Source organism: uncultured Sphingomonas sp. (assembly GCF_964244235.1).
GTDB lineage: Bacteria > Pseudomonadota > Alphaproteobacteria > Sphingomonadales > Sphingomonadaceae > Sphingomonas.
Genome location: NZ_CAXTII010000006.1, coordinates 1 through 54,210 on the forward strand (window position 1 = coordinate 1; position 54,210 = coordinate 54,210).

Here is a 54,210-nt window from a genome sequence, read left to right on the forward strand (position 1 = left end):
GCCCCCGGACGTCCGCCGGCAGGAAACGCTCGCGCGGCAGGGTCGCCATCGCGGCGACCACGCGCTGATCCGTCACGGCGTTGGGGCGGAGCTGGCTTACGACCATCTGGTGACGCATCGCGATGAAATCGCGGGGTTCGGCGGTGGCGGCGAGATCGCCGCGGTCGATGATATCAGTCGTCATGCCAAACCCTCTCGCACAGCCGTGTTATTGACGCAATACACCAAATCGAGGCATCGCCGCCGTCGTGCATATATCGCGCGAGGGCATTTCGGCCAAGCCGCGACCGGTCGTCGCGCGGACTGGTTGACAGCCGACGCTCCACCTGCGCATCAGCCGCGTCCACCCTATCGGGGCCCGATGGCGGAGTGGTGACGCAGAGGACTGCAAATCCTTGCACCCGGGTTCGATTCCCGGTCGGGCCTCCACATGCCGATCAGAGCATCGCGATCAGAGCATCGCCTCGAGCACCGCGATCAGAGCACCGCGATCAGAGCATCGCCTCGAGCACCGCGATCAGAGCATCGCCTCCAGCATAGCGATCAGAGCATGGCCTCCAGCATCGCGATCAGCGGCTTGTCGGCCGGCGGCATGTCGAGCACGTGGAGGTCGGCCGGTCGCATCCAGCGCAGTTCGCTCGCCGCCAGTGCGCGCGGGACGCCGGTCCATTTGCGGGCGATGAAGAGCAACAACAGCAAGTGTCGATCGGCCAGCGGCGCGCCGGCAAAGGCGGCGGGGCTCAGACAGCCGCACGGAACCGTAATCGCCAGTTCCTCCTCCAGTTCGCGGATCAGTGCGGTTTCGGGCGTTTCGCCCGGCTCCAGCTTGCCGCCGGGAAATTCCCACAACCCGCCATGCGCCGTATCGGCGGGTCGGCGTTGAACCAGGACACGTCCGTCGCGATCGATCAGCGCGGCGGCCGCGACGATCAACGGCGGCACGGGACGTTCCGACATCGTGTTCGCCATTCGTTAAAACCTCTTCATCCATATATCCTGTCATGAAACCGCCCCGCATCTCCGCCATGAGGATCGCCAGGACGGTCGCGCGTATCGCGCTCGATCGCCGCGCCGGGACCGCGATCGAATATGGGCTGATCGCTGCGCTGGTCGTCATCACGATGATGGCCGCTTTGATCGGCCTTGCGGACACGACGTCGGGGCTGTGGAACAACATCAGCGCCAACGTCGCGGCGGCGCACTGACGCGTTCAGCGCTTCGAAAAAAGGTTCCACGCTTAAGTCTTTTTAAACGGCCATTCTCCTAAGGATCGTCGTGCTGCTCCGGTCTACCGGTTCAGCCGGGTAATTGAAGTGATAGCAATGGAGACCGGTATGCAGATGATCCGCAAGATTTTTCGTAACAAGAAGGGCGCGACCGCCATCGAGTACGGCCTGATCGCCGCACTCATCGCAGTGGCCGCGATTGCCGCGATGCAGGGCCTGGGCAACCAGCTCAAGACGACCTTCAGCAACGTCACGTCGAACATGAAGGCTACCTAAGCCTTCTGGAAGACGAGACTGAAGCGATCGGGCGGCGGGACATGGTCCCGCCGCCCCTTTCGATTGTGCCTCAGAGCCGGCCCATCGCGAGGAACTTGTCGCGTCGCGCCTGCCGCAACCGCGCCGGGTCCTCGCTGGTCAGAACATGGAGCGTGGCCGCCAGCGCATCGCCCAATGCCGTGATCGCCGCCACGGGATCGCGGTGCGCACCGCCGACCGGTTCGGGTACGATCGTGTCGATGATGCCGAACATCTTCAGATCCTGCGCCGTCACCCGCATCGCCTCGGCCGCATCGGGTGCCTTGTCCGCGGTCCGCCACAGGATCGAGGCGCAGCCTTCGGGACTGATGACGGAATAGACCGCATGTTCGAACATCAGGACGTGGTTGCCCGCCGCCAGTGCGACCGCACCACCGGATCCGCCCTCGCCGACGATCGCGGCGACCACGGGAACGCCCGCGCGCAGGCATGCTTGCGTCGATCGCGCGATCGCCTCGGCCTGACCGCGCTCCTCCGCCTGGATACCGGGGAACGCACCCGAGGTGTCGATCAGCGTGATCACCGGCAAGCCGAACCGGTCCGCGAGTTCGACGAGGCGGATCGCCTTGCGATAGCCCTCCGGCTTGCCCATCCCGAAATTGTGGCGAAGGCGGCTCGCGGTGTCGTCGCCCTTCTCATGCCCGATGACCATGACCTTGCGCCCGCGAAACGTCGCGAAGCCGCCGACGATCGCCCGGTCGTCGGCGAAGGCGCGGTCGCCGGCCAGCGGCACGAATTCCGCGAACAGCCCGGCGACGTAATCCTCGAAATGCGGCCGCTCGGGGTGACGCGCGACCTGCGTCTTCTGCCACGGCGTCAGCCGGGCGAAGGTATCCTTCAGCAGCTTGTCGGACTTGGCCTGCAGCCGCCCGATCTCGGCGTCGATATCCACCGACCCGTCGGCCGCGGTGTCGCGCAGTTCGTCGATCCGGCCCTGCAGCTCGGCGATCGGTTTCTCGAAGTCTAAAAAGCTGGGCATCGCGTCTCGCTACCCGCGACGGGGCGCTAATTCAACGAGAGGGTGTCGGGTGTTGACCAGTTCGACCAGCCGACTGGCGTCGACATGCGTGTAGATCTCCGTCGTCGCGATGTCGGCATGGCCAAGCATCGTCTGCAGCGCGCGCAGGTCCGCCCCCCCCGCCAGCAGGTGGGTGGCGAAGGCGTGACGCAGGACATGGGGGCTGACCCGGTCCACGGGTATCCCCGCCTCCACAGCCAGCGCGCGGACGATCTGGTAGAGACGGATGCGTGACAGATGACCCTTGCCCGACGGAAACAGCCATGCGCGGTCGGTGGCCACCTGCGCGCGCCACGCGATCACCGCGGCGCGTGCCCGATCGGAAATCGGTACGAGCCGCTCGCGCCCGCCCTTCCCCTTCACGATCATGTATGGCTGCTTGGGATGAACGGCGGACCGCGGCAGGCTGACCAGTTCGGTCGCGCGCAATCCCGATCCGTATAGCAGCTCGATCAGCGCGGACAGACGCAGATCGCCGGGGCGGGTGGGCTCGACCGTCAGCCGCGCCGCGATCGCCGCGAACAGGCGGTCGACATCGGCATGCCCCAGCACCTTCGGCAAGGCGCGTGCCGCACCCGGCCGGGGCAGTGCGGCACCGGGATCGTCCGCACGGTGACCTTCGTCCGCCAGGAATGCGAAGAAACGCCGGAGCGCCGCGGATTTCCGCGCGACGGTCGACCGCGCGAGCGCGCGCCAATCCTCGCCGAGCGCGGCAAGCGTCAATGAATCCGCATCCGTCAATCGCCCGCCGAGCGTCGCGGAGGCCAGCATCAGATCGCTGCGATAGGCCGATAGCGTGTTCGTCGCGGCACCCGCTTCGGCCGCCAGCATTTCGAGGAACAACTCGACGAGTTGGTGATCGCGGCTACCGATCACGGCTCGACGATCTCGGCTCGGCGATCACAGGCGCGCGATCGCCTCGGCGGCGATCATGCGGGCGTCGCCTTCCAGTCCGACCGATCGCAGCGCGCCGACGATCCGGTACAGCGCCTCGGGCGGAACGCCGTGCCAGGACGGCGTCTGCATGCCCACCGCGGCGAGCAGCACCACGGTTCCGGGCTGACCGGCGCGCGCAGCGCGGTCCAGCGCGCGCGTCCAGGCGTTCTCCGCACCGATACGGACGTTCAGCTTTTCCGCCGCGCGTTCGATATCGCCGGGTGCCAGCCTTCCCAGACCGGCCAGGCCCGCAAAGAGAAGCCGCAGCTTCAGCCCCGCGTCGCCGCTTCCCGAATAGCCGGCCAGATCGCCATAGCCGATCGATCCGGTCGAGTCGGGATCGGCGAGCACGATCATCGCCCACGCGTCGCCGCCTTTATCGACCGATCCGCGCCAGCGCATCGCGGTCCGGTCGAGCCCGGCGGACAGCATGGAGGCGACCAGTGCCGGTGCGTCCCCGCTGCCGCTCGCCACCGGGATCTGCGCGGCGGCACGGGCGGTCAAGACAAGTCGCGCATAGGCAGGCTTCGCTCCGGTCGCGCCCCAAAGCTGGCGCATCGCGGCCATCCGCGCATCGACGGTCGTACCGGTATAGGCGGTTTTCAGGTCCTGTGCCGTGGCCGCAGGCGCGGCGGCGCTGTCGTCGGCGGCATCGACCGCACTGTAGAGATCGACCAGTGCAGCGTTCGACAGCACTCCCTGCCCCGCCGCCGCCTCCGCCGGAGCGACTCGCGCCGCCAGCGGGATTGCGGGTGCCAGCGCGCGCCAGTAATTCAATTGCCGCCCGGCACCGGCGTACAGTTCTTCGGGGACCGCGACCCCGGTCGCAGTCGCGAGGCCGAAGCGCCATGCGGTCAGCCGGTCGACCCCGGTCCATTCGATCGTAACCGCCTGCCGACCCTGCGCGCCCGTACCGACGACCTTCTGCGCGAGCAGAAGGTCCACGCCGCGCGCGACATTATGCCGTTTGGCCTGGGTGACGAGCGTACCGGCGCGGGCGGCTTCGCCGGACAGGCCGACGCACATCGCCTTCGCCAGCGTCCACCCCGCCTCGCCCGTCTCTCGAACCCCGCCATCGACCAGCGGACATAATTGCGCCGGATCGCCCGTCGCCAGCGCGGTGTTCATCGCCACCTGGTAGAGTTTTGGCGTGTAGTTGCTGGTATCGACGTCCTGCACGACCGCACGGGCGGATAGCGACTCGCCCATCCGCAGCAGCAGCCAGGCGCGTTCCGCCGCGAAATCCGCGCCGTTGGCGCCCTGCGGCGTATCGACCGCTGACACGAGCGCGCGACGAAGCAGGATCGACATCCAGCGCGACGGCAGCGGCACGTCGAGCGTCCGCATCAACCGTTCGAGATAGGGTCCGTCCGCCGCACCGAAGGCGTCGCTCGGCAAACCGCCATCGCCCGTACCGATCGATCCTACTCGCGCCAGCGAACGCCGTGCAAAGGACGGCAACGCATATTCCGCGAGCATGTGCGCATCGGGTGTCGGCGTCGCGGTCGGCGTGTCGCTCGGGCTGACGGTCGGCAATCCGCTCGGCAACGCCTCGATCGTCGCGCCGGGGCTTGCGGGTGTCGATCCTGCCGCCGGTGCTGCGCTTGGCCGCGCGGCGGGTTCGCCGAAGCCGGGCGGCAGGATCGACTCCGGATGATCCTGTCCGATCGCCGGTACCCAGGCGGCGGCGAGAGCGAGCGATACCCCGGCCGCCAGCGCCGCGAGACGACGCACGCTAGCTCTGGAGATTGGCAAGCGGCACGACCTTCTCGACCCGTGTCTGTGGCTGCTCGCGCGACCGGCCGGCGAGGAACACCATCCCGCCGATCACGAGGACGATGACGAGAATCAGGACGATCAGCGGGCGGGACATGGGCAGACCTTGGACAGAACGATAAAGCGACACCGCGCACGGTTTTGCCGTCGCGCACGCCCGCTGTATAGCGGCGCTTCCGATGTTGCAAAGCCACAACCCCCCGCCCGGATGGACCGGCCTGCCCATCGTTCTCGTCGGTCTGATGGGGGCCGGAAAATCGACCGTCGGACGCCGGCTCGCGGCGCGGCTGTCGCTGCCGTTCGTCGATGCCGACCATGAGATCGAGGCGGCGGCGGGGATGACCGTCGCGGAAATCTTCGACCGGTTCGGGGAAGCGTATTTCCGCGACGGCGAACGCCGCGTGATCGCGCGGCTGATCGACGGCCGGCCCAAGGTCATCGCGACGGGCGGCGGCGCGTTCATCAATGCGGAGACGCGTGCGCTGATCCTCGACCAGACCACTGCGATCTGGCTCAGCGCGCATCCCGACGTCCTGGTCGAGCGAGTCCGCCGACGCGATACGCGGCCGTTGCTGCGCGGTCGCGACCCGCACGGCGTGCTGAGCGAACTGGCGAGCGTGCGCGATCCGATCTATGCGCTGGCCCCGATCCATGTCGCGAGCAACCGGACGCCGCATGACGCGACCGTCGCCGCCATCCTGAAGGCGATCGGCCGATGAAGACCGTCACCGTCGCGCTTGGCGAGCGCACCTGTCCGATCCTGATCGAGGGCGGGTTGCTGGCGCGCGCCGCGGATCACCTCGCACCGCTGGTCGGCAAGCGGCGTATCGTGATCGTGACCGACCAAAATGTCCGCGCGCATCTCGCCACGCTCGAGGCCGCACTCGATGCGGCGGGGATCGCCAGCGAGGCCATCGTCCTGGCCCCGGGCGAACGTACCAAGAGTTGGGCCACGCTGGAAATGCTGTGCGACGCGCTGCTGGCATTCGGGGTCGAACGCGGCGACCATGTCGTGGCGCTTGGCGGCGGGGTGATCGGCGATCTGGTCGGTTTCGCCTGTGCGATCCTGAAGCGGGGATGCCGGTTCGTGCAAGTCCCGACGACGTTGCTCGCCCAGGTCGATTCGTCGGTCGGCGGCAAGACCGCGATCAACACGCGCGCGGGCAAGAACCTGATCGGTGCGTTTCACCAGCCCGTCCTGGTGCTGATCGACCCCGACCTGCTCGATACGCTGCCCGCGCGCGAGGTCGCGGCGGGCTATGCCGAGGTCGTCAAATACGGACTGATCGACGATCCCGCCTTCTTCGCCTGGTGCGAGGCGAGCGGCGCGGCGCTGCTGGCAGGAGACGCCGGTGCCAGGGTGTACGCGATCGCGCATGCCGTGTCGGCGAAGGCGCGGATCGTCGCGGCGGACGAACATGAAACCAACGGCATCCGCGCGCTTCTGAATTTGGGGCACACGTTCGGCCATGCACTGGAGGCGGAAGCGGGCTTTTCGGACCGGTTGCTTCACGGCGAGGGCGTCGCCGCCGGATGCGCGCTGGCGTTCGCCTATTCGGCGCGGGCGGGCCTGTGCGGGGCTGCGGATGCGGTGCGGGTGGCGGCGCATCTGCGCGACGTCGGGTTGCCCGACGGGTTGGCCGCGGCGGGCATCACCGCATCGGGAGCGCGGCTGGTCGATCATATGCGCCACGACAAGAAGATGGCGGCAGGCACGCTACCCTTCCTGCTTGCCCGCGGCATCGGGCAAACCTTCCTCGATCGCCACGTGGACCTGGCCGATGTCGAAGCGTTCCTCGACACGCAGGCCCGCTGATGCCGAACGGGGTCGCCAAGCAGGATTTGCCGACGAAGACCTGCCCGGCCTGCAACCGCCCGTTCGCCTGGCGCAAGAAATGGGCGCGGGATTGGGACAGCGTGATCCATTGCTCGGATGCGTGCCGGAAGAAGCGATAGGGCCGCCGTCGTACCGAATTATCGGGGAGCGGATCAAATCATACCCGCACCGCCCAAGCCAGCCACAGCCACCCGCCGATCAGCAACGCCCCGCCGATCGGCGTCACCACGCCGACCAACCGCGGCGCACCGATCGCCAGCGCGTAGAGCGACACCGCGAACAGCGCGCCGCCGGCCACGAACGACCATCCCGGCCCCCGCACGTCGAGGCGCATCGCGACCAGCGCGGCGACCGCATGAATCAGCTGGTAATGGCTGCCTGTCTTCAGCAGCTCCGCCGCCTGGCCGCTCGTACCATGCGCACCGAAAGCGCCCGCACCGACCGCAAGCGCACCCGACAGCGCAGCGAATATCGCCAGCCAGTTCATCCGATCCACCCCCTCAACTCACCCAGGAAACGCGGTCCCACCGCGATCAGCAGGCATACCGCCACCACGATCGCCGCGAACCCCGCGACCAGCACCGCACCCGATGCCATGTCCTTCACCACCTTGATCTCGGGATGGACTTCGGGATGAACGAGATCGACGAGCCCCTCCAGCGCGGAATTGATCATCTCGAACGCCAGCACCAGTGCGGCCACGATCGCGATCGCCGCCCACCAGATCGCGCTCGGCCGCAGCACCAGCAGCGCGAGGATCGCCCCCGCCAGCGTTCGGACATGGATGCGGAACGACTGTTCGCGCGCATGGGCCTCGCGGATGCCGGCCAGCGCGAACCCCATGCGTTCGCAGATCGCGCGATTCTTCATGCGCCCTCCGCCCTTCGCGGATCCTGCGTCAGCATGGTGTCACCCGCCGCGCGGAGATCGCCGCTTTCGTGCTGCGCGTGCAGTCGCTCGCGGTCGCGCCGTCGATACTCCGTTTCGGTCCGGTCGATCTCCTGCTCGCCCACCGACACGCTGGCGAGCGCGCGCCGGGCCATCATCACTGCCGACTCCATCACTTCGCGTACGACATATTCGACCGGTGCGTCGCGCAGCTTGATGACTGCGCGGCGATCATAGGCGCGCACGAAGATCGTGGAGTCGGGAAAGGCCTCGTGCACCCCGGCGATCAGCCCCGGTTCCATCTGGTCACCATCGATGCAGAACAGGATCAACTCCGCCTCACGTGCACCCGCCTGCCGCAACAGATCCAGGCGCGTGCCGTCCCCGTAATAGACCGTCGCGCCGAATTCGCTCGCGATGTCGATCATTTTTATATCGTTGTCGATCAGCGTGACGGGGATGCCCTGCGCGATCAGCATTTGCGCGACGGTCTGCCCGAACCGGCCATAACCGACGACCAGCGCGTTCGCACCGTCCATCTCGGGACCGTCGCGGTCGCCCTGCGCCACCATGGGTTCGGCGCGGATGCGCTGCGTGACCCGCATCAGGAACGGCGTCGTCGCCATCGACAGCGTGATGATCGCGCCGAACAGGCTCGCCGCCGCGGGTGCGATCAGCAGCCCGCGCTGCGCCTGCGCGAACAGGACGAAGCCGAACTCGCCGCCCTGGCTGAGCAACAACCCGAGCGCCAGCGCCTGCCGCCACTTCATCCGGAACGCCAGCCCGATGCCGGTCATCACGGTCGCCTTGGTCGCGATCAGCGCCAGGGCCATGGCGATCACGAAGAACGGCCGCTCGGCGATCGCGCCCAGATCGAGCAGCATGCCGATCGCGAGGAAGAACAGGCCGAGCAGGATCGACCGGAACGGCTCGACATCCGCCTCCAGTTCATGACGATAGGGACTGTCCGCCAGCATCACGCCGGCGACGAATGCGCCAAGCGCGGTCGACAGCCCGAGCGCCTGCATCAGCGCGGCGCTGGCGATCACGGTGAACAGTCCGGCGAAGACGAACATCTCGCGCTCGCCCAGATTGCCGATCAGCCGGAACAGCGGCCTGATCGCGAACCGCCCGAGGATCACGAGCCCGACGACGGCACCCGCCGTGTAGGTCGCAAGCAACCAGCCCGGGGGTGCGTTTGCGTCGGCGGGGTTGCGCGACAGGGCGGCGACGATCGTGATGAGCGGGACGATCGACAAGTCCTGGAAAAGCAGGATCGAGAACGCGCGCTCGCCGAACGGCGTGCGCAGCCGCCCGACCGATTGCAGCATCGGCAGCACCTGCGCAGTCGACGACAAGGCGAGCGGCAGCCCGAGCGCGAATGCCGCGGCGGCGGAGAAATGCGTGCCGACCCAGACGACGCCGGTGATCGCGAAGCCGCAGATCACGACCTGGATGAGGCCGAGCCCGAATATCTCCTGCTTCAGCCGCCACAACCGGGTCGGGTTCAGCTCCAGCCCGACGATGAACAGCAGCAACGTGATGCCGAGTTCGGCGATCCCCATCTTGGCCTCGGCATCGCCGACCAGTCCCAGGACATGCGGCCCGACGACTGCACCCGCGACGAGATACCCCAGGGTCGCACCGAGGCCGAGCCGCCGGAACAGCAGCACGAACACCAGCCCCACGCCAAGCAACACGAACCCGTCACGCAGCAGCAACGTCGCGCCGGTCTCCGTCATTCGGCCGCCAGCGGTCGCGCACGATCACGTGCCTGGGCTGCCGCCGCCGCGGCCGCCTCGAACGCCAGCCGGATCGACGCATGGCGTCCCGTCACCGACAGCGCGGGGGTGAAGATCGCGATCCCCGGCCAGTCGGGCATATCCTCGCCGCCGGCCAGCCACGCGGTCAACGCATCGCTCGCCGCGGCCAGTTCCTCCGGCGTCCGGCCGATCATGTTCGCCGCGAGCAACGACGACGACGCCTGGCCGAGCGCACAGGCGCGGACCAGCAGCCCGACCCGCTCGATACGGCCATCCGCGTCGGTATCGACATCCACCGTGACCCGGCTGCCGCAGATCGGGGACCGCCTTTCCGCGCTGCCCATCGGATCGGGAAGCCGTTCATGGCGCGGGATCGATGCGGCGAGACGCAGGATCTCCGCATTGTAGAGCGGCGCAGTCACGGCGTCGCCTCCGCGCGGTTGGCCGGATCGGCAGCCGCGCCTTCCTGCATCGCGCGCGATCCGAACACCGGCAGGCCGTGGCGGCGGCGATCGACGAAATCGGCGATCCCCGCGCTCGTCGCGTTGAGCAACGGGTAGGTCTTCGATGCGGTCATCCACAACGGCCGCCGCGAAGGACCGCCGCCGACGGTGTCCACCACCAGCGTGGCGAGCAGGAACACCAGACTCGCCAGGATCAACCCCTTGAGCGCGCCGAACCCAAGTCCCAGCGCGCGGTCGACCGGCCCGAGGATCGACGTCCGCGTCCGCGACCCGATCGCGCGCGCCACCATCCGTCCCCCGAAATAACAGATCCCGGCGATGATCGCGAAGGCCAGCACCGCGGCACCCGACACCGTGCCGACGACATGCGTCATCGCCTGCGCGAGCGGGATGTGGAACAGCTTCAGCGCGGCGACGATCGCCACCCAGGCGAACAGCGACAGCACCTCCGTGACGAACCCCCGCACCGCCCCCATCAGCGCGGCGCTGGCGACGGCGAGGAGGACGATGATGTCGAGTGCGGTGAAACCCATGGGGTGGGGAATAGGGAGCGCCGGGGCGAACCGCCACCCCTTCGCGCATGTGACGGCAAACTTGCGTAGAAGCCGGCGCTCTGGATCATTACCTCACCGGCCGGAAACGATTAGTTCTTACCCAGGTGCTGTCGCGCCGCCGTTTGAATTATCGACGCAGTCCTCTGACCCGGCTCTACAGCAAGCCACCTCGTCGAATCGGCAAATGCATGGACCCAATCCTCAGCCTTTGCGTCGGAAACGGTGAGCGATCCCAGCACTTTGGGGTTGTTCGGCGATAACTGTAGTGCTCGCTCAAAATCTCTTCGCGCGTTCGTCATGTCATCCGCCTGCGCATAAGCTTCGGCCCGCTGGTTTATACCGTCCCAATCATTTCCGCCCGGTCCATCGATATAAATCGTGTATGTGCGGATGGCATCGGCCGGCCTGTTGAGCTTACGGTAGCAGATACCAAGCAACTTATAGCCGAATTGAAGACCGGGAGCGGTATTACCCAAGACTATCGCTTCTGAGAAATCCTTTGCAGCCAAATCGAACTGCTGCATCTTAAAGTAGACGATCCCCCGGTCCATATAAGCCAAATAAAGCTTTGGCGATAGCGAGATGGCCTGATTCAGTCGATCTAGGGCCGTTGATAAGTCGTTTCGACTTTGCGCGGTGTGCCCCTGGCTGTAGAGCTGCCACGCTTCTGGCGAAACGGCATTGCCCAAGGCGGGTGACGGTGGCGCAACGGTTTGCGCGATAGCCGGAGATTGGATTGCCGACGACAGGACGATTAGCGTCATCACCCCCGGCGTCATGGACCAGCATATCCTGTAAAGCATGCCTATCGCCTATCTCCCTACCCGGAATCGGTCCACCCTCACCCGCGCCCCATCATATGATCCACGAACTGTGCCAGCGTCCGGAACCCCGACACCCGCAGCGCACTCTTCTCGCTCGCCACCGACGCGGGCACCAGCGCGCGTTCGAAGCCGAGCTTGCCCGCTTCCTTCAGCCGCAGCGCGCCGTGCGCGACGGGGCGGATTTCGCCCGACAGCGCGACCTCGCCGAACGCGACCGCGTCGATCGGCACCGGCCGTTCGCTGAGCGCGGACACCAGCGCCGCCGCGACGGCCAGGTCGGCGGCGGGGTCCTGCACGCGGTAGCCGCCCGCGACGTTCAGATAGACCTCGCAGGCGGAGAAGCTGAGCCCGCACCGCGCCTCCAGCACCGCGAGGATCATCGCGAGCCGCCCCGAATCCCACCCGACGACCGCACGCCTGGGCGTCGCGCCGCTCGCCAGCCGGACGACGAGCGCCTGGATTTCGACCAGCACCGGTCGCGTGCCCTCGAGCGCGGGGAAGACGGTCGTCCCCGTCACCCCCTCGTCGCGCTGCGTCAGGAACAGCGCGGAGGGGTTCGCGACCTCCGCCAGTCCTTCCGCCTGCATCGCGAAGACGCCGATCTCGTCCGTCCCCCCGAACCGGTTCTTCACCGCCCGCAGGATGCGATACTGGTGGCTGCGCTCGCCCTCGAACGCCAGCACGGTGTCGACCATATGTTCGAGCACACGCGGGCCGGCGATGCTGCCGTCCTTCGTCACATGGCCGACCAGGACCACGGCAGTGCCGCGCTGCTTGGCGAAGCGGATCAGTTCCTGCGCCGACGCCCGGACCTGGCTCACGGTGCCCGGCGCGCCTTCGATCAGATCCGAATGCATCGTCTGGATCGAGTCGATCACGAGCAGCGCGGGCGGTTTCCCTTGCGAGAGCGTCGTCAGGATATCGCGCGTCGACGTCGCCGCCGCCAGCATCACCGGCGCGGTGCCGAGCCCGAGCCGCCGCGCGCGCAGCCTGACCTGATCCGCCGCTTCCTCGCCAGAGATATACGCGACGCTTTGCCCGGCCAGCGCCATCCGCGCCGCGGCCTGCAACAACAGCGTCGATTTGCCGATCCCGGGATCCCCGCCGATCAACGTCGCCGATCCCTCGACGAAACCGCCGCCAAGCGCCCGGTCGAATTCGGCGATTCCGCTCGGCATCCGCGCGGGCAGTTCGACCTCGGCATCCAGCGCGACCAGCTCCACCGATCGCCCGCCCGACTGCAAATCATGCTTCGCACGGAACGGCGTCACCGCGCCGCCGGCATCCTCGAGCAACGTGTTCCATTCGCTGCAATCGGCGCATTGCCCCTGCCACCGCGACGCGACCGATCCGCACGCCTGGCAGACATAGCGTTTCTGCGGTTTGGCCATGCGGCTGCCTAGCCGAACCGGAACGTAAAGGGAACTACCTCTTCGACAGTTCCGATCCGCGTTTCAGAACCCGGCCACCATCTTCCTGCACGACCAGATAGGCGGGATTGTCGGTGGTGCCGTTCTTGACGATCCTGGATCCCTTGATCGTCCGCTGCACGCGCCGGTCGAACCGTTCCTCGACCTTGCCCGCGGCCGTCCCGCTGCCCCAGTGCCAATTGACCTTCTCGCCTTTGCGAAAAGCGTTCGCCATTGCCGTTCTCCCGTCAGACGATTCGAACCCGCGAAGTCGATGCGCGTTCCGGTGGCGTTCGGCGCGACCGCCCGCTATCGCGCAGGCACATGCACGCCACCGACCTCCGCGTTGCGCTGTTCAGCGGCAACTATAATTATGTGCGCGACGGTGCGAACCAGGCACAGAACCTGCTCGTCGCGCATCTGATGGCGCAGGGCGTGACGGTCCGCGTTTATTCGCCGACGACGGACACGCCCGCCTTCGCGCCGACGGGTACGCTGGTGAAGGCTCCCGGTTTCGCGTTTCCCGGCCGCGGCGAATACAAGCTCGGCCGTTATTTCCCGAAGGAGACGCGCGCCGATGTGGAGGCGTTCGCACCGAACATCATCCACGTCTCCGCGCCGGAATTCCTGGGGCACGGCGCGCTGACCTATGCGCGTGAAAACGGCATCGCCTCGGTAGCTGCGCTCCACACCCGGTTCGAGACCTATTTCCGCTATTATCATATCGGTTTCGTCGAACCGCTGATCCAGTGGATGCTGGTGCGCTTCTACAACCGGGCCGACCGGGTCCTGGTCCCCAGCCCAAGCATGGGAACATTGCTGCGCGGATGGGGCGTGACGACGACGATCGGCATCTGGTCGCGCGGGATCGACCATGACCGCTTCTCCCCCACGCGGCGCGACATGGCGTGGCGACGGTCGCTCGGCATCGACGACGACGAGATGGTCGTGGGGTTTCTCGGCCGGCTGGTGAAGGAAAAGGGGCTGCGCGCCTTCGCCGAGGTCGTGAAGGAACTACGCCGCCGCGGCATCCGGCACCGCGTATTGGTGGTCGGCGAGGGCCCGGCGCGCAGATGGTTTGCCCGGCAGGTCCCCGACGCGGTGTTCACCGGCTTCCAGTCGGGCGAGGCGTTGGGGCGTGCGGTCGCGTCGATGGACATCTTCTTCAACCCAAGCGAGACCGAGACCTTCGGCAATGTCACGACCGAGGCGATGGCAGCGGCCGTTCCCGTCGTCGCGGCGCGCGCGACGGGGGCGGTCGACCTGATCGAGGAGGGGCGGACGGGTTTCCTCGTCCCGCCCCGCGACATCGGTGCCTACGCCGATGCGATCGAACGGATCGTCACCGAGCCCGCGTTCCGCGAGGCGATGGGCAGGGCAGGGCATGCCGAGGCCGCACGCTACCGCTGGGACCGCGCGAACCAGGCGGTGCTGGACCAGTATCTGGCATTGATCGACGAGAAAAAGGTCTAGGGTCCAAACCCGATCAGGCCGATGGTCGTGATCGCCTGTCTCCGGGCGACCGCTTTGCGGCGGGCCAAACCGTTGGCCTGATCGGGTTTGGACCCTAAGTTCCGCAAAAGGCAGGGCGCGGATTGCTTTGCAGTTGCAGCCACGATCAATCGTCACGCCAGTGAAAGGCGAGAGGCGCTTCGCGGAATGCGAAGCGGTCCAGATGCCGCGCGACCGCCCCTTTCAACCCGTCGCGCTGCTCGGGTGACGTGGCATCGATCCGGACGATCAGCGAATCGGGGATCGAATCGAATGTCACCAGTCCGTCGCCGGGATGATCGGCACCGCGCGCATCTTTCGGAAAGATCACGGTGCCGTGATCGGCGGTGAATTCAACGGTCAGATTGTGCTGCCAATGCTTGCACAATTGCTGCAGATACTTGCTGGCCGACCCCGTCGGCACCTCCGCGACCGCGCTATGACCGCTCACTTCAGCCGCTCGATCTTCTGCGCGACCTCGTCGATCAGCGCGGCGATTTCATAGAGCGTCTCGTCGGAAGCCTCACCGCGCGGGAGGCGATTCTGAATGGCCTCCCGCACATTCGCCATCGCCCGCCGAACCGGCGCGCGGTTCCAGCCGACCCGATCATGCTCTGCGGCAAGCCCGGTCAGCCGCGAAACCAGCGCCGCCACCTGCTCGGCATTCTCCACGAGATGCGCGCGCCCCTCGTCGGTCGCCGCGAAGCGCTTCTTGAACCCTTCCGACTGCTGCTCGGCAATCAACCCCATCTCGTCGAGCAGCGTCAGCGTCGGATAGACCACGCCCGGACTCGGCGCGTACGCGCCGCCGGTCATCGTCTCGATCTCGCGGATCACATCGTAGCCGTGGCGCGGCGCATCGCCGATCAGTTTCAGCATCACCAGCCGCAGCTCGCCGCCATCGAACATCCGCCGGCTCCGACCGCCGCCATCGCCGCGCCCATGGCCGTGGCGGCCGCCTTGCCGGTCGCCATGGATTTCCCAGCTCATCGAAAAGGGCCCGCGCTCGAAGCGGCCGCCCCTTGGACCGCATCCGCGGCCGTTCATGCTAAACATCGTTCGTTCCTTTATGTGTCACGATAGCACCAAGATATATCGCAATAGACGAAGATCAAGAGCTATTGGAGATATATCTTCAATCCTCCCCGTTCGCGGGGAGGTGGCAGCCGCAGGCTGACGGAGGGGGCGGGCCACGAGTGAGTCGCTCGCGGCGAACCCCCTCCACCAGCTTCGCTGGTCCCCCTCCCCGTCCCGGGGAGGAATGATTACATTGACGCCATGGCCGACCTGTTCGCGGGGGTGGAACCCCCGCCCACCCCCGATACGCTCCACGAGAACGCCCCGCTCGCGGACCGCCTGCGCCCGCGCTCGCTCGCCGAGGTCGTCGGGCAGGATCACATCACCGGCCCCGAAGGCGCGATCGGGCGGATGGTCGCGGCGGGGCGGTTGTCGTCGATGGTGCTGTGGGGGCCGCCCGGCACCGGCAAGACCACGATCGCACGGTTGCTGGCGGGTGCGGTGGACCTGCGCTTCGTCGCGATCTCCGCCGTGTTCTCGGGCGTAGCGGACCTGAAGAAAGCGTTCGCCGAGGCGCGCGACCACGCGAAGATCGGCAAGCGCACGCTGCTGTTCGTGGACGAGATCCACCGCTTCAACCGCGCGCAGCAGGACGGCTTCCTGCCCTATGTCGAGGACGGCACCGTCACTTTGGTCGGCGCGACGACCGAGAATCCGTCGTTCGAGCTGAACGCCGCGCTGCTCAGCCGCGCGCAGGTGCTGATCCTCCACCGGCTCGACCGCATGGCGCTGGAACAGTTGCTGGAGCGGGCGGAGGCGGAGATGGACCGGCCGCTCCCGCTCGACGCTTCGGCGCGCGAGGCGCTGGTCGCGAGCGCGGACGGCGACGGCCGTTTCCTGCTCAACCAGGTCGAGACGTTGTTCGCGGTCGACCTGCCCGAACCGCTCGACCCCGCCGGGCTGTCCGCGTTCCTGCAGCGCCGCGTCGCGGTGTACGACAAGGATCGCGAGGGGCATTACAACCTCATCAGCGCGCTCCACAAATCGATCCGCGGCAGCGACCCGAACGCCGCGCTCTATTATCTCGCGCGGATGCTGACCGCTGGCGAGGAGCCGCTCTACCTCCTGCGCCGGCTGACGCGCGCCGCGGTGGAGGATGTCGGGCTCGCCGATCCGCAGGCGCTTGTCCAGTGCATCGCGGCCAAGGACACCTATGATTTCCTCGGCAGTCCGGAGGGCGAACTGGCGATCGCGCAGGCGTGCCTGTATCTGGCCACCGCGCCCAAATCGAATGCGGTCTACAAGGCGCAGAAGGCGGCGTGGCGGTCCGCGAGGGAGACCGGGTCGCTGATGCCGCCCGACAATATCCTGAACGCGCCGACCAAGCTGATGCGCGATATCGGCTATGGCAAGGGCTACGCCTACGACCACGACGCTACGGACGGGTTTTCCGGCGCGAACTACTGGCCGGCGGAACTGCCGCCGCAAGCCTTCTACGAACCGACCGATCGCGGGTTCGAGAAGCGGCTGGCCGAACGCCTCGCCTGGTGGGACGAGCGTCGGCAGGGCAGGAACGACGCATGAAGGATTGGGACGAGGTCTGCCGGTTCGCCCGCGCGCTGCCCGAAGTCGAGATGTCGCCCTATTACGGCACCCCGTGCCCGAAGGTGAATGGCAAGGCCTTCGCCGCGCCGGGTCGCGAGGAGGGCAGTTTCGTCCTGTTCGCCGCGTCGATCGACGAAAAGGCGATGCTGATCGAGACCGATCCGGCGACGTTCTGGCAGACCGATCACTATCGCAACTATCCCAACGTCCTCGCCCGGTTCGGCACCGCTGCGCATGAGCGGATCGTCGCCCTTATCGAACGCGCCTGGTGGGACCGTGCGCGCAAGGCCCAGCGCGAGGCGTTCGGCGATCGCCCCTGACCGCTTCACCCGGTTCGCGGCGATCGACTGGTCGGGGGCGAAGGGCAGCCGTCACAAGGGGATCGCGCTGGCGGTCTGCGGGCGCGGCGATGCTGCGCCAACGCTCGTCCCCGCCCCCGGCGGGGCCTGGTCGCGGCGGGGCATCCTCGACTGGATCGTTACGCATGCCGACGAGCCGACGCTGGTCGGCTTCGATTTCAGCTTCTCCGCGCCGTTCGTCGCGCGCGGTGCCCATTTGCCGGGCGAGCCCCCCACCGCCGACGCCCGCGCACTGTGGGCGTTTGTCGATGTGCACAGCCCCGACACCGATCTGGGCGCGGCGTCGTTTCTCGAGACCCGGCGCGGCACGCATTTCTACCTGGGCGCGGCGGACGGCCCCAAGGCGTCGTTCCTTCACTGGCGGGTGTGCGAGATCGCCGCCGACGCGGGTCGCAAGCTGTCGACCGTGTACGACGCGATCGGCGCGGCACAGGTCGCCAAGGCCAGCTTCGCGGGCATGCGGCTGCTCCATCATCTGGGCGACCGTGTAGCGATCTGGCCGTTCGACCCGGTACCCGCCGACGGCCTGGTGATCGTCGAAATCTACACCACGATCGCCGCCCGGGCGTCCGGTATGCGCAAGGGCCGCAGCAAGATGCGCGACGCAGCGTCGCTCGACACCGCGCTCGCCGCTTTCGGCACCCGCCCGCATGGGGCGCTCGCCGTCTATGACGACCATGCGACCGACGCGATCCTCGCCGCCGCCTGGCTCCGCGCAAGCGCTGGCGATACGGCCTTATGGTCGCCGCCCGCGATGACCGCGCAGATCGCGCAAACCGAGGGCTGGACGTTCGGCGTGCGTTGACGCATTGGCCGGGGCGGGCCGGTTTAGCTCAGTTGGTAGAGCGCCAGTTTTGTAAACTGGATGTCGCGGGTTCGATTCCTGCAACCGGCACCATCCGCCAACGCCAGCGGCGAAGGAACCGTCATGCCCGCGCGTTGCATCCGATCATGAGCTGGCCGACCGCCGCGGAATGATAAAGGTCGCCAGCTACAACATGCACAAGGGCGTGGGCGGCGACCGGCGCTGCGACCCGGCGCGGATCATGGACGTGCTGGGCGAACTGGATGCCGATATCGTCGCGCTTCAGGAGGTCGACCGCCGCTTCGGCACCCGTGCGCGGATCATTCCGGATGCGCTGATCGAGCGCGACGGCTGGCAAGTGGTCGGTGGGCGGACGCGTTCGGCCAGCATGGGATGGCACGGCAATGCGATCTTCGTGCGGCGATCCGCGGTCGTCTCGGCCGGGGCGACGATCCACCTCCCTTCGCTGGAACCGCGCGGCGCGGTCAGTGCCGATGTCGAACTGACCGGCGCGGCGGTGCGCGTGGTTGGCATGCATCTCGATCTGTCCGGGCTGTGGCGGCGGCGGCAGGCGGCGGCGATCCTCGCCCATATCGCGGAAGATCCGCGATCGCTGCCGTCGATCCTGATGGGCGACCTCAACGAATGGTCGACGCATTCCGGTTGCCTGCGCGACTTCGCGCGCGACCATCATTTCGCGGCGACCGGTCCCAGTTTCCATGCCAAGCGTCCGGTCGGGCGGCTCGACCGGATCATGGTGTCGCGGTCGATGCGGATCGTCGATTGCGGCGTGCTGACGAGCGCCACCGCGCGCAAGGCAAGCGATCATCTGCCGATCTGGGCCGTGATCGACCCCGTCCGCGCACCGCGAGGCGATTTCTAGACGTGCGCGAGAAGGAGCTTCGTCTCGCGCTCGTCTGCTATGGCGGCATCAGCCTCGCGGTCTACATGCACGGCATCACCAAGGAGATATGGCACCTCGCCCAGGCCAGCCTCGCCTATCATGACGGCCATGCGCCCAGTACCGGCAGCGAAGGCGTCTTCCACGCGCTGTTCGCCGAAATGCAGGAGCAGAGCGGCGTCCGGGTTCGAGTCCTGGCGGACATCATCGCTGGCGCGAGCGCCGGCGGGATCAACGGCATCTTCCTCGCCCAGGCGATCGCGACCGGGCAGAGCCTCGATCCGCTGACCGAACTTTGGCTGACGTCGGCCGATGTCGAGGCGCTGATCGATCCCGACGCGGCTCCCAATTCGCGCTTCTCCAAATTATGGGCGCTCCCGCTCGCCTGGGTGGCGGCCGGGCGAAGCGCCAGCAAGGTCGAGGCGCTGGACGAGGCGGCGCGTGAGGAGGTCCGGGCAAAATTGTCGCATTTCGTCCGCTCGCGCTGGTTCGACCCGCCGTTCGGCGGAGCGACGTTCACCAATCTCCTGATCGACGCGCTGGATGCGATGGCGGCGAGCAAGCGAGGTCCCCGGCTGCTGCCGCTCGGTCAGCCGCTCGACCTGTTCGTCACGGTCACCGATTTCACCGGTCACCCCGAACGCCTGTCGCTCCATTCGCCACCAGAGGTGATCGAAACCGAACACCGGCTGGTCGTCGGCTTCACCGATCATGGCGTACCCGTCGATACGCTGGCCGCCGTGCCCGAAATGGCGTTCGCCGCGCGTGCTACCTCGAGTTTCCCGGGTGCCTTCCCGCCGTTCGTGGTCGGCGAACTGGATATGGTGATCAAACAGAGGCGGATCGCGTGGCCCGGACGCGCCGATTTCCTGAAGCGGATCCTGCCGCGTCACTGGGCGACACGCGGGGCGGAACAGGCGGTCCTGATCGACGGGTCGGTCCTGGCCAATGCGCCGTTCCGGCCGGCGATCGAAGCCCTGCGGGAGCGTCCCGCCCGGCGCGAGATCGACCGGCGGTTCATCTATATCGATCCGTTTCCGGGGCTTAAATTCCGGATCGGCAGTCAGAGCGAAAAACCCGGTTTCTTCCAGACCATCCTCGCATCGATCAGCGAACTGCCGCGTCAGCAGCCGATCCGCGACAATCTCGAGGCGATCGCCGCCCGGTCCGCGCGCATCGAGCGGATGCGCAATGTCGTCGCGACCATCCGCCCCGACGTCGAGGCGGAGATCGAATCGCTGTTCGGCCGCACGCTGTTCCTCGATCGACCGACGCCGAAACGGCTGATCGCCTGGCGGCGGCGCGCGCAGATGGCGGCCGCCGCGCGCGCCGGATACAGCTACGCCGCTTATGGCCATCTGAAGGTGGTCGGCGTCGTCGAGACGATCGCCAGTCTGCTCTATCACGCCGGCGGTGAACCCGGGCCGCTGCGCCGGCGCAGGATCCGCGCCGCTATCGAGGCCGCGGTCGCCGCGCACGCCGCGTCGGACGACCGCCACGCGGCGGAGATCGATTTCCTCCGCCGCTTCGATCTGCGCTTTCGCATCCGCCGCCTTCGGCTGCTGGCGCGGCGATTGTCCGATGTCGAAGCGGACGCGGCGACCGGTACCACGGGCAACGCCGCGATCGACGAACCCGAGGCGGCGGTGGTGCGCGAAGCCATATACGAATCGCTCTCCGCCTATCTCGATCGCGAGCGAACCGATGCGCATGCCGCGCTTCGTCCAAACGTGCGATCGTTGCGCGGCGATGCCGGCGCGTTGCTCGAGGCGCTGTCCCGGTCGCTCGACCTGACCCGGCTCGACGCGGAGACCGATGCGCGGCTGGCGGCGGCGTTCGCCACCGCATCGAAGGAGACGCGTCGGCCGCTGCTGCTCGCCTATCTCGGCTTTCCCTATTTCGATGCGGCGACGTTGCCGATGCTGCAGGGCGAGGGGCTGGACGAATTCGATCCGATCAAGGTCGATCGCATCGCCCCCGACGATGCCGTGTCGATCCGCGCAGGCGGTGCGGAGGCGTCGCTCAAGGGCATCCAGTTCAGCAGCTTCGGCGCATTCTTCAGCCGCGCCTACCGCGAGAACGACTATCTCTGGGGACGGCTGCACGGTGCTGAGCGGATGATCGACATCGCGATCTCCACGCTGCCCCGCACCGTGCGAATGAAGCCCGGCCGCGTCGCCGCGATCAAGCGCGCTGCATTTCTGGCGATCCTGGACGAGGAGGAACCGCAGCTGACCGCGGTCGCGGCGCTGGTCGCGTCGCTGCGCCGGGAGATCGGGTGAGCGCTCCGCACTGGCCAGCGACACGCTTCACGGCTAGCGTCGTCCCCCACGAGCGTAGGTAGCGAGGATGGCCAGCCGATGCAGTTCCTGAAAATCCTGTTCTGGTGCCTGCTGACGTTCCTTGCCGCGATCTTCACCTACGGCAATTGGGACCTGGTCGAAATCCATTTATGGAGCGGCCTGATCGCGGACGTGAACCTGCCGCTGCTGCTGCTGGTGACCTTCCTCGTCGGGTTCCTGCCGATGCTCGTATTCCATCATGCGGTGCGCTGGCGGTTGCGGCAGCGTCTTGCGGCCTGCGAACGCGCGTTGGCCGATCTGCGCATCGTGCCGCCCGCGCCACAGCCGCCCGTATCGCAGCTGCCGGTCGTCGCACCGGAGACCCCGCCGACGCCGATCGTTTCCGTTCAGGCGATCGATCCTTGAGCCCGCTCTACGTCGCGATCGACACCCCCGACCTCGCGCGCGCCAAGGCGATCGCGCAGCGGGTGCGGCATCATGTCGGTGGGCTGAAGCTCGGACTGGAATTCTTCGTCGCCAACGGACAGGCGGGGGTTCGTGACATGGCGGCGATCGGGCTGCCGATCTTTCTCGACCTGAAACTCCACGATATTCCCAATACCGTCGCCAAGGCGGTGCAGGCGCTGGGGCCACTCGCGCCCGCGATCCTGACCGCCCACGCCAGCGGCGGTCGCGCGATGCTGGAAGATGCGAAGGCCGCCGCGCCGCCTGCCACCAAGGTGGTGGGAGTTACGATGCTGACCAGCCTGGACGACAGCGACCTGGCCGCGACGGGCATCTCCGGCAGTGCGCACGATCAGGTCCTGCGCCTGACCGACCTCGCCGCGGAAGCCGGGATCGACGGCATCGTCTGCGCCGGCACCGAGGTCGCCGCCGCGCGCAAGCGCTGGGCCAGGGGCTTCTTCGTCGTCCCCGGGATCCGCATGCCCGACGATCATGTCGGCGACCAGAAACGCATCATGACCCCGCGTCAGGCGCTCGACGCGGGCGCGTCGATCCTGGTGGTCGGGCGACCGATCACGCAGGCGGAGGACCCCGACACCGCCGCGCGCGCGATCGAAGCGACGTTGTAGCGACACCGCCGTTGCCGCCCGCCCGCGCAGTGCTACAGCGCGGGCGATGTCCGATCTGTCCATCCGCCCGGCCGCCGCGCACGATCTCGTCCCGCTCCAGGCGCTGATCCAGCGATCCTATCGCGGCGATACGTCGCGGACCGGTTGGACGCATGAGGCCGATTTCCTGGACGGCGAACGGATCGGGCTGGCCGAACTCGAAGCGATGGCAGCCGATCCGGCCGAACGATTGCTGATCCTGTGGGACGGCGAAGAACCGATCGGATCGGTTCGCGTGGCACAGACGAGGGGCGATCTCGCCTATCTGGGCCAGCTGTGCGTCGATCCGTCGCGGCAGGCGGATGGCCTCGGTCGCCAGCTGATTGCCGCTGCCGAGGCGATGGCGCGAGACGATTTCGATGCGCGCCGGATCGAGATGACGGTCATCGAACAGCGTACCGAGCTGATCGCCTATTATGCGCGCCGCGGTTACGTCCCGACCGGCGAGGTGCGTCCGTTCCCGGTGGCGTTCGACGCGCCCCTGACGCTCGTCGTCCTCGAAAAGCCGCTCGCCTGATGCCCGCGACCGCGAAGATCTGCGGGCTGTCGACCCCCGAGACGCTGGACGCCGCGGTCCGCGGGGGCGCGCGCTATGTCGGCTTCGTGTTCTTCGCGCCCTCCCCGCGCGATCTGTCGTTCGACCGCGCCGCCGAACTGGCCGCGCGGGTGCCGGGGCAGGTCGGGCGGGTCGGGGTGTTCGTCGATCCGGACGACGAACTGCTGGCGCGCGCGATCGCGGCCGGGCGGCTCGACGCGGTCCAGCTCCACCGGACGAACCCGACCCGCGCCGCCGCGATCCGCGCGCGGTTCGGGCGCGAGACCTGGGCGGCGGTGGCGATCAAGGCACGCGCCGATCTCGATGCAGCGCGAACCTATGCGGGCGCGGTGGACCGGGTGCTGTACGACGCCAAGACGCCGGACGGTGCGGCGCTGCCGGGCGGCATGGGCGTGCGGTTCGACTGGACGCTGCTGGAGGGCTTCCGCCATCCGCTGCCGTGGCTGTTGTCGGGGGGGCTCGATCCGGCCAATGTCGCGGAGGCGATCCGGGTGACGGGGGCGGCGGCGGTCGATGTGTCGTCGGGCGTGGAAAGCGCGCCGGGGGTCAAGGACGTCGGCAAGATCGCTGCGTTCCTGGCAGCGGTCGTTTCATAAGCCCCGCTCGCGGATGAGCCCCACCCCGGCGGAGGCCGGGGCCCAGTTGCAACGTCTCCTGTTGAGAAGCGAAACAGGCGCCAATTCCGGCTTTCCCTTCTGGGCCCCGGCCTTCGCCGGGGTGGGTAATGGAGGGGCGGGGGTGACTCGCTAACGCCAGATGCTAAAGCGCCCCCATGAACGCCCCCAATTCCTTCCGCACGCAGCCCCCCAAGCTGGCGAACAGCCTGCGTCAACAACCGGACTCCCGTGGCCATTTCGGCGATTATGGCGGGCGGTACGTCGCCGAGACGCTGATGCCGCTCGTCCTCGATCTCGATCGCGAATACCGCGCGGCGAAGGGAGACCCCGCATTCCAGGCGCAGTTCGACGACCTGCTGGAGCATTATGTCGGCCGCCCGTCGCCGCTCTACTACGCCGAGCGGCTGACCGAAGCGCTGCGTGCGTCCGCGCCCGAGGCAATGGGCGCGCAGGTCTGGTTCAAGCGCGACGAGCTGAACCATACCGGGGCGCACAAGATAAACAATTGTGTCGGGCAGATCCTGCTCGCGATGCGGATGGGCAAGACGCGTATCATCGCGGAAACGGGCGCGGGCCAGCACGGCGTCGCTACCGCGACGGTCTGCGCGCGCTTCGGGTTGCCCTGCGTGATCTACATGGGCGCGCGCGATATCGAGCGGCAGGCCCCGAACGTGTTCCGCATGAAGCTGCTCGGCGCCGAGGTGCGTCCGGTGACCAGCGGCGCGCACACGCTGAAGGACGCGATGAACGAGGGGATGCGCGACTGGGTCGCGAACGTCCACGACACCTTCTACATCATCGGCACCGCGGCGGGTCCGCACCCGTATCCCGAACTGGTCCGCGATTTCCAGAGCGTGATCGGCAAGGAGGCGCGCGCGCAGATGCTGGCACGGACCGGCCGCCTGCCCGACCTCCTCGTCGCGGCGATCGGCGGCGGGTCGAACGCGATCGGGCTGTTCCATCCGTTCCTCGACGATGCCGATGTCGCGATGCTTGGCGTGGAGGCGGCGGGGCACGGCCTCGACAAGGCACATGCCGCAAGCCTGGCGGGCGGATCGCCGGGGGTGCTTCACGGCAACAAGACGTACCTTCTGCAGGACGAAGACGGCCAGATCACCGAGGCGCATTCGATCTCCGCCGGGCTGGATTATCCCGGCATCGGACCGGAACATGCGTGGCTGCGCGACATCGGCCGGGTGCAGTATGACAGTGCGACCGATGTCGAGGCGCTGGATGCGTTCCAGTTGCTGTGCCGGACGGAGGGGATCATTCCCGCACTGGAACCCTCGCACGCGATCGCAGCGGTCGCGCGCAAGGCACGGGAAATGCGGCAGGATCAGGTGATTCTTGCGAATTTGTGCGGGCGCGGGGACAAGGACATCTTCACCGTCGCGGAAGCGCTGGGGGTGGCGATATGAAGCTGGATTGGCGGCAGGCAGTTACCTCGGCTGTTGTGGCTGGGGTTACGGCCGTTCTGTCCTTGTGGTTGCTAAGCTTTTTATTCCCCAAGCAGAATTGGTTTGCAGCGCTATCGATAGGGTTGGCAGTCGGCGCGGGCCGCCTTGTTCGCACGGACAAACGAGCGTGACCCGCCTCGCCACGGCCTTCGCCAAACCTCACCCAGCCCTCATCGCCTTCGTCACCGCGGGCGACCCTACCGCTTCCGCCACCCCCGCCATCCTGGACGCACTCGTCGTAGGCGGCGCGGACGTGATCGAACTCGGCATGCCGTTCACCGACCCGATGGCGGACGGCCCTGCGATCCAGGCGGCGAATATCCGCAGTCTTGCGGCCGGCACCACCACGGCCGACATCCTGCGGATCGCAAAGGGTTTCCGCGCGCGCCACCCGGACGTGCCGCTGGTCCTGATGGGCTATGCCAATCCCATGATCCGACGCGGGGCGGACTGGTTCGCCGCCGCCGCGAAGGAGGCGGGCGTCGACGGCGTCATCTGCGTCGACATCCCGCCCGAGGAAGACGACGCACTGGGCCCCGCGCTCCGCGCGGCCGGGATTGCTCCGATCCGCCTCGCCACCCCTACCACCGACGCCGCACGATTGCCGACCGTCCTGGCGGGGGCAAGTGGTTTTCTCTATTACGTCTCCGTTGCAGGTATCACTGGTAAGCAACAGGCACGGCAGGATTCTATCGACGCCGCGGTCGCCCGGCTGAAGGCCGCTACCGACCTGCCCGTTGCGGTCGGCTTCGGCATCCGCACCCCCGAACAGGCCGCGCAGGTCGCACGCGTCGCGGACGGTGTGGTGGTCGGCTCCGCGATCGTCGAGATCGTCGCGCAGCACGGCGTGGACTCCCCCGGCCCGGTCGCCGCCTATATCCGGACCCTCGCCGACGCCGTCGCGGGCGCAACGAAAAAAACTCTCATGGAGATCGGCGCATGAGCTGGCTCAACAGCGTCCGCAACGCCCTGCCTTTCGTCGCTAAGAAGGCGTCGACCGAGGAAAATCTCTGGCACAAATGCGGGGGATGCGGGCAGATGGTGTTCGTGAAGGAACTGGAGGAAAACCTCTCGGTCTGTCCGAAATGCGATCACCACGACCGGATCGGGCCGCAGATACGGTTCCGCCAGATCTTCGACGGCGACTATCAGGTCCTGCCGAGCCCAAAGGTCCCCGAGGACCCGCTGAAGTTCCGCGATTCGAAACGCTATGCCGATCGGATCAGGACCGCGCGTACCGCGACCGGCGAACAGGACGCACTCGTCAACGCCCGCGGCACGATCGGCGGTCACGGCGCGATCGTCGGGGTGCAGGATTTCGCGTTCATGGGCGGATCGATGGGCCTCGCGGTCGGCGAGGCGTTCGTGCGCGGCGTGGAGAACGCGGTCGCGGACGGGGTGCCTTATGTCATCTTCACGGCGGCCGGCGGCGCGCGGATGCAGGAAGGGATATTCAGCCTCATGCAGATGCCGCGCGCGACGGTGGCGATCGCGATGCTGCATGACGCCGGGCTGCCCTACATCGTCGTGCTGACCGATCCGACGACGGGCGGCGTCACCGCGAGCTATGCGATGCTGGGCGATATCCAGATCGCCGAGCCCGGCGCGCTGATCGGATTCGCCGGCGCGCGGGTGATCGAACAGACGATTCGCGAGAAGCTGCCCGAGGGGTTCCAGCGCGCGGAATATCTGCTCGATCACGGGATGCTGGACATGGTGGTCCACCGCCGGAACCTGCCCGAGCGGATCGCGCAGACGATAGGATATCTGTGCGCGAAGCAGGCGGCGTAATCCCTTCTGCCCCCCTCCCGCTTGCGGGAGGGGCCGGGGGTGGGCGGGCGCTATCGGCGCGCTCACCGCTTGTTGCTGGCGGAGCGCGCACCCCCAACCCTTCCCGCGCGCGGGAAGGGAGATAGATGGACCACGCCACCTCCACCGACCCCGCCGTCCAGGCCCAGCTAGACCGCCTCGCCACCCTCTCCCCCGGTGCCGACATCCTTGGACTCGAACGCATCACCGCACTCCTCGCCCGGCTCGGCGATCCGCATCTCGCCATGCCGCCGGTCTTCCACGTCGCCGGGACCAACGGCAAGGGATCGACCTGTGCGTTCCTGCGCGCCGCGATCGAGGCGGCGGGGTACAAAGTCCATGTCTATTCCAGCCCGCACCTCGTCCGTTTCAACGAACGAATCCGGATCGCCGGGCGGCTGGTCGACGACGCAATGCTCGCGGGGCTGCTCGCGGAGGTTCTCGATGTGGCTGACGATATCGCGCCCAGCTTCTTCGAGGTCACGACCGCCGCCGCATTCCTGGCCTTTGGCCGCCACCCCGCCGCCGCGACGATCGTCGAGGTCGGGCTCGGCGGGCGGCTCGATGCGACCAACGTCGTCGCACCCGTGGTAACCGGCATCGCCGCGCTTGGGATGGACCATGAAACCTTCCTCGGCGACCGGCTGATCGGCATCGCGGGCGAGAAAGCGGGGATCGCCAAGCGCGGCGTGCCGCTCGTCACGATGGATTATGCCCGGCCGCTGCGATCCCGCATCGCGGCGGTCGCTGCCGCTGCGGGCGCGCCGGTGATCGCCCGCAAACGCGACTGGTCGAGCGAGACCGCACGGTCGACGATGCGTTATACCGACCCCGGATTTTCGGTCGTCACGCACCGTCCGCGACTGGTGGGCGCACACCAGTCGCGCAACCTGGCGCTCGCCATCGCGATGGTGCGCCACCAGGGCGCGATGGATATCCCGGAGGCGGCGATGCGCGCCGCGGCGGACTGGGCGCATTGGCCGGCGCGGATGCAGCGGCTCGCCCCCGGTCCGCTGGTCGATCGCCTGCCCGCGGGCAGCGCGGTCTGGCTGGACGGTGCCCACAACCCCTCCGCCGCGATTCCGGTGGCGAAGGCGCTTCGAAGGGTCTCGCAAGGGGCCGCGACATTGGTGCTGGGGATGCTCGCGAACAAGGACGCGACGGGCGTCCTCCGCGCGTTGGCCCCCGGTCTGCGCGACGCGATCGCGGTACCGGTACCGGGTCACCTGCATCATGCGCCCGACATGCTCGCCGGTGTCGCCCGGTCCTTCGGCCTTGCGGCCGGCACCGCCGCGTCGGTCGCCGATGCGATCGACCGCATCGGAGGGGCTGGCGAACCGCGCTGCGTCCTCGTCGCGGGATCGCTCTACCTCGCCGGCGATACACTCCGGTTCAACGATCAGGTGCCTGACTGATCGTCTAGGCCAGTTCGCCCGTGTGCCCCGGCTCCGACACCCTCGGCACGCGGGTCGATCGCCACCATTCCGCGAGCACGAACGCGATCGCGATGAGCCCGGTCGCCGCGACCCAGCGGAACACGCTGGCATAGCCGTATTTGTCGAACGCCTCGCCCGCGACCCCCTTGCCAAGCGACCCGATCGAAAAGGTCAGCGACGGCAGCAGCGCATATTGCACGGCGGCGAACCGCTTGCTCACGATGCCGGATACGAACGCCATGAATGCCGCGCCTGCAAGGCCGGTCGAGATGTTTTCGTAAAAGATCGTGAGCAGCAACCGCGCCATGCGGATATCGCTTCCAGCCAGTGCGGCAAGGGTATCGAGCCTGAACAGGTGGAGCACGACGTCGATGTGCGCCGCGCCCTCCGCGAGATCGGCATAGATGAAATTCCCGAAGATCGGCATCGCCGCGCCGATCAGCACGGTAGGGAAACGTCCCAGTTTCAGGAACAGGATGCCGCCCAGGCTGACGCCGACGATCGACATGACGATACCGAAGATCTTCGACGCGAAAGCCACCTCGTCCTTCGTATAATGCATGTAATCGAGGTAGAACGGGTATGCGAACGACGCCCAGATATTGTAGCATAGCGGATAGGTCAGGATCAGCGCGATCACCAGCAGCACGCCCCAGCCCAGCCGCTGGGTCAGATCGGCGAGCGGCGCGATCAGCGCGCCGTACAGATGATTTGCCGCGGTGCGGACGCCAGACCGTACCGGATCGGCCGACATCTGCACGGCCTTACCCCGCGCCTTCAGCGCGTTGACGACGCCGGCGACCGCCAGCGGCAGCAGGATCGTCGCGGCGACGATCCACGGCCCGTCATGCTTCAGGAAATCGCTTGCCGAGGGCCGCACCGCGCCCACTGGCATGTCCGCCAGCATCGCCACCATGAACCGCCCGATCGTGGCGATCGCCCACACCCAGCTGACGCCGACGACCAGCAGTGCGAGCGCGCGCGCGCGCGGGGTCAGCTCGCCCGGCAATGCCAGCGCGGCGTCGTCGTTCGCCCCGCGCGGCCGCTTCGTATCCGGTGCCGTCAATGCGACGAGCAGCATGACGCCCAACACCCCAGCCATGAAGAGATACACCCCCGTCCACGACATCCGCGCCGCAAGGAACAGCGCGAACGCACCGCCGACGATCGCCGCGGTGCGGTAGCCCAGCTGGTAGATCGCGGACAGCAATTCGACCGGCGTCGCCTCGTCGGCCACGTCGATCCGCCACGCGTCGATCGCGACGTCCTGCGTCGCCGACGCCAGCGCACCGATAACCGCGAAGATCGCGAACCGGCCGATATTCGCTGCGGGATCGGTCACCGACAGCATGACCAATGCGCCGATCAGTACCGCCTGGCACAGGATGATCCACCCCTTGCGCCGTCCGAGCGCACTGAGCACCGGCAATCGCATGCGATCGACCAGCGGCGACCACAGGAACTTGAACGCGTAGGCAAGTCCGATCCAGGACAGCACGCCGATGGTCGCCAGATTGACCTTCGCCTCGCCGAGCCAGGCGTTGAGCGTTCCGATCAGCAGGGCGAAGGGCAGCCCCGAGGAGAAGCCGAACGCCAGCATCGACGCCGATGTGCGGGTGCGCAGCGCCGTCGCCAGCAGCCGCCACCCCCTTGGCCGTTCAGCCGTCACGATCGTCTCCCCCGCTCACCCGGCGACCTTAGCGGGCCGACCGGCGCTGACTAGAGGAGATGCGCGGTCAAGCGGCCGCGAACAGCGTGAAACCCGACGGCAGCCGCTTTGGCGTCTGTCCGCCGCGCGTCGCCTCGATCGCGGCGATCGACCCGAGCAGGTCGCGCGGGGCATAGGGTTTCGCGAGGCACCCGGTCGCGAACGAATGCGCGTCGACCGGGCAGTTGCCGGTCACGAACATCACCGCGACCCCGCGGCCATAGGCGGCGCGTGCGACGTCGATTCCCGACCCGTCCGCCAGACTGACATCGACGAGCACCAGATCGATCGTCGCGCCGCTTTCGATGACGGCCAGCGCATCGGCGACCCGGTCGACGGTGGCGACGATCGTGAAATCGGCATCGGTCAGGACGTGTTCGGTATCGAAGGCGATCAGCGGCTCGTCCTCGACGACGAGGAGCCGGACGATCGACCGCTTCTTCCGCATGAACATCATGCCCGCCCTTTTTCCCGGCGGAGTGCCCGCCTCGATACGTCCCTGTGCCTGCGCGCCTTAACGCGCGTTGACCACGTCGGTCGCAATTTTATTCGGTGACCCGTGCATAAGCCTGTATCAGCCGGGCGATGACGACCAGGATCAAAGTCCCGCGCGCCGAAACCGATACGCCGCGCGACGGCGACCGCATCGCCAAACTTCTCGCGCGCGCCGGGATCGCGTCGCGCCGCGAGGTCGAACGGATGATCGCGGAGGGTCGGATCGCGATCGACGGCGTGGTGCTCGACACGCCGGCGACGGTGTTGACCTCGCTGGCCGGCGTCACCGTGGACGGCAATCCCGTACAGGCAGCGGAGCCGACCCGGCTGTTCCTGTACCACAAGCCGGCGGGGTTGCTGGTGACCGAGCGCGATCCGAAGGGCAGGCCTACGATCTACGAACATCTGCCCGACGACCTGCCGCGCGTCGTGCCCGTCGGTCGTCTCGATCTCGCGACCGAGGGGCTATTGCTGCTGACCACCGACGGCGGGTTCAAACGTCAGCTGGAATTGCCCTCGACCGGTGTCGAGCGCGCCTACCGGGCACGCGCCTACGGGCAGGTGACGCAGGCCCAGCTCGAGGATCTGGCCGAAGGCGTGGAGATCGAGGGCATCCGTTACGGATCGATCGACGCGAACATCGAACGCCGGACGGGCGCGAACGTCTGGATCGAAATGATCCTGACCGAGGGCAAGAACCGCGAGGTCCGCCGCGTGCTGGAGAATCTCGAATTGCAGGTCAGCCGCCTGATCCGCACGCGGTACGGCCCGTTCGTCCTGGGCGAACTGGGCCCGGGCGAGGTCGGCGAAGTCGGCGAGCACGACCTCGCCGCGTTCCGCCGTGCGCTCGGCGATGTCCGCCACGGCCGGTCGCGCGATGATTCGCCCGATGCCACGATCGCGGTGGAGGCACGGTCGAAACCGCGCGCTGCCGCGACCCCGAGCAAGCCGCGACCCGTCGATCGCGCGCCGCGTTCCGCCGGGCCCGCGCGCCAGGAACCCGGCGCCCGCCGGTTCCGTACCGAACGATCGACGCGGGCCGGGGAAGCGTTGACGACCAGGCCACCGCGCGCCGACGATCGACGCCCGTCCGCCGGAGCCGCAGCGCAGCGCCCGGCCCGGCCGCGGGGAGACGGAGACGCCGTCGCGGCTCCACCGAAAACCCGGCGCGGGACGGTCCGGCCAGACCGCCCCGCCCATACCGGCCGGAATCCGGATGGCGACGGCGCCGCGTCTCGAGGGACGCGCGGCGCTGCCCGGCGATCCGACGCGCCGGCGGCAGATCGCCCCGGCAAATCCTCGCGTCCCGCCAAGCCCGCGGGTTCGGCCCGCATTCGCGCCGACGGCACCGCCGCCAGCGACAAGCGTCCGCGCTCGACCAGGCCCGCACCCGGCAAGGGCCCGGCGGGGGGCCGCGGACGGCCGTCCAGGACGCCGCGGGACAAGACGCCGCGGGACAAGACGCCGCGGGACAGGGGCTGATGCGCGTCATCGCCGGTCAGTGGCGCGGCCGCTCGCTCGCCGCGCCCAGGGGTGAGGCCACGCGTCCAACCGCCGACCGCACGCGCGAGGCACTGTTCTCGATGCTGACCAGCCGGGTCGGCAGTTTCGATGGGCTGGCGGTGGCCGATCTGTTCGCCGGTTCGGGCGCATTGGGAATCGAGGCGCAGTCGCGCGGTGCCGCGTCGTGCCTGTTCGTCGAACAGGACCGCGCCGCGCTCGACGCGTTGAAGGCCAATCTCGCGAAGCTGGGCGTGCGCGCCGATGTCCGCGCGACGTCGGTCATGGCGCTCGGCCCTGCCCCCGCACCGCTCGACATCGTGATGATGGACCCGCCCTACGGCACCGGCGCGGGCATCGTCGCGCTGGACAAGCTGTCGCGGCTCGGCTGGACGGGCCCTGCGACCTGGGTGAGCATCGAAAGCGCGAAGGCGGAGGAGATCGCGCTGGCCGGCTTCACGGTCGATGCCACGCGGGTTCACGGCAAGGCGCGGATCACGTTGCTTCGGGCGGACGCCATGTAGAAATCCGCCACCCCGGCGCAGGCCGGGGCCCAGATGCGCAGGTCATCATTGTCGAGGTGGTGGCTTCGCAATGATCGTCTTGCAACTAGGCTCCGGCCTTCGCCGGGGGGGCTGAGCGTTAATTGGCGGCACCGTCCTTTAGGCAGGAATGATGCCCACCCCCCGCACAACGGTTGCCCAATCCCCCCGCGTTCCCTACCTGTTCGCCGGTGACCCAGATCGCCGCTCAGACCGACCCGCCCTATCTCAAAGGCCTGAACCCGCCGCAGCGTGAAGCGGTGTTGACGACCGATGGGCCGGTGCTGATGCTGGCGGGTGCAGGTACGGGCAAGACCGCAGCGCTGACGGCCCGCCTCGCGCATCTGCTGTATACGCGCAAGGCGTATCCCAGCGAGATCCTGAGCGTCACCTTCACCAACAAGGCCGCGCGCGAGATGCGCGACCGGGTCGGGCGGCTGGTGGGCGACATGGTCGAGGGGATGCCCTGGCTCGGCACGTTCCACGCGATCGGCGCGAAGATGCTGCGGCGGCATGCCGAACTGGTCGGGCTGCAGTCGAACTTCACGATCCTCGATACCGACGATCAGCTGCGGCTGTTGAAACAGCTGATCCTTGCGGCCGACATCGACGAGAAGCGCTTCCCCGCGCGCGCATTGGGCGGCGTGATCGACGACTGGAAGAATCGTGGTCTGAGCCCGCGCGAGATCGATGCGGGCGAAAGCGAACGCTACGCCAATGGCCGCGGCGGCGAGCTGTACGCGGCCTATCAGGCTCGCCTGAAGGCGCTGAACGCCTGCGATTTCGGCGACCTGCTGCTCCACATGCTCGTCATCCTGAAGACGCACCGCGACGTGCTCGAACTCTACCAGCAGCGCTTCCGCTACATCATGGTGGACGAATATCAGGACACCAACAGCGTCCAGTATCTGTGGCTGCGGCTCCTCGCACAGGAGCGTCGCAACATCGCCTGCGTCGGCGACGACGACCAGTCGATCTATTCCTGGCGCGGCGCGCAGGTCGAGAACATCCTGAAGTTCGAGAAGGATTTTCCGGGCGCGAAGGTCATCCGGCTCGAACAGAATTACCGCTCCACCCCGCATATCCTCGGTGCCGCTTCGGGCGTCATCGCGCACAACAGCGGCCGGCTGGGCAAGCAATTATGGACCGAGATCGATGCGGGCGAGAAGGTCCGCGTCGTCGGTGTCTGGGACGGTCCGGAGGAAGCCCGCCGCGTCGGCGACGACATCGAGACGGCGCGGCGGAACGGCATGTCGCTGAACGACATCGCGATCCTCGTCCGCGCGCAGCATCAGACGCGCGAGTTCGAGGACCGGTTCATCGCTACGGCCACGCCCTACAAGATCGTCGGCGGTTTCCGCTTCTACGAACGCGCCGAAATCCGCGATGCGCTCGCCTATCTGCGCGTCGTCAACCAGCCCGCCGACGATCTGGCGTTCGAACGCATCGTCAACGTGCCCAAGCGCGGCCTAGGCGACAAGGCGGTGGCGAAGGTCCACCAGCTGGCGCGCGCGCTGAACGTGCCGCTGACGATCGCCGCGGCGCGTATCCTCGACAGCGACGAACTGACGGGGGCCGCCCGCAATTCGCTCCGCCGGCTGGTCGGCGACATCGCGCGCTGGCGCGACATGGCGCGGTCGATGCCGCACGCCGAACTCGCCCGGCAATTGCTCGACGAGAGCGGCTGTACCGCGATGTACCAGGCGGAGAAATCCGCCGACGCCGCGGGGCGGCTGGAGAATCTGTCCGAACTGGTACGCGCGATGGAGGAATATGATTCGCTTGGCGCGTTCCTCGAACACGTGTCGCTCGTCATGGACAATGAAGGCGGTCGCGACGATCCCAAGGTCACGATCATGACGATCCACGCCGCCAAGGGCCTGGAATACGACACCGTTTTCCTCGTCGGATGGGAAGAAGGGCTGTTCCCCTCGCAACGCGCGATCGACGAGGGCGGCACCCGCGCGCTGGAGGAGGAACGCCGTCTCGCCTATGTCGCGATCACCCGCGCGCGGCGCAGCGCGACGATCCTGCACGCCGCGAACCGCCGCATCTACGGCCAGTGGAATTCCAGCATCCCCAGCCGCTTCGTCGGCGAACTTCCAGCCGAGCATCACGAGGCGGAAACGACGATGTCGGGCGGCGCGAGCCTGTGGCAAGCGAATTGGAGCGAACGCGCCGACCCCTTCGCCGACATCGCCCGCGGAACCGGCCGCGGCCCCGGCTGGCAGCGCGCGGCGACGGTCGGCGGCTTCGTCCGCGAACCGTCGCGGGTGGTGGAGGCGCGCACCTCCGCGGTCAGCCTGGGCAACAAGGGCCGCAGCGACCTGTCCGTCGGTCAGCGCGTGTTCCACCAGAAGTTCGGCTACGGCGATATCGCGGAAATCGAAGGCAACAAGCTGGAGATCGATTTCGAGAGTGCCGGGCGCAAGCGGGTGATGGACTCGTTTGTGACGGTGGGGTGAGCTACTGCCCACCAGACCTCAACCAAAGATACAATTGGATCAATCCGACTATAATCCCCACGCAGGCACTCAAAGCTGCAATCGTCCTGGCTTTACGACTTTCCAATAGACGATCGAATCTGTTGACAATCGCCCTTCCTGAGATCTTCAGCCTTCCCTTAATCGCCAAGCTAACAACGTAGCTAAAAAAACCTACCTTCGCGATTGTAGATGTGTTCATTCTAATGAAATCTTTAGCCTTAAACGCCTCTGCTTCTTTGGCTCCAGTAAGAAAACCTTGGATTTTTCCACCATTCAAATTCATTAAAGACGCCATGCGGGGATCAGCAACGTAATCATCGCCATATCGACTTTTGAGCGCGTCGTTCAGATTATACCGCACTTCGATAGTAATACTGGGAGGCTCTAGCTTAGTTAATTTCCTATAGCGATGCTCAATATGTTCAAAACCGAATACCACATTTCTCATGTTCCAGTGAAGCCAATATTTTTCGCGACGATCTCGCGCGAAATTGTAAAACTTGATCAAAAGATCCTTTTCAATCTCGTCGTACCGGGCCTCGACTTCAACAGCGTCTATCCCCAAAACCTCGGCAGACGTATGCATCGCAAAGCTTACAGTTTGCCCCGTCTGGTAATGACGAACTACAATCGAAGTAATTCTTGGGGAAAGGGATCCCACTTCCGCATCAAAAGTGATTGCGATGAGTAGTGTATTATAAAAAACCGATCAGGATGACGGCCAATTTCGCCGAATATGTCACGATTAAGCAAGTTACCCCCCCTTACTCCCATCAATAATTCACGCAATTACGCCGCCACCCGCTCCACCGTGATCGCCCCTTCCCGCGCCCGTACCTGCGCCAGATCATACCCCGCCTGCATCCGCATCAACGTATCGGCACTCAATCCGAACGCCTTCTCGAAGCGGATCGCCATCTCCGCCGACAAGCCCGCCCGACCGCCGAGCAGGTTGCTCATCGCCTGCCGCGTGACGTGCAACTTCGACGCGGCGTCGGTCACGCTCAAGCCATGCGGGTCGATCATTTCGGTGCGCAGCCACGCGCCGGGGTGCACGGCAAAGCTCGGATGCAGCTTGATCGCCATCAGTGATAATCCTCCAAGTTCATGTCTTCGATCGCGCCGGTCTCGCCGATCCAAAAGGTCAGCCGCCAATTGCGCGTGACAGTCAGTGCCCATGTTCCAGTCCGGCCACCTGTCAGAAGATGTGCCCCGTAATTGGGTGGCACTTTGAGTTCCTCGACCTTCTCGATCGCATTCAAATACGTGAGCATATTGCGCAATCTATTGACAACATTGCCAGGCAGTCCCTTCGGATGGCCCGTCTCTACAAAAGTTCGCAGCGCTTTGTGCCGTATGCTCCCGATGTCCACGGCCGAACGCTACATCGGCGACTCCAAACTGTCAAGTGTCAATTGACACTTACCCCGGTGAGACTACGCCGAAACCCCTGTCCTACAAAGCCCGCCGCCGACATACCCTGCCGGATGACACCGCCCCTCGAACCCGCCCCCGAACCCTACGCCTTCACCCCCGTCGCGCTCGCCCGGGTCCGCCACGACGGCTGGACGCCCGAGCGGCAGCGCGGGTTCATCGAAATCCTCGCCGTCACCGGCGTCGTCAGCGCCGCAGCGAAGGCGGTGGGGATGTCGGCGCAGTCGGCCTATCGGCTGCGCGATCGTCCCGGCGCGAAGAGCTTTGCGGTGGCGTGGGATTCGGCGCAGGACGAGGGCTTTCTCCGCGCGCTTTCGCTGGCGATGGAGCGCGGGATCAAAGGCTATACCGTGCCGCGCTTCTACGCCGGGCGGGAGGTCGCGCGGATCCACCGTTTCGATAACCGGATGGCGATGGCGGCGCTGAATACCCGCGCGCGGATGGGCCGCCGCCCCGGCGGGTGGGAGCCGTGAATCTTGCGCACCACCGTCACCTTATGTAAACTTAGCGGCGGCGCAGCGTCACGGCCCCGCTCGCCCAGAGCGCCCACCACACGATCAGGGGCTGCAACAGCAATCGCGGGGCGTGATACCAGATCGGCAGGCCGGTTCCCGTACCCAGATCGTGGATCGCGTGCTTGACGTTCGCCGGGTAGACGCACACCGCATAAGCCGCGAAGGCCCAGCCGGCGGTGCGACGCCAGCGCGGCGTGAGCAGTGCGACGACACCCGCCAGTTCGCACACCCCCGTCGCGATCACCACCGCCTGTGGGAACGGCACCCAGTCCGGTACGATCCGCACCATGGCATCGGTCGCGAGCAGATGCCCCACACCGGCCACGGCGTAGAACGACGCCAGCAGCCAGCGGGCGATCGTCCGCCTGCGCTCCGCACCGCCGCCGTCTACTCGCTGCTCCACGCCCATTCTCCCGCGCCGGTCATGCGCCATTCGTCCGCGCAGGTCGATCCCGCCTTACCAATCGATGACGCCTTGCCTCCGCGGTCAAATGTGCGGACAAGGCGGCGGACGATTGAGGAGTTGCGCCATGAGACCGATCCTGCTGGGTATCGCCGCGATCGCAATCGGGGGCGCGGCGGCGCCGACGGCACGGCTCGCGCCGGGGTTGTGGCGGGTCGATACCGTTCCGGTCGGCGCGACACTGGACGGCCGGCCGCTCGGCGATCTCCCCTATACCGCGAACGGCCCGCAATCGGTCTGCATGTCCCCCGCCGAGGCCGTCGATCCTGCACGCTGGTTCACGCGGGACTCGGGCACCGGCTGCGCGGTGTCGCGGGGTGCGATCGTAAACGGGCGGGTCGATATCCGGGGGAATTGCCCGGGACAGGCGGCCGGCGATGCGCCCGGCACCGTCCAGTTGACGGGCACCTGGACGCCGGACCGATACGACCTTCGATTTGCGACGACGACGGTCGGCGAGAACGGGAAGATGGGGTTCACCGGGACGATCGCGGGCCGTCGCGTCGGAGCCTGCCCCGCGGCCAAATAGCTATCCGGCCGGTCCGATCAGCTTCTGCGCGAAATAGGTCATCTGCAGCGCCTGCAGCCGTGCGCCCTGCGCGATGTCCGCATCCCCCGAATGGCCGCCCGCGGTATCCTCGTAGAACAGATAGGGCAGCCCGAACTCCTTCATCCGCGCGGCGAACTTGCGCGCATGTTGCGGCCCGACGCGGTCGTCCTTGGTCGTCGTCCAGATATAGGGTTCGGGATAGGCGACGCCCCGCTTCAGATTCTGATAGGGCGAGATCGTCTGGAGAAACGCCTTCTCGTCCGGATTGGCGACCGATCCATATTCGTCCACCCAGGACGCCCCCGCCTCGATCCCCTCGTACCGGATCATGTCGAGCAGCGGGACCTGAATCACCACCGCTTTCCAGAGGTCGGGATGCTGGTTGAATTCCACCCCCATCAGCAACCCGCCATTGGAGCCCCCATAGATGCCGAGCTTCGCCGCACTCGTCAGCTTCCGCGCGAACAGATCCTTCGCGACGCTGGCGAAATCGTCGTAGACCACCTGGCGATGCGTCTTGCGCCCCGCATCGTGCCACGCCGGGCCGAACTCTCCGCCGCCGCGGATATTGGCGAGGACGTAGCTGCCGCCACGTTCGAGCCACAGCTTGCCGATCGTCGCGGCATAGCTTGGCAGCATCGGGATCTGGAAGCCACCGTAAGCGGTCATGATCGTCGGGGTGGTGCCGTCGAGTACCACCCCCTTTTTATGGACGACGAAATACGGGACTTTCGTGCCGTCCGTGGATGTCGCCTCGAACTGCTCGACGACATCGTTCGCCGCGTCGAACTTCGCTGGCAGCGCCTTGACCGGCACCGGGGCCGCAGCGCTGGTGGTATCGAACGAAACCAGTGTCGTCGGCGTCAGGAACCCCGTTGTCGCCAGATACGCGCGGTCGTTGCGGTCGCTCGTCCCAGCCACGCCGAAACTTGCGTTATCGGGGAGCGCCATCTGCCGGGCGGTCCAGCCACCGGCACCGGGCGTATAGATCGCGACGCGACCATTGACGTTGTCGGTGTACAACACGACCAGCCGGTCGCGCGTCGTGTCGCTGCCGGTGATCGCCTGGCGTGCGTTCGGCGCGAAGATCACGTTCGGCGTCGCCGTTCCGCGGTCGATCTCCGCCAAGGGCACCGAAGCGATCGCTCCTGCGGGTACTGCCCCCCAGGGGTCGCTCGTCTGGAAGACGACATGCCCGTCGATCATCCCCTGCGGGTTCGCGCGCGCCGGGATGTCGAGCTTCCTCGCGCCGCCCTTCGCGGTCCACACCAGCTTGTCGCTGCCGAAGAACGTCTTCTGGCGCTCGATGAAGACGACGTGATTGCCCTTGGCGTCGGTCAGGGTCGAAGCGTAGGTGCCGAGCTGGTCGCCGGGTTCGCCGCGATACACTTCGGTCGCGGCGGCCAGCGGCTGACCGCGTTTCAGCAGCTTCACGACGAACGGATAGCTCGATGCGGTCATCGTTCCCGCGCCCCAGTCGCGGCTGACCATCAGCGTATGCGCATCGATCCACGCCACGCCCTGCTTGGATTTGGGCAATACGAAGCCACCCCCGACGAAAGCGCCCCTGGCCAGATCGAACTCGCGATAGGTGACCGCGTCCTCGCCGCCTTCGGACAATGCGACGAGGCAAAGCCGTTCCTCGGGCTTGAGGCACGTCGCACCCTTGTAGACCCATTGCTTGCCCTCGGCCTTGCCGAGCGCGTCGAGATCGAGCGCGGTGGTCCAGTCGGGCGTGACGCCTGCATAGCTGGCGGCGGTCGTCCAGCGCCAGATGCCGTGCGGGTGATCGGCATCGCGCCAGAAATTGTAGATCCGGCCGAACTGCTGTTCGGGCATCGGGATCCGGTCCTTCGCTGCCGCGATCGCCAGCGCCTCGGCATGGAAAGTCGCGTAGCGCGGGTCGTTCTCAAGCCGCGGCAGCGTCTTCGCATTCTCCGCCTCCACCCAGGCAAGCGGCTTCGCGCCATCCTTGTCCTCGAGCCAGATATAGGGGTCGGCGGCGGTGTCGGCTTTCGTCATCGGCGGCGTCTGGGCGAAGACGGGCGTGGTCGCAAGGATGGTCGTTCCGGCAACCGCCGCCGTAGCAAGCAAAGTCAGACGCATAACAATCCCCCGATCGTCGCCCCGGCCGTGGGATCCCGTCAAAGTACTACTTTGACGGGGCCCTTGAGCCGGGGTCCATCGTGCCGCAATGACAACGCGGCCGGTATGCGGCGACATGGACCCCGGCTCAAGGCCGGGGTGACGAAAGTTGGGGCTTATGACGGGTGTAGCGTACAAAAATCAAGACGGCCTTCCCTATCCCCGCCGCTTCTACGCGATCGGCGCGATCTCGTTCGGGACCGCGCTGATCATCATCGACGGCGGCGTCGCCAATGTCGCGTTGCCGACGATCGCGCACGACCTGAACGTCGATCAGAGCGCGGTGGTGTCGATCGTGACGATCTACCAGCTGACGCTGGTCATGCTGCTGCTGCCGTTCGCGGGGCTGGGCGACCGGATCGGGCTGAAGCGGATGTACCAGGGGGGACAGCTGGTCTTCACCGTTGCCACCTTGCTGTGCTTCTTCGCCAAGAGCCTCGCCTTCCTGCTGATCGTGCGGGCCGCGCAGGCGATCGGCGCGGCGGCGGCGCTCAGCCTGTCGTCGGCGCTGCTGCGGCAGATCTATCCCTCGAACCGGCTCGGGCGCGGGCTGGGGATCAACTCGGTCGTCGTCGCCAGTTCCGCGGCGGCAGCGCCCACGATCGGCGGGCTCGTGCTGGCGGTCGCGCCCTGGCCATGGGTCTTCGCAAGCGCGGTGCCGTTCGCAATCGGGTCGTTGATACTTGGCCGCGCGCTGCCCGATCCGCCACCCCGCGACGCACCGTTCGACGTGCTTGGCGCGGTGATGTGCGCGGCGATGTTCGGGCTGGTCATCGGCGGGCTGGAGACCGCAGTGCACGGCAACAGCCCGGTGGTGTCGGCGGCGATCGTGCTGACCGGCGCGTCGATCGGTCTCGCGTTCGTGCGGCGCGAGCGCGGCGAGCCGAACCCGATCCTGCCGCTGGACCTGCTTGCGCAGCCGGTGCTCGCGCTGTCGGTGATCGGCGCGTACGCTGCCTTCATCGCATCGATGACGTTGCTGGTATCGACGCCGTTCCGGCTCCACGAACTCGGTTTCGGCGCCGCGGCGATCGGCGCCGCGATCGCGCCCTGGCCGCTGACCAACATGATCGTCGCGCCGCTGGCGGGGACGCTGTCGGACCGGATTCCGGCGGGGCTGCTCGGCGGGATCGGGATGGCGATCTCGATCGTCGCGCTGGTCCTCCTCGCGCTGCTGCCCGCGCATCCGACCTATATCGACATCGCCTGGCGGATGGCCTTGTGCGGATCGGGGTTCGGGACGTTCATGCCGCCCAACGCGCGGCTGATCATCGGCTCCGCCCCGCGCGAGCGCGCCGCCGCGGCGGGCGGGCTGGTATCGACGGTTCGGCTGGTCGGGCAGACGACCGGGGCCACCCTGGTCGCGGCGCTGCTGGCGATCGGCGTCGGCACGAATTTCGTGCCGCCGCTGGTGGCGGCGGGATTTGCCCTCATCGCCGGGCTATGCAGCATGGCGCGGCTGCGGCCGTCGATGCGCAATCCGGGGCAGACCGAAACGCAGGATGCGGTGCCGACATTGAAGACGACCCGTTAGGTCCCGGTCGACCCTTCGGTGCCATGCCTATGACGATCGCGTGATGACGACCATTGGAACACGGCACGCATGTCCTCGTTAGGCTGGCACGACCCCACGCAAAGGAACCGCGATGCCCTACGTGAAGACACGCGATGATACCGACATCTACGTCAAGGACTGGGGTCGTGGCCGACCGGTCGTCCTCCTCCACGGCTGGCCGCTCAATGCCGACAGCTGGGACCCTCAGGCGATGGCGCTGGCGAATGCCGGTTTTCGGGCTATCGCCTATGACCGGCGCGGGTTCGGTCGATCCGCGCAGCCATGGGATGGTTATACCTATGATACGCTGGCGGATGACCTGGCCGACGTCATGGCAGCGACGGGCGCGGACAGCGACGCGACGATCGTCGGCTTCTCGATGGGTGGCGGGGAAGTGGCACGGTATATGAGCCGCCATGACGGCAAGGGCGTGATCGCCGCCGGTCTGGTCTCTTCCGTCGTGCCGTACATGCTGAAGACCGATGACAACCCCGATGGTACGCCGCAATCGACGTTCGATCAGATTGCGGCGGGCATCAAGACCGACCGCGCGAAGTTCTTCCGCGATACGTTCGTTCCGCAATTCTACGGCGTCGGCATGCTATCCAGCCCGGTCAGCCAGGAGCAGGTCGATCATTCCGCCGCGCTTGCGATGATGGCGGGTTTGAAGCCCACATTGGCCTGTGCCGAAGCGTTCGGGCATACCGACTTCCGCCCCGATCTGCCCGCATTCCGCGTACCGACCCTGATCGTCCACGGTACCGGCGACAAGACGGTTCCGATCGACGCCTCGGGTCGCGCCGCCGCGCGTGGTATCAGCGGCAGCCAGCTGGTCGAATATGACGGTGCGCCGCACGGGCTGAACGTAACGGAAAGCGATCGGCTGACGAACGATCTGTTGACCTTCCTGGGGAGGTGACCAAATCCTCCCCGGTGGGGGCAGAGATTTATTTCAGCGGCACGATCACTTCGTCGGGATGCGTGACGTTCAGCTCCTTGCGAACCATTTCGTCGACCATATCCGGGTTGGCATGGTCCGGATTCAGTAACGCCACCCGGTTGCGGAGGACCGTACGCTTCTGGTCGAGCGTAATGTAATCCCGCTGATGCGCCGCCAGTTTCCGCCGGTAGTCCCCGTAGGCAAACATCCCGTTCGGGCCAAGAATCGCATAGGCACCGAAAAAGGCCATGAGCGTCAGACCGATCGCCGGCAACGCCGCGCGGCGCAGCGTGTTTGCGAAGGGGGACGGCTTCTTCATCGAAAGCGTTGAATCGGAAAAGGACCGGCGAATCAAGCCCCGATCAGGATATCGCGCCCGGCATAACGCCCGGCATCACCCAGTTCCTCCTCGATACGGATGAGCTGGTTATATTTGGCGAGCCGATCCGACCGCGCCAGGCTGCCCGTCTTGATCTGCCCGCAGTTGGTCGCGACCGCCAGATCGGCGATCGTCGAATCCTCGGTCTCGCCGGACCGGTGCGACATCACCGCGGTATAGCCCGCCCGCTGCGCTATCGACACCGCCTCCAGCGTCTCGGTCAGTGTTCCGATCTGGTTGACCTTCACCAGCAGAGAGTTCGCAACGCCATCGGCGATGCCCTTCTTCAATCGCTTCGGGTTGGTCACGAAAAGATCGTCGCCGACCAGTTGCACCTTGTCGCCGATAAGATCGGTCAATGACTTCCAGCCAGTCCAATCATCCTCCGCCATGCCGTCCTCGATCGAGAAGATCGGATAGCGGCGAGTGAGGTCGGCGAGATATTCTGCCATCTCATGACTGTCGAGGACCCGCCCCTCGCCCGAAATGTCGTATTTGCCTTGTCGGAAGAACTCCGTCGCAGCGCAGTCGAGCGCCAGCATGACGTCGTCACCCGGCCGATATCCGGCTTTCTCGATGCTCGCCATGATGAAATCGAGCGCTTCGGTCGTGCTGCCGATGTTGGGCGCAAAGCCGCCCTCGTCGCCGACGCCGGTCGAAAGGCCCTTCTCGCTGAGGCCCTTTTTCAGCGTGTGGAAAATCTCCGATCCGCAACGCACTGCCTCGAGCAGCGACGACGCGCCGACCGGTACGATCATGAATTCCTGGAAATCGATCGGGTTGTCCGCATGTTCACCGCCGTTGATGATGTTCATCATCGGCACCGGCAGGATGTGCGCCGACACGCCGCCGACATAGCGATACAGCGGCAGTCCCCGCGCCTCGGCGGCCGCTTTCGCCGCCGCCAGACTGACGCCCAGGATCGCGTTCGCGCCAAGCCGCCCCTTGTTTTCGGTACCGTCCAGTTCGATCATCGCGCGGTCCAGATCCGCCTGATCCTCCGCATCCATGCCAAGGACCTTGTCCATGATCTCGTCGTTCACCGCATCGATCGCCTGATCGACTCCCTTACCGCCCCAGCGCCCCCGGTCGCCGTCCCGCTTCTCGACAGCCTCGTGCGCCCCGGTTGACGCGCCCGACGGCACCGCAGCACGTCCAAAGCTGCCGTCATCGAGCAGCACGTCGACCTCTACGGTCGGATTGCCCCGGCTATCGAGAATTTGGCGCGCATGAATGTCAATGATTGCGGTCACGTAACGATGCTCCTAGACTTTGCGCCAGATGGCGCGCGCTCTACATTTCTATCGTCCGCGCGGCAATCGTCGTGCCGATGGAACCGCAGCTTGGGCGGCGGGGTTGAAAGGCGATATGTTTCGAAAGGGCTGGCATGACCGACACGACCATCAGCGACGCCAATACGGCCGATCCCTCCGCCGAACCGAAAACGGCAGATCCTTTGGTCGAACCGAAAGCCAGTGACGCGTCGCCCGAACCGAAGACCGTGTCGGCTTCCGTAAACGACGCTGTCAAGGACAACGCGACGAAATACGGCGCGCAGGCCGCGGACAAGGCACGGGAGTTTGCCGATACCGGCAAGCAGCGTGCGACCGGCGCGCTCGATCAGCTTTCCCAGATGCTCCATGACGCCGCCGGTCAGATCGACGAGCGGCTTGGCGCTCAATATGGCGAATATGCGCGTACGGCTGCCGGCCAGGTTTCTGGTTTTGCGGAACAGTTGAAGGCAAAGGATGTCGACGTGCTGGTCGAAGACGCACGCCATTACGTGCGCAAGAGCCCTGCCGTCGCCATCGGCGTTGCCGCCGCGCTTGGTTTCGTGGTCGCGCGGCTCGTACAGTCGGGTGTCGATGCCGGCGGGACGGCGGATTGATGGCGCTGCGTGGGATAGACGACATCGCGGTCGATCAGAACGTCTCGACGCTCGTCACACGTGTCGTCAGCGATGCGCGCGATCTTGCGGCCGCGGAGGTCGCTCTGGTCAAGGCTCGTATCGGCGAGCGGATCGCCGCGTACAAAAGCGCGGCGATCTTCCTTGCCATCGCCGGCGTTCTGGCATTGGCGGCGCTGATCGCGCTGCTCGTCGGTTTGATCCTGACGATCGCGACGTTGACCGGGCCAGGCTATGCGACCGCGATCGTCATCGTCTCCACCCTGGTCATTGCGGCGGTATTGGGGATCATCGGCAAGGGGCACCTCGCCGCGCCGCGCCCGGAGGCTTTACCATGACCGACCCCGCCAGGCGTCTGGTCGAGGCCGAACGCGACGCCGTGGTTGCACGTGAACGGCTCTCGTCGACCGTCAGCACGCTTCAGGTCAAGCTCGATCCCAAGACGCTGGCCCGCACGACGGCGACCGAGCTCGCGGATCGCAGTGCCGCCGCGGCGAAGGCCGGGGTTGCAGGCGCGCGCCGCAATCCGACGATCATCGCTGGCGTCGCCCTCCTCGCCGGTCTGTTCTTCGCCCGCCGTCCGATCGCAAGGATCGTGCGCCGCACCGTAAGCAAGCCGGGCCAGGCTCCCGCGCCGTTGAAGGAACCATCATGACCGATCCGACCCAGACCGAAGCCCGCGATTCGCATGGCCGCTTCGCGCATGACGCACCGGCGGAGTCCGCTCCGCCCGCAAGTGCCATGGCCTTGGTGAAGGACAAGGCCAGTACTGCGCTCGATGTGTCGCGCGACGCGGCGGCGGAAGCCGCCCGCCGCGCCTCGGAAGGAATCGAAGCCAATCCGCTGGGTATCCTGGTCGGTGGACTGGCGCTTGGCGCTATGGTTGGCGCACTGCTCCCGCGCTCGGCTCAGGAAAAGGAACTGCTTGCACCCGTCGGCAAATCGCTTGGTGCGCGTGCGCGGGCGGCGATCGCAGCGGCGCGTGAGACGGGTCAGACCGAGCTCGGTCAGATGGGCCTGACCAAGAACGCCGCCCAGTCACAGATACGCGGGTTGGTCGAAAGCCTCGTCGCGGTTGCACAGAAGGTCGGCACCGCCGCGGCGAAATCGGCTGCCGAGCACGGTTGACGCTTCTATCCGGGAACGTCAGCCGCTAGAAGACGAGGATGAGCAAGCTTCACCTCGTCTTCGGCGGCCGTGTTCGCGACCCGCGCGGCCTGGATTTCGACGATCTGAAATCGATCGAAATCGTCGGTGTATTCCCCGACTATGCCAGCGCCGAAAAGGCATGGCGTGCGGCGGCACAGCGGACCGTGGACGACGCGGAAATGAAGTTTGTCGTCGTACACATGCACCGGTTGCTGGAACCGGATATGCTGAAAGGTGCGGGGGAATAGGTCCTTTCGTCGCCCCGGGCCTGACGCCGGGCGCCACTTCTTCGGCAGATGAAAGAAAACGGGACCCCGGCTCAAGTTCGGAGTGACGAACAAGTCCGATGCCGATCGACGCTCTCAAGCGTGCCGGTACCGCCACAGCATCAGCGGCCGCGCCAGTAACAGTCCTACGATAAACCCGCCGATATGTGCGCCGATCGCGATATTGCCGCCCATGCCTATGCCGGCAAATCCGATCAGCAGCTGGATGCCGGCCCAGGCCAGGGCCAGCCAGACGATGTGAACCACATCGCCGGACACAGGCCCGATCGCCGCGGCACGGCGGCGGCCGAACAGCAGCGCATAGGCCCCGACCACCGCCGAGATCGCACCGCTGGCCCCGATCATCGGCTGGACGAGCGAGGGGTCCATAACCCATTGTCCGAACGCCGCAAAATACGCGCCGACGACGTAGAGGATCATGACTCCGACCGATCCGACGACCTTCTCGGTCGCCTGCCCGCAATAGGCGAGCATCACGAGATTGAACGCGATATGCGCGATCCCGCCATGCACCAGCGTCGCGGTCAGCGGCGTCAGCCACGCGGGGACCCGGAACAGATGATCAGGCGGCGATGATGTCGCCGCGACACGCAAGGAGATGAAGCCTAACTGGATCGCCGCCCAGTCGAGCTGTCCGGCAAGCAGGATGGCGGCGGATATCATGACCGTCGCGCCGGAGATCGCCCAGGTTGCCGGTGCCGCCCGAAGATGGAGGGCGCTCAGATAAACGCGATCCTGGACACGAGATAGTAGCGATCGCCCGACGGCACCGTCACCTCGACCTCGTCATCGACCTTGCGCCCGATCAGCGCGCGCCCCAGCGGCGAATTGTAGCTGATCCGCCCGACCTTGGCGTTCGCCTCGGTCTGGCCGACGATCTGATAGGTTACGGGCTTTTCGTCTTCGTCGAGCAAAGTCACGGTCGCGCCGAATACAACCTTGTCGCCGGACAGATCCTTGGGATCGATGATCTGCGCGCGGGACAATTTGTCCTCGATGTCGGAGATCGTCGCCTCGTTCTGGCCCTGCTGCTCCTTCGCGGCATGATATTCGGCGTTTTCCGACAGATCGCCATGCGCACGCGCTTCCTCGATCGCATCGACGATCAGCGGGCGCTCGGCTTTCAGGCGCTTCAGATCAGCGCTGAGCGTCGCATAGCCCTCCTGCAGCATCGGCATTTTTTCGACGGTCGCCATCGCTTCGTCCCCAATTCCCATTACCCCGCGCGGTCCGGTATCGGCCCGCCCACACATCATTCTGTCGATGTCGGGATCAATTATGCGATTGCGAATAATAGGATTGAAGCGGCCGTACTTCAAGGCTCGCCGTCGCGGACGCCGCAATGGCCTTCGCGGCCTCGACGCTGGCCGAAGCGGTCGTGAAATACGGAATGTGCTGCGCGAGCGCCGCCTGGCGGATCGGCTTGGAATCCTTGAGGCTCTGCCAGCCCTCGGTGGTGTTGAAGATCAGGTCGATGCCGCCGTCCTTGACCCGATCGACGATATGCGGCCGCCCCTGCGCCACCTTGTTGACGCGCTCCACCAGAACGCCCGCCGCGATCAGATAGTCCGCGGTGCCGCCCGTCGCGACGATACCGAACCCCTTGTCCGCCAGCGCGCGGACGCCCGGGAGGATCAACGGCTTGTCGCTGTCCTTCACGCTCACGAACACCGCGCCCTTCGTCGGCAGCACGGTCCCGGCGCCGAGCTGCGCCTTGGCAAACGCCGTCGTGAAATCGCTAGCGATCCCCATCACTTCGCCGGTGGACTTCATTTCGGGTGAGAGCACCGGATCGACGCCGGGGAATTTATTGAAGGGGAACACCGCCTCTTTCACCGCACAATAAGTAATATGCCGATCGATAGCCGGAAGGTTAGCCAGCATCTCCCCAGCCATCACGCGGGCGGCGATCTTCGCGATCGGCGCACCGATCGCCTTGGCGACGAAGGGCACGGTCCTGCTCGCGCGCGGATTGACCTCGATGAGATAGACCAGTTCGTCCTTAACCGCGAACTGGATGTTCATGAGGCCCACGACGCGCAGCGCATGCGCAAGCAGAACGGTCTGCCGCTCGATCTCTACGATGAGTTCGGCGCTCAGGCTGTATGGCGGGATCGAACAGGCGCTGTCGCCCGAATGGACGCCCGCCTCCTCGATATGCTGGAGCACGCCCGCAACGACGACATCGGTCCCGTCGCAGATCGCATCGACATCCACCTCGACCGCGTCGCGCAGATACTGGTCGATCAGCACGGGCGAGTCCCCCGACACCTGCACCGCGGTCTGGATATAGTCGTCGAGTTGCATCGACCCATCGACGATCTCCATCGCCCGACCGCCCAGCACATAGCTGGGCCGCATCAGCACCGGATAACCGATCCGCTCCGCCGCCGCGATCGCCTCGTCGCGGCTGCGCGCGAGGCCGTTAGCGGGCTGACGCAGTTTCAGCTTCGAGACGAGATCGGCGAAGCGCTCGCGGTCCTCCGCCAGGTCGATCGCGTCGGGCGAGGTGCCGAGGATCGGTATCCCCGCCGCCTCCAGCGCGCGCGCGAGGTTGAGCGGAGTCTGGCCGCCGAACTGGACGATGACGCCCGCCAGCGTGCCGTTCTGCTGCTCGACATGCAGGACTTCCAGTACGTCTTCCGCGGTCAGCGGCTCGAAATACAGGCGATCGGAGGTGTCGTAATCGGTGCTCACCGTTTCCGGATTGCAGTTGACCATGATCGTCTCATAGCCTGCATCGCCAAGCGCGAAGCAGGCGTGGCAGCAGCAATAATCGAACTCGATCCCCTGCCCGATCCGGTTCGGCCCGCCGCCCAGGATCACGACCTTTTTCCGATCGGTCGGCATGCTCTCGTTCTCGGGCTCGCCGAAGCTGGGGGCCTCGTAGGTCGAGTACATGTACGGCGTCCTGGCGTCGAACTCGGCGGCGCAGGTGTCGATCCGCTTGAAGACCGGCCGCACGCCCAGCCGGTGGCGGAGCGCACGCACTTCGTCCTCGGTCACGCCGCCGGTCATCGCCACGACCGCATCGTGGATCAGCCCCGATCCGCGCGCGATACCGCGCTCCATCCCACGCAGATTGGCGGATTTCAGCGCGAGATAGGCAAGCCGCTTGTCGCTGAAGCCCATCGACTTCAGCCGCCGCATCCCCGCCGCCTCGATCGGCAGGCCGCCGGTGGCGACTTCCTCCTCCGCCGCGATTATCCCGGCGATCTGTTCCAGGAACCACGGATCATACTTCGCGATCGCGGCGACCTCGGCGACGGTGAACCCCTCGCGCAGCGCCTGTGCCGCGACGAGCAGCCGGTCGGGTGTAGCGGTCGCCAGCGCCGCCTCGATCTCCGCGCGCGGTGCGCCGACGAGATGGTCGATCTGGTTGAAGCCGCTCAGCCCGGTCTCCAGCCCGCGTAACGCCTTCTGCACACTTTCCTGGAAATTGCGTCCGATCGCCATCACTTCGCCGACGCTCTTCATCGCGGTGCCGAGGTTGGGCGACGCGCCCTTGAACTTCTCGAATGCGAAGCGCGGGATCTTGGTGATGACGTAATCGATCGTCGGTTCGAACGACGCGGGCGTCGCGCCGGTGATGTCGTTGGTGATCTCGTCCAGCGTATAGCCGACCGCCAGCTTGGCGGCGACCTTCGCGATCGGGAAGCCCGTCGCCTTCGACGCCAGCGCCGACGACCGCGACACGCGCGGGTTCATCTCAATGACGATCAACCGGCCGTCCTTAGGATTGACCGCGAACTGTACGTTCGAACCGCCCGTTTCCACGCCGATCTCGCGCAGCACCGCGATGCTGGCGTTGCGCATGATCTGGTATTCCTTGTCGGTCAGCGTCAGCGCGGGCGCGACGGTGATGGAATCGCCGGTATGGACGCCCATCGGATCGACATTCTCGATCGAACAGATGATGATACAATTGTCCGCCCGGTCGCGGACGACCTCCATCTCATATTCCTTCCAGCCGAGCAGCGATTCCTCGATCAGCACCTCGGTTGTCGGCGACAGGTCGAGACCATTGCGCACGATCGCGATGAACTCTTCGCGGTTATACGCGATGCCGCCGCCCGAACCGCCCATCGTGAAGCTGGGGCGGATGATCGAGGGCAGCCCGGTCTTCTCCAGCCCCGCCAGCGCCTCGGCTTCCGTATGCGCGATCGCCGAGCGCGCGCTTTCCAGGCCGATCCGGTCCATCGCGTCGCGGAACTTCAGCCGGTCCTCCGCCATGTCGATCGCGTCGGCATCCGCGCCGATCATCTGGACGCCGTATTTTTCCAGCGTGCCGTCGCGGAACAGCGCGAGCGCGGTGTTTAGCGCGGTCTGCCCGCCCATCGTCGGCAGCACCGCATCGGGGCGCTCCTTGGCGATGATCGCGGCGACGACCTCGGGCGTGATCGGCTCGACATAGGTCGCGTCCGCCAGTTCGGGGTCGGTCATGATCGTGGCGGGGTTGGAATTGACGAGGACGATCCGGTAGCCTTCCTCCTTCAACGCCTTGATCGCCTGCGTGCCCGAATAATCGAATTCGCACGCCTGCCCGATGACGATCGGCCCTGCGCCGATGACGAGAATGGAGGAGATGTCGGTGCGCTTGGGCATTGGTCAGCGGGCCTGTTGGTAGTATGGTGGAATCGAGGGCTGACGGGAGCCGATATGGTGGACAGATATCAAGACGATCTTGGCGGGCCGACGACCGCTTCGGAAGAGGCAAACATGCGCGAGGCTCGCGACTTCGGCGATGACTGGGTGCACGAAGTCATCGCCATGACCCGTCCGGGTATCGAGATCGAGTTCCCGGTTCGCGCCATCAACGAGCGCGAGATCCCCTTCGTTTACGATGATTTTAGTTGATACCAATGTCTTCAGCGAACTGACCAAGCCTCGGCCTGAAGAAAAGGTGGTCGATTGGTTGTTCGAGCATCGGCGCGAAACCCTGCTTTCCACCATCGTGGTTTCGGAACTCGCGATCGGCATTCGCACCACGCGGGGTGCCGCCATGCGCGCTCTACTCGGTCGAACGCTGGACCGCATCGTGGAGCGACACGCGGGGCGCATCGTCCCGTTCGACCTGTCCGCGGCGCGGCGCTGGGGTGAAATGGGCGGGCAGGTCATCGTCAGCGGCGGGCGCTCTGGCGTGTTCGACAGCATGCTCGCCGCACAAGCGCTGGTACTGGATGTGGCGGTTGCGACGCGAAACATCCGTGATTTCGAGGACACCTGCGTTCGCCTGATCGATCCCTGGACGGGATAGGGATGCATCACCGAATGATCGAACGCGCACGCCTGCCCGATGACGATCGGCCCCGCGCCGATGACGAGAATGGAGGAGATGTCGGTGCGTTTGGGCATTAGTTAGAGCCAGATGCGGTTCGGGTTGTCCAACGATGCCGGAACGGTGTGTCATCCTCCAGCCGCACACTGCCTCTTTCGTCTATACGTCCCCAGCCTGCATTGAAGCTTAAATAGGTCTTGCTCTTAAAGCACTCTATGATCTTGTCATCCAAGGCTGTAGATAGTGCAAATATCGAGATGTAATGATAATTGTACTCGAGTGAGAAACGCCAGAGCCCGCACTGCGGCAGCAAGGAAAATGTATTTTCCGGAACGATAGTGTGCTTATCAAACCTCTTCGGCTCGGCCGTCCCACTGATCTTTCCGTATCCGGCCCTTCCGCCATTGCGGAGTTCCAAGACCAAGTATTTTTGATGATGCGAGTAATCGACTGACGAAGAAGGCATCGCAAGAAGTGCTCCTAAAATCCAGTTCACCCCAACATCTCCACAAACCGATCGAACAGATACAAACTATCCTGCGGCCCCGGGCTCGCCTCGGGGTGGTACTGCACGCTGAACGCAGGCCGATCCGTCAGTTCCAGTCCCGCATTGCTCCCGTCGAACAGCGACACATGCGTCTCGCGGACGTTCGCCGGCAACGACCCGCGTTCGACCGCGAAGCCGTGGTTCATGCTGGTGATCTCGACTCGCCCAAAATCGGGGCCGTCGCTCAGCCGCTTGACCGGGTGGTTGGCGCCGCGATGGCCCTGGAACATCTTGGTCGTGGTCGCCCCCACCGCCAGCCCAAGCAGCTGGTGGCCGAGGCAGATGCCGAACAGCGGCTTGCCCGTCTCCAGCAGCGCGCGGATCACGGGGACGGCGTATTCGCCCGTCGCAGCGGGATCGCCGGGGCCGTTCGACAGGAAGATGCCGTCGGGGGCGAGCGCCATGATCTGGTCGTAGGTCGCGGTGGCAGGGACGACGGAGACCTTCGCGCCGGCCTTCACCAGATTGCGGAAGATGTTGCGTTTGGAGCCGTAGTCGATGGCTACGATGTGGGGGCGCTTCTCGCCTCCCCTCCCGCTTGCGGGAGGGGGAGCAGAAGCATACCCGAACCCGAGTCGCCAGACGCCGCCGTCCCAGCCATAATCCATCTGGGTCGACACCGACGTCGCCAGGTCCATTCCCTCCAGCCCCGGCCAGCTGCGCGCCATCGCCAGCAGCAGCGGGACATCGAACTCGCCCGAAGCCGCATGTGCGATCACACCGTTGGGCGCGCCGCCGCTGCGGATCCGCCGCGTCAGCGCGCGCGTATCGATCCCCGACAGGCCGATCCGCGCATGGCGCTGCATCCAGCCGTCGAGCCGTTCCACCGCGCGGAACGACGAGGGCGCGGTCACGTCCTCGCGCACGATCATGCCGAGCGCATGCGGGTTGTCCGCCTCCACATCGTCCGGGTTCGCGCCGACATTGCCGATGTGCGGAAAGGTGAAGGTGATGATCTGCCCCGCAAAGCTGGGGTCGGTCATGATCTCCTGATAGCCCGTCATCGCGGTGTGGAAGCACACCTCGCCGACCGCCTGCCCCTCCGCGCCGAAGCCGCGCCCCCAGGCGACGTCCCCCGACGCCAGCACCAATACGCCGGTCGCGCCCGCGGGCTGGGGGGCGGCAGCCAAAGGACCGGAAAACGCGGGCGCAGGCGAAAGCGTGGCGTCGGCCATGATCGGCGGGCACTCCATAGATTGGCGGCGATGTCGCTAAGGCCCGTTCGCTAAGCCCCCGCCCCCCGTGCGTCAACCGGTTCACGTCGGAACGCGCTTGGGCTAGGCTTGATGGCTTACCGAAACGCCGAAAGCCGACCGCCATGATTCGCGACGACATCAAGACCGCCCTCGTGACCGCGATGAAGGGTGGCGACAAGCAGGGGACCGCCGCGATCCGCCTGATCCAGTCCTCGATCAAGAACCGCGACATCGAAGCCCGCGCGCCACAATCGCGCGAGGGCAAGGCACCGGCGGACGACGATACGCTGGTGGTCGAGGTGCTGCAGAAGATGGTCAAGCAGCGCCGCGAGTCGATCGAGATGTATGTGAAGGGTGGGCGGCAGGAACTCGCCGATGCCGAGGTCGCGGAGGTGGCGGTGATCGAGCGGTTCCTGCCGCAGGTGATGACCGAGGACGAGACCAAGGCGACGATCGAGGGGATCAAGACGGAACTCGGCGCCGGCGGCATGAAGGATATGGGGCGGGTAATGGCGGAGCTGAAGGCGCGGCATGCGACGACGCTGGATATGGCGAAGGCTAGCGGGTTGGTGAAGGCGGCGCTTTCCTGATGGACGGGGGGGGTGACAACGGGCCGAGCGCCCACCCCCCAACCCCCTCCCGCTCTCGGGAGGGGGA

63 protein-coding genes, 2 tRNA genes and 1 pseudogene are annotated in these 54,210 nt (G+C 66.4%); 36 read left to right on the top strand and 30 right to left on the bottom strand.

Annotated elements, in window-relative coordinates:
• Window positions 1-184: pseudogene (locus ACFE7D_RS02105) on the bottom strand (protein-L-isoaspartate O-methyltransferase); the annotation flags it as partial.
• A gap of 171 nt (window positions 185-355) precedes the next feature.
• Here ACFE7D_RS02105 and ACFE7D_RS02110 point away from each other — a divergent pair.
• Window positions 356-429, top strand: a tRNA-Cys gene (locus tag ACFE7D_RS02110).
• A 114-nt stretch (window positions 430-543) separates the two neighbouring features.
• On the opposite strand, the gene ACFE7D_RS02115 is transcribed toward ACFE7D_RS02110, so the two are convergent.
• A complete protein-coding gene (locus tag ACFE7D_RS02115) occupies window positions 544-957 on the bottom strand; it encodes a (deoxy)nucleoside triphosphate pyrophosphohydrolase (protein WP_375393774.1) in 414 nt (137 codons plus the stop codon).
• A 68-nt stretch (window positions 958-1,025) separates the two neighbouring features.
• Between ACFE7D_RS02115 and ACFE7D_RS02120 the strand changes: the two genes are divergently transcribed.
• Complete coding sequence (locus ACFE7D_RS02120) at window positions 1,026-1,205, top strand: Flp family type IVb pilin (protein WP_375393775.1); 180 nt, start codon at window positions 1,026-1,028, stop codon at window positions 1,203-1,205.
• Between the two features lie 129 nt (window positions 1,206-1,334).
• Entirely contained in the window at window positions 1,335-1,502 is a 168-nt protein-coding gene (locus ACFE7D_RS02125; RefSeq protein ID WP_174286523.1) for a Flp family type IVb pilin, read from the top strand.
• A 70-nt stretch (window positions 1,503-1,572) separates the two neighbouring features.
• Here ACFE7D_RS02125 and ACFE7D_RS02130 read toward each other — a convergent pair whose 3' ends face one another.
• From ACFE7D_RS02130 to ACFE7D_RS02145, 4 genes are read right to left on the bottom strand one after another with little or no spacing between them, the layout of a single operon-like run.
• Window positions 1,573-2,520 (bottom strand): acetyl-CoA carboxylase carboxyltransferase subunit alpha, encoded by a 948-nt coding sequence (locus ACFE7D_RS02130; protein WP_375393776.1) that lies wholly within the window; start codon window positions 2,518-2,520, stop codon window positions 1,573-1,575.
• 9 nt (window positions 2,521-2,529) lie between these two features.
• Window positions 2,530-3,435: a tyrosine-type recombinase/integrase gene (locus ACFE7D_RS02135; protein WP_375393777.1), complete on the bottom strand. Its 906-nt coding sequence runs from the start codon at window positions 3,433-3,435 to the stop codon at window positions 2,530-2,532.
• A 24-nt stretch (window positions 3,436-3,459) separates the two neighbouring features.
• Window positions 3,460-5,229 carry a hypothetical protein gene (locus ACFE7D_RS02140; protein ID WP_375393778.1) on the bottom strand — a complete coding sequence of 590 codons (1,770 nt, stop codon included), beginning with the start codon at window positions 5,227-5,229 and terminating at the stop codon, window positions 3,460-3,462.
• 1 nt (window position 5,230) lies between these two features.
• Entirely contained in the window at window positions 5,231-5,368 is a 138-nt protein-coding gene (locus ACFE7D_RS02145) for a hypothetical protein (RefSeq protein ID WP_375393779.1), read from the bottom strand.
• Between the two features lie 82 nt (window positions 5,369-5,450).
• On the opposite strand from ACFE7D_RS02145, the gene ACFE7D_RS02150 reads away from it, so the two are divergent.
• Genes ACFE7D_RS02150 through ACFE7D_RS02160 form a run of 3 tightly spaced genes read left to right on the top strand, consistent with a single transcriptional unit; the run spans window position 5,451 to window position 7,227 of the window.
• On the top strand, window positions 5,451-5,990 hold the full coding sequence (locus tag ACFE7D_RS02150) for a shikimate kinase (protein WP_375393780.1): 540 nt from the start codon (window positions 5,451-5,453) through the stop codon (window positions 5,988-5,990).
• Complete coding sequence (gene aroB, locus ACFE7D_RS02155) at window positions 5,987-7,087, top strand: 3-dehydroquinate synthase (RefSeq protein WP_375393781.1); 1,101 nt, start codon at window positions 5,987-5,989, stop codon at window positions 7,085-7,087. The genes ACFE7D_RS02150 and aroB overlap by 4 nt, the downstream gene beginning before the upstream one ends.
• On the top strand, window positions 7,087-7,227 hold the full coding sequence (locus tag ACFE7D_RS02160) for a DUF2256 domain-containing protein (protein ID WP_375393782.1): 141 nt from the start codon (window positions 7,087-7,089) through the stop codon (window positions 7,225-7,227). Before aroB ends, ACFE7D_RS02160 begins: the two co-directional genes overlap by 1 nt.
• Window positions 7,228-7,265: 38 nt before the next feature.
• Here ACFE7D_RS02160 and ACFE7D_RS02165 read toward each other — a convergent pair whose 3' ends face one another.
• The 8 genes from ACFE7D_RS02165 to ACFE7D_RS02200 form a co-directional block, all read right to left on the bottom strand.
• Window positions 7,266-7,595: a DUF423 domain-containing protein gene (locus tag ACFE7D_RS02165; protein ID WP_375393783.1), complete on the bottom strand. Its 330-nt coding sequence runs from the start codon at window positions 7,593-7,595 to the stop codon at window positions 7,266-7,268.
• Entirely contained in the window at window positions 7,592-7,978 is a 387-nt protein-coding gene (locus tag ACFE7D_RS02170; RefSeq protein WP_375393784.1) for a diacylglycerol kinase, read from the bottom strand. The genes ACFE7D_RS02165 and ACFE7D_RS02170 overlap by 4 nt, the downstream gene beginning before the upstream one ends.
• Window positions 7,975-9,738 (bottom strand): cation:proton antiporter, encoded by a 1,764-nt coding sequence (locus tag ACFE7D_RS02175; RefSeq protein ID WP_375393785.1) that lies wholly within the window; start codon window positions 9,736-9,738, stop codon window positions 7,975-7,977. Before ACFE7D_RS02175 ends, ACFE7D_RS02170 begins: the two co-directional genes overlap by 4 nt.
• Window positions 9,735-10,181, bottom strand: coding sequence for an iron-sulfur cluster assembly scaffold protein (locus ACFE7D_RS02180; protein ID WP_375393786.1), 447 nt, complete (start codon window positions 10,179-10,181; stop codon window positions 9,735-9,737). Before ACFE7D_RS02180 ends, ACFE7D_RS02175 begins: the two co-directional genes overlap by 4 nt.
• Window positions 10,178-10,756 carry a CvpA family protein gene (locus tag ACFE7D_RS02185; RefSeq protein ID WP_375393787.1) on the bottom strand — a complete coding sequence of 193 codons (579 nt, stop codon included), beginning with the start codon at window positions 10,754-10,756 and terminating at the stop codon, window positions 10,178-10,180. Before ACFE7D_RS02185 ends, ACFE7D_RS02180 begins: the two co-directional genes overlap by 4 nt.
• 110 nt (window positions 10,757-10,866) lie before the next feature.
• The gene (locus ACFE7D_RS02190) at window positions 10,867-11,541 is read right to left on the bottom strand and encodes a tetratricopeptide repeat protein (RefSeq protein WP_375393788.1); all 675 of its coding nucleotides are present in this window, start codon (window positions 11,539-11,541) and stop codon (window positions 10,867-10,869) included.
• A gap of 77 nt (window positions 11,542-11,618) precedes the next feature.
• The gene (gene radA / locus ACFE7D_RS02195; RefSeq protein ID WP_375393789.1) at window positions 11,619-12,992 is read right to left on the bottom strand and encodes a DNA repair protein RadA; all 1,374 of its coding nucleotides are present in this window, start codon (window positions 12,990-12,992) and stop codon (window positions 11,619-11,621) included.
• A 34-nt stretch (window positions 12,993-13,026) separates the two neighbouring features.
• Window positions 13,027-13,245: a DUF2945 domain-containing protein gene (locus ACFE7D_RS02200; protein WP_375393790.1), complete on the bottom strand. Its 219-nt coding sequence runs from the start codon at window positions 13,243-13,245 to the stop codon at window positions 13,027-13,029.
• 89 nt (window positions 13,246-13,334) lie between these two features.
• Here ACFE7D_RS02200 and ACFE7D_RS02205 point away from each other — a divergent pair, with 89 nt between their 5' ends.
• Window positions 13,335-14,483 carry a glycosyltransferase family 4 protein gene (locus tag ACFE7D_RS02205; protein WP_375393791.1) on the top strand — a complete coding sequence of 383 codons (1,149 nt, stop codon included), beginning with the start codon at window positions 13,335-13,337 and terminating at the stop codon, window positions 14,481-14,483.
• Between the two features lie 145 nt (window positions 14,484-14,628).
• On the opposite strand, the gene ACFE7D_RS02210 is transcribed toward ACFE7D_RS02205, so the two are convergent.
• Window positions 14,629-14,952 carry a DUF2218 domain-containing protein gene (locus tag ACFE7D_RS02210; RefSeq protein WP_375393792.1) on the bottom strand — a complete coding sequence of 108 codons (324 nt, stop codon included), beginning with the start codon at window positions 14,950-14,952 and terminating at the stop codon, window positions 14,629-14,631.
• Window positions 14,949-15,491 (bottom strand): PadR family transcriptional regulator, encoded by a 543-nt coding sequence (locus ACFE7D_RS02215; protein ID WP_375393793.1) that lies wholly within the window; start codon window positions 15,489-15,491, stop codon window positions 14,949-14,951. Before ACFE7D_RS02215 ends, ACFE7D_RS02210 begins: the two co-directional genes overlap by 4 nt.
• A 288-nt stretch (window positions 15,492-15,779) precedes the next feature.
• Between ACFE7D_RS02215 and ACFE7D_RS02220 the strand changes: the two genes are divergently transcribed.
• The 14 genes from ACFE7D_RS02220 (at window position 15,780) to ACFE7D_RS02285 (ending at window position 28,457) form a co-directional block, all read left to right on the top strand.
• Window positions 15,780-17,102 carry a replication-associated recombination protein A gene (locus ACFE7D_RS02220; RefSeq protein WP_375393794.1) on the top strand — a complete coding sequence of 441 codons (1,323 nt, stop codon included), beginning with the start codon at window positions 15,780-15,782 and terminating at the stop codon, window positions 17,100-17,102.
• Entirely contained in the window at window positions 17,099-17,443 is a 345-nt protein-coding gene (locus tag ACFE7D_RS02225) for an MmcQ/YjbR family DNA-binding protein (RefSeq protein WP_375393795.1), read from the top strand. The genes ACFE7D_RS02220 and ACFE7D_RS02225 overlap by 4 nt, the downstream gene beginning before the upstream one ends.
• The gene (locus ACFE7D_RS02230; protein WP_375393796.1) at window positions 17,400-18,287 is read left to right on the top strand and encodes a hypothetical protein; all 888 of its coding nucleotides are present in this window, start codon (window positions 17,400-17,402) and stop codon (window positions 18,285-18,287) included. Before ACFE7D_RS02225 ends, ACFE7D_RS02230 begins: the two co-directional genes overlap by 44 nt.
• A 17-nt stretch (window positions 18,288-18,304) precedes the next feature.
• Window positions 18,305-18,380: transfer RNA gene (locus ACFE7D_RS02235), tRNA-Thr, on the top strand.
• Window positions 18,381-18,456: 76 nt separating this feature from the next.
• On the top strand, window positions 18,457-19,170 hold the full coding sequence (locus tag ACFE7D_RS02240) for an endonuclease/exonuclease/phosphatase family protein (RefSeq protein WP_375393797.1): 714 nt from the start codon (window positions 18,457-18,459) through the stop codon (window positions 19,168-19,170).
• A 2-nt stretch (window positions 19,171-19,172) separates the two neighbouring features.
• Window positions 19,173-21,470: a patatin-like protein gene (locus ACFE7D_RS02245; protein WP_375393798.1), complete on the top strand. Its 2,298-nt coding sequence runs from the start codon at window positions 19,173-19,175 to the stop codon at window positions 21,468-21,470.
• 78 nt (window positions 21,471-21,548) lie between these two features.
• Window positions 21,549-21,896, top strand: a complete 348-nt coding sequence (locus ACFE7D_RS02250) for a lipopolysaccharide assembly protein LapA domain-containing protein (protein ID WP_375393799.1) — start codon at window positions 21,549-21,551, stop codon at window positions 21,894-21,896.
• Entirely contained in the window at window positions 21,893-22,564 is a 672-nt protein-coding gene (gene pyrF, locus ACFE7D_RS02255; protein ID WP_375393800.1) for an orotidine-5'-phosphate decarboxylase, read from the top strand. The genes ACFE7D_RS02250 and pyrF overlap by 4 nt, the downstream gene beginning before the upstream one ends.
• A 46-nt stretch (window positions 22,565-22,610) precedes the next feature.
• A complete protein-coding gene (locus tag ACFE7D_RS02260) occupies window positions 22,611-23,120 on the top strand; it encodes a GNAT family N-acetyltransferase (protein WP_375393801.1) in 510 nt (169 codons plus the stop codon).
• Window positions 23,120-23,755 (top strand): phosphoribosylanthranilate isomerase, encoded by a 636-nt coding sequence (locus ACFE7D_RS02265; protein ID WP_375393802.1) that lies wholly within the window; start codon window positions 23,120-23,122, stop codon window positions 23,753-23,755. Before ACFE7D_RS02260 ends, ACFE7D_RS02265 begins: the two co-directional genes overlap by 1 nt.
• A 176-nt stretch (window positions 23,756-23,931) precedes the next feature.
• Complete coding sequence (gene trpB, locus ACFE7D_RS02270; RefSeq protein WP_375393803.1) at window positions 23,932-25,194, top strand: tryptophan synthase subunit beta; 1,263 nt, start codon at window positions 23,932-23,934, stop codon at window positions 25,192-25,194.
• 166 nt (window positions 25,195-25,360) lie between these two features.
• Window positions 25,361-26,176: a tryptophan synthase subunit alpha gene (trpA, locus tag ACFE7D_RS02275; protein WP_375393804.1), complete on the top strand. Its 816-nt coding sequence runs from the start codon at window positions 25,361-25,363 to the stop codon at window positions 26,174-26,176.
• Complete coding sequence (gene accD / locus ACFE7D_RS02280; protein WP_375393805.1) at window positions 26,173-27,024, top strand: acetyl-CoA carboxylase, carboxyltransferase subunit beta; 852 nt, start codon at window positions 26,173-26,175, stop codon at window positions 27,022-27,024. The genes trpA and accD overlap by 4 nt, the downstream gene beginning before the upstream one ends.
• Window positions 27,025-27,149: 125 nt before the next feature.
• On the top strand, window positions 27,150-28,457 hold the full coding sequence (locus ACFE7D_RS02285; protein WP_375393806.1) for a bifunctional folylpolyglutamate synthase/dihydrofolate synthase: 1,308 nt from the start codon (window positions 27,150-27,152) through the stop codon (window positions 28,455-28,457).
• A gap of 4 nt (window positions 28,458-28,461) precedes the next feature.
• On the opposite strand, the gene ACFE7D_RS02290 is transcribed toward ACFE7D_RS02285, so the two are convergent.
• Window positions 28,462-30,147 (bottom strand): MFS transporter, encoded by a 1,686-nt coding sequence (locus tag ACFE7D_RS02290; protein WP_375393807.1) that lies wholly within the window; start codon window positions 30,145-30,147, stop codon window positions 28,462-28,464.
• A 67-nt stretch (window positions 30,148-30,214) separates the two neighbouring features.
• Window positions 30,215-30,643 carry a response regulator gene (locus ACFE7D_RS02295; protein WP_174286495.1) on the bottom strand — a complete coding sequence of 143 codons (429 nt, stop codon included), beginning with the start codon at window positions 30,641-30,643 and terminating at the stop codon, window positions 30,215-30,217.
• A gap of 128 nt (window positions 30,644-30,771) precedes the next feature.
• Between ACFE7D_RS02295 and ACFE7D_RS02300 the strand changes: the two genes are divergently transcribed.
• From ACFE7D_RS02300 to ACFE7D_RS02310, 3 genes are all read left to right on the top strand, one after another.
• Window positions 30,772-32,163: a pseudouridine synthase gene (locus ACFE7D_RS02300; protein WP_375393808.1), complete on the top strand. Its 1,392-nt coding sequence runs from the start codon at window positions 30,772-30,774 to the stop codon at window positions 32,161-32,163.
• Window positions 32,163-32,705 (top strand): 16S rRNA (guanine(966)-N(2))-methyltransferase RsmD, encoded by a 543-nt coding sequence (gene rsmD, locus ACFE7D_RS02305; protein ID WP_375393809.1) that lies wholly within the window; start codon window positions 32,163-32,165, stop codon window positions 32,703-32,705. The genes ACFE7D_RS02300 and rsmD overlap by 1 nt, the downstream gene beginning before the upstream one ends.
• Window positions 32,706-32,914: 209 nt before the next feature.
• Entirely contained in the window at window positions 32,915-35,188 is a 2,274-nt protein-coding gene (locus ACFE7D_RS02310; protein WP_375393810.1) for an ATP-dependent helicase, read from the top strand.
• A 1-nt stretch (window position 35,189) separates the two neighbouring features.
• Here the strand turns inward: ACFE7D_RS02310 and ACFE7D_RS02315 are convergent, their stop codons facing one another.
• From ACFE7D_RS02315 to ACFE7D_RS02325, 3 genes are all read right to left on the bottom strand, one after another.
• The gene (locus ACFE7D_RS02315; protein ID WP_375393811.1) at window positions 35,190-35,795 is read right to left on the bottom strand and encodes a hypothetical protein; all 606 of its coding nucleotides are present in this window, start codon (window positions 35,793-35,795) and stop codon (window positions 35,190-35,192) included.
• 203 nt (window positions 35,796-35,998) lie between these two features.
• The gene (locus tag ACFE7D_RS02320; RefSeq protein ID WP_375393812.1) at window positions 35,999-36,295 is read right to left on the bottom strand and encodes a HigA family addiction module antitoxin; all 297 of its coding nucleotides are present in this window, start codon (window positions 36,293-36,295) and stop codon (window positions 35,999-36,001) included.
• Window positions 36,295-36,582, bottom strand: a complete 288-nt coding sequence (locus tag ACFE7D_RS02325; protein WP_375393813.1) for a type II toxin-antitoxin system RelE/ParE family toxin — start codon at window positions 36,580-36,582, stop codon at window positions 36,295-36,297. The genes ACFE7D_RS02320 and ACFE7D_RS02325 overlap by 1 nt, the downstream gene beginning before the upstream one ends.
• 114 nt (window positions 36,583-36,696) lie before the next feature.
• Here ACFE7D_RS02325 and ACFE7D_RS02330 point away from each other — a divergent pair, with 114 nt between their 5' ends.
• A complete protein-coding gene (locus ACFE7D_RS02330) occupies window positions 36,697-37,116 on the top strand; it encodes a hypothetical protein (RefSeq protein ID WP_375393814.1) in 420 nt (139 codons plus the stop codon).
• Window positions 37,117-37,147: 31 nt separating this feature from the next.
• Here ACFE7D_RS02330 and ACFE7D_RS02335 read toward each other — a convergent pair whose 3' ends face one another.
• Window positions 37,148-37,561 (bottom strand): DoxX family protein, encoded by a 414-nt coding sequence (locus tag ACFE7D_RS02335; protein WP_375393815.1) that lies wholly within the window; start codon window positions 37,559-37,561, stop codon window positions 37,148-37,150.
• 127 nt (window positions 37,562-37,688) lie between these two features.
• Here ACFE7D_RS02335 and ACFE7D_RS02340 point away from each other — a divergent pair, with 127 nt between their 5' ends.
• On the top strand, window positions 37,689-38,150 hold the full coding sequence (locus ACFE7D_RS02340; RefSeq protein ID WP_375393816.1) for a DUF3617 domain-containing protein: 462 nt from the start codon (window positions 37,689-37,691) through the stop codon (window positions 38,148-38,150).
• Here ACFE7D_RS02340 and ACFE7D_RS02345 read toward each other — a convergent pair whose 3' ends face one another.
• Complete coding sequence (locus tag ACFE7D_RS02345; RefSeq protein WP_375393817.1) at window positions 38,151-40,193, bottom strand: prolyl oligopeptidase family protein; 2,043 nt, start codon at window positions 40,191-40,193, stop codon at window positions 38,151-38,153.
• A 241-nt stretch (window positions 40,194-40,434) separates the two neighbouring features.
• On the opposite strand from ACFE7D_RS02345, the gene ACFE7D_RS02350 reads away from it, so the two are divergent.
• Window positions 40,435-41,850 carry an MFS transporter gene (locus ACFE7D_RS02350; protein ID WP_375393818.1) on the top strand — a complete coding sequence of 472 codons (1,416 nt, stop codon included), beginning with the start codon at window positions 40,435-40,437 and terminating at the stop codon, window positions 41,848-41,850.
• A 112-nt stretch (window positions 41,851-41,962) separates the two neighbouring features.
• The gene (locus tag ACFE7D_RS02355; RefSeq protein WP_375393819.1) at window positions 41,963-42,790 is read left to right on the top strand and encodes an alpha/beta fold hydrolase; all 828 of its coding nucleotides are present in this window, start codon (window positions 41,963-41,965) and stop codon (window positions 42,788-42,790) included.
• Between the two features lie 28 nt (window positions 42,791-42,818).
• On the opposite strand, the gene ACFE7D_RS02360 is transcribed toward ACFE7D_RS02355, so the two are convergent.
• Together ACFE7D_RS02360 and eno are read right to left on the bottom strand one after the other, a co-directional pair.
• Window positions 42,819-43,130 (bottom strand): septum formation initiator family protein, encoded by a 312-nt coding sequence (locus ACFE7D_RS02360; protein WP_375393820.1) that lies wholly within the window; start codon window positions 43,128-43,130, stop codon window positions 42,819-42,821.
• Between the two features lie 32 nt (window positions 43,131-43,162).
• Window positions 43,163-44,443: a phosphopyruvate hydratase gene (gene eno / locus ACFE7D_RS02365; protein WP_375393821.1), complete on the bottom strand. Its 1,281-nt coding sequence runs from the start codon at window positions 44,441-44,443 to the stop codon at window positions 43,163-43,165.
• A 134-nt stretch (window positions 44,444-44,577) separates the two neighbouring features.
• Between eno and ACFE7D_RS02370 the strand changes: the two genes are divergently transcribed.
• Genes ACFE7D_RS02370 through ACFE7D_RS02390 form a run of 5 tightly spaced genes read left to right on the top strand, consistent with a single transcriptional unit; the run spans window position 44,578 to window position 46,493 of the window.
• A complete protein-coding gene (locus ACFE7D_RS02370) occupies window positions 44,578-45,078 on the top strand; it encodes a hypothetical protein (protein ID WP_375393822.1) in 501 nt (166 codons plus the stop codon).
• Window positions 45,078-45,434 carry a phage holin family protein gene (locus ACFE7D_RS02375; protein ID WP_375393839.1) on the top strand — a complete coding sequence of 119 codons (357 nt, stop codon included), beginning with the start codon at window positions 45,078-45,080 and terminating at the stop codon, window positions 45,432-45,434. The genes ACFE7D_RS02370 and ACFE7D_RS02375 overlap by 1 nt, the downstream gene beginning before the upstream one ends.
• Window positions 45,431-45,751 carry a DUF3618 domain-containing protein gene (locus ACFE7D_RS02380; RefSeq protein WP_375393823.1) on the top strand — a complete coding sequence of 107 codons (321 nt, stop codon included), beginning with the start codon at window positions 45,431-45,433 and terminating at the stop codon, window positions 45,749-45,751. Before ACFE7D_RS02375 ends, ACFE7D_RS02380 begins: the two co-directional genes overlap by 4 nt.
• Entirely contained in the window at window positions 45,748-46,224 is a 477-nt protein-coding gene (locus ACFE7D_RS02385; protein WP_375393824.1) for a hypothetical protein, read from the top strand. Before ACFE7D_RS02380 ends, ACFE7D_RS02385 begins: the two co-directional genes overlap by 4 nt.
• 38 nt (window positions 46,225-46,262) lie before the next feature.
• A complete protein-coding gene (locus ACFE7D_RS02390) occupies window positions 46,263-46,493 on the top strand; it encodes a DUF4170 domain-containing protein (RefSeq protein ID WP_375393825.1) in 231 nt (76 codons plus the stop codon).
• Window positions 46,494-46,607: 114 nt separating this feature from the next.
• Here ACFE7D_RS02390 and ACFE7D_RS02395 read toward each other — a convergent pair whose 3' ends face one another.
• From ACFE7D_RS02395 to carB, 3 genes are all read right to left on the bottom strand, one after another.
• Window positions 46,608-47,195, bottom strand: a complete 588-nt coding sequence (locus ACFE7D_RS02395; protein WP_375393826.1) for a rhomboid family intramembrane serine protease — start codon at window positions 47,193-47,195, stop codon at window positions 46,608-46,610.
• Window positions 47,196-47,251: 56 nt separating this feature from the next.
• Window positions 47,252-47,728: a transcription elongation factor GreA gene (gene greA, locus ACFE7D_RS02400; protein ID WP_375393827.1), complete on the bottom strand. Its 477-nt coding sequence runs from the start codon at window positions 47,726-47,728 to the stop codon at window positions 47,252-47,254.
• Window positions 47,729-47,804: 76 nt separating this feature from the next.
• The gene (gene carB, locus ACFE7D_RS02405) at window positions 47,805-51,137 is read right to left on the bottom strand and encodes a carbamoyl-phosphate synthase large subunit (protein WP_375393828.1); all 3,333 of its coding nucleotides are present in this window, start codon (window positions 51,135-51,137) and stop codon (window positions 47,805-47,807) included.
• Window positions 51,138-51,191: 54 nt separating this feature from the next.
• On the opposite strand from carB, the gene ACFE7D_RS02410 reads away from it, so the two are divergent.
• Entirely contained in the window at window positions 51,192-51,389 is a 198-nt protein-coding gene (locus ACFE7D_RS02410; RefSeq protein ID WP_375393829.1) for a hypothetical protein, read from the top strand.
• Complete coding sequence (locus ACFE7D_RS02415; RefSeq protein WP_375393830.1) at window positions 51,376-51,789, top strand: PIN domain-containing protein; 414 nt, start codon at window positions 51,376-51,378, stop codon at window positions 51,787-51,789. Before ACFE7D_RS02410 ends, ACFE7D_RS02415 begins: the two co-directional genes overlap by 14 nt.
• Before the next feature lie 97 nt (window positions 51,790-51,886).
• Here the strand turns inward: ACFE7D_RS02415 and ACFE7D_RS02420 are convergent, their stop codons facing one another.
• On the bottom strand, window positions 51,887-52,306 hold the full coding sequence (locus tag ACFE7D_RS02420) for a hypothetical protein (protein ID WP_375393831.1): 420 nt from the start codon (window positions 52,304-52,306) through the stop codon (window positions 51,887-51,889).
• Window positions 52,303-53,532, bottom strand: a complete 1,230-nt coding sequence (gene carA / locus ACFE7D_RS02425) for a glutamine-hydrolyzing carbamoyl-phosphate synthase small subunit (RefSeq protein ID WP_375393832.1) — start codon at window positions 53,530-53,532, stop codon at window positions 52,303-52,305. The genes ACFE7D_RS02420 and carA overlap by 4 nt, the downstream gene beginning before the upstream one ends.
• Before the next feature lie 143 nt (window positions 53,533-53,675).
• Here carA and ACFE7D_RS02430 point away from each other — a divergent pair, with 143 nt between their 5' ends.
• Window positions 53,676-54,143: a GatB/YqeY domain-containing protein gene (locus ACFE7D_RS02430; RefSeq protein WP_375393833.1), complete on the top strand. Its 468-nt coding sequence runs from the start codon at window positions 53,676-53,678 to the stop codon at window positions 54,141-54,143.
• The last annotated feature ends 67 nt before the right edge of the window (window positions 54,144-54,210 follow it).

Coding starts and splice junctions, on each gene's coding strand:
- ACFE7D_RS02115 (WP_375393774.1), bottom strand. CDS start 957: ATGTCGGAACGTCCCGTGCCGCCGTTGATCGTCGCGGCCGCCGCGCTG.
- ACFE7D_RS02120 (WP_375393775.1), top strand. CDS start 1,026: ATGAGGATCGCCAGGACGGTCGCGCGTATCGCGCTCGATCGCCGCGCC.
- ACFE7D_RS02125 (WP_174286523.1), top strand. CDS start 1,335: ATGCAGATGATCCGCAAGATTTTTCGTAACAAGAAGGGCGCGACCGCC.
- ACFE7D_RS02130 (WP_375393776.1), bottom strand. CDS start 2,520: ATGCCCAGCTTTTTAGACTTCGAGAAACCGATCGCCGAGCTGCAGGGC.
- ACFE7D_RS02145 (WP_375393779.1), bottom strand. CDS start 5,368: ATGTCCCGCCCGCTGATCGTCCTGATTCTCGTCATCGTCCTCGTGATC.
- ACFE7D_RS02150 (WP_375393780.1), top strand. CDS start 5,451: ATGTTGCAAAGCCACAACCCCCCGCCCGGATGGACCGGCCTGCCCATC.
- aroB (WP_375393781.1), top strand. CDS start 5,987: ATGAAGACCGTCACCGTCGCGCTTGGCGAGCGCACCTGTCCGATCCTG.
- ACFE7D_RS02160 (WP_375393782.1), top strand. CDS start 7,087: ATGCCGAACGGGGTCGCCAAGCAGGATTTGCCGACGAAGACCTGCCCG.
- ACFE7D_RS02165 (WP_375393783.1), bottom strand. CDS start 7,595: ATGAACTGGCTGGCGATATTCGCTGCGCTGTCGGGTGCGCTTGCGGTC.
- ACFE7D_RS02170 (WP_375393784.1), bottom strand. CDS start 7,978: ATGAAGAATCGCGCGATCTGCGAACGCATGGGGTTCGCGCTGGCCGGC.
- ACFE7D_RS02175 (WP_375393785.1), bottom strand. CDS start 9,738: ATGACGGAGACCGGCGCGACGTTGCTGCTGCGTGACGGGTTCGTGTTG.
- ACFE7D_RS02185 (WP_375393787.1), bottom strand. CDS start 10,756: ATGGGTTTCACCGCACTCGACATCATCGTCCTCCTCGCCGTCGCCAGC.
- ACFE7D_RS02190 (WP_375393788.1), bottom strand. CDS start 11,541: ATGACGCTAATCGTCCTGTCGTCGGCAATCCAATCTCCGGCTATCGCG.
- radA (WP_375393789.1), bottom strand. CDS start 12,992: ATGGCCAAACCGCAGAAACGCTATGTCTGCCAGGCGTGCGGATCGGTC.
- ACFE7D_RS02200 (WP_375393790.1), bottom strand. CDS start 13,245: ATGGCGAACGCTTTTCGCAAAGGCGAGAAGGTCAATTGGCACTGGGGC.
- ACFE7D_RS02205 (WP_375393791.1), top strand. CDS start 13,335: ATGCACGCCACCGACCTCCGCGTTGCGCTGTTCAGCGGCAACTATAAT.
- ACFE7D_RS02215 (WP_375393793.1), bottom strand. CDS start 15,491: ATGAGCTGGGAAATCCATGGCGACCGGCAAGGCGGCCGCCACGGCCAT.
- ACFE7D_RS02220 (WP_375393794.1), top strand. CDS start 15,780: ATGGCCGACCTGTTCGCGGGGGTGGAACCCCCGCCCACCCCCGATACG.
- ACFE7D_RS02225 (WP_375393795.1), top strand. CDS start 17,099: ATGAAGGATTGGGACGAGGTCTGCCGGTTCGCCCGCGCGCTGCCCGAA.
- ACFE7D_RS02240 (WP_375393797.1), top strand. CDS start 18,457: ATGATAAAGGTCGCCAGCTACAACATGCACAAGGGCGTGGGCGGCGAC.
- ACFE7D_RS02250 (WP_375393799.1), top strand. CDS start 21,549: ATGCAGTTCCTGAAAATCCTGTTCTGGTGCCTGCTGACGTTCCTTGCC.
- ACFE7D_RS02260 (WP_375393801.1), top strand. CDS start 22,611: ATGTCCGATCTGTCCATCCGCCCGGCCGCCGCGCACGATCTCGTCCCG.
- ACFE7D_RS02265 (WP_375393802.1), top strand. CDS start 23,120: ATGCCCGCGACCGCGAAGATCTGCGGGCTGTCGACCCCCGAGACGCTG.
- trpB (WP_375393803.1), top strand. CDS start 23,932: ATGAACGCCCCCAATTCCTTCCGCACGCAGCCCCCCAAGCTGGCGAAC.
- accD (WP_375393805.1), top strand. CDS start 26,173: ATGAGCTGGCTCAACAGCGTCCGCAACGCCCTGCCTTTCGTCGCTAAG.
- ACFE7D_RS02285 (WP_375393806.1), top strand. CDS start 27,150: ATGGACCACGCCACCTCCACCGACCCCGCCGTCCAGGCCCAGCTAGAC.
- ACFE7D_RS02295 (WP_174286495.1), bottom strand. CDS start 30,643: ATGATGTTCATGCGGAAGAAGCGGTCGATCGTCCGGCTCCTCGTCGTC.
- ACFE7D_RS02300 (WP_375393808.1), top strand. CDS start 30,772: ATGACGACCAGGATCAAAGTCCCGCGCGCCGAAACCGATACGCCGCGC.
- rsmD (WP_375393809.1), top strand. CDS start 32,163: ATGCGCGTCATCGCCGGTCAGTGGCGCGGCCGCTCGCTCGCCGCGCCC.
- ACFE7D_RS02315 (WP_375393811.1), bottom strand. CDS start 35,795: ATGCATACGTCTGCCGAGGTTTTGGGGATAGACGCTGTTGAAGTCGAG.
- ACFE7D_RS02320 (WP_375393812.1), bottom strand. CDS start 36,295: ATGGCGATCAAGCTGCATCCGAGCTTTGCCGTGCACCCCGGCGCGTGG.
- ACFE7D_RS02330 (WP_375393814.1), top strand. CDS start 36,697: ATGACACCGCCCCTCGAACCCGCCCCCGAACCCTACGCCTTCACCCCC.
- ACFE7D_RS02340 (WP_375393816.1), top strand. CDS start 37,689: ATGAGACCGATCCTGCTGGGTATCGCCGCGATCGCAATCGGGGGCGCG.
- ACFE7D_RS02345 (WP_375393817.1), bottom strand. CDS start 40,193: ATGACGAAAGCCGACACCGCCGCCGACCCCTATATCTGGCTCGAGGAC.
- ACFE7D_RS02350 (WP_375393818.1), top strand. CDS start 40,435: ATGACGGGTGTAGCGTACAAAAATCAAGACGGCCTTCCCTATCCCCGC.
- ACFE7D_RS02355 (WP_375393819.1), top strand. CDS start 41,963: ATGCCCTACGTGAAGACACGCGATGATACCGACATCTACGTCAAGGAC.
- ACFE7D_RS02360 (WP_375393820.1), bottom strand. CDS start 43,130: ATGAAGAAGCCGTCCCCCTTCGCAAACACGCTGCGCCGCGCGGCGTTG.
- ACFE7D_RS02370 (WP_375393822.1), top strand. CDS start 44,578: ATGACCGACACGACCATCAGCGACGCCAATACGGCCGATCCCTCCGCC.
- ACFE7D_RS02375 (WP_375393839.1), top strand. CDS start 45,078: ATGGCGCTGCGTGGGATAGACGACATCGCGGTCGATCAGAACGTCTCG.
- ACFE7D_RS02380 (WP_375393823.1), top strand. CDS start 45,431: ATGACCGACCCCGCCAGGCGTCTGGTCGAGGCCGAACGCGACGCCGTG.
- ACFE7D_RS02385 (WP_375393824.1), top strand. CDS start 45,748: ATGACCGATCCGACCCAGACCGAAGCCCGCGATTCGCATGGCCGCTTC.
- ACFE7D_RS02390 (WP_375393825.1), top strand. CDS start 46,263: ATGAGCAAGCTTCACCTCGTCTTCGGCGGCCGTGTTCGCGACCCGCGC.
- ACFE7D_RS02395 (WP_375393826.1), bottom strand. CDS start 47,195: ATGATATCCGCCGCCATCCTGCTTGCCGGACAGCTCGACTGGGCGGCG.
- greA (WP_375393827.1), bottom strand. CDS start 47,728: ATGGCGACCGTCGAAAAAATGCCGATGCTGCAGGAGGGCTATGCGACG.
- carB (WP_375393828.1), bottom strand. CDS start 51,137: ATGCCCAAGCGCACCGACATCTCCTCCATTCTCGTCATCGGCGCAGGG.
- ACFE7D_RS02410 (WP_375393829.1), top strand. CDS start 51,192: ATGGTGGACAGATATCAAGACGATCTTGGCGGGCCGACGACCGCTTCG.
- ACFE7D_RS02415 (WP_375393830.1), top strand. CDS start 51,376: ATGATTTTAGTTGATACCAATGTCTTCAGCGAACTGACCAAGCCTCGG.
- carA (WP_375393832.1), bottom strand. CDS start 53,532: ATGGCCGACGCCACGCTTTCGCCTGCGCCCGCGTTTTCCGGTCCTTTG.
- ACFE7D_RS02430 (WP_375393833.1), top strand. CDS start 53,676: ATGATTCGCGACGACATCAAGACCGCCCTCGTGACCGCGATGAAGGGT.